The sequence below is a fragment of the Epilithonimonas sp. genome, from assembly GCF_032054305.1.
Lineage (GTDB): Bacteria > Bacteroidota > Bacteroidia > Flavobacteriales > Weeksellaceae > Epilithonimonas.
Genome location: NZ_DAMBSX010000006.1, coordinates 115343 through 173013 on the forward strand (window position 1 = coordinate 115343; position 57671 = coordinate 173013).

The following is a 57671-nucleotide window of genomic DNA, read 5'->3' on the forward strand; positions in this document are numbered from 1 at the left end:
GATCAGATTGAGATTATTCCACAAAAAGCCTCTATGGGTTATCTGAACGGTTATGGAGATCCGGAATACATAGAAAGTTTGGAAACGATATCCTTACCTTTTTTAAAAGGTGGGAAGTTTAGAGCGTTTCCAGCGGACGGAGATTCTATGCCGCCTTATAAGAACGGAACTTATATTGTTGGAAAATATGTAGAAAATCTTTCTGATCTGAAAACGGACCGGACTTATATTTTCATCACCACTAATGATGGAATCAGTTACAAAAGATTCCAGTTTCATGAAGCAGACAGTATATGGGTAAAAGCTGACAATCAATTTTATGAGCCATATAAAATTCCATTATCTGAAATTAAAGAGATCTGGGAATTTGCCTGTAGTATCAATACGATAGAATATGGAGCTGATGAATTTGCAGAACGTAATATTCAAAACTTTATGACAGAGATCAAGACCGATATCAAACAGATTAAAGAAAAAATAGGAGATAAGAATTGAATTCATTTGAATAAAGCTCAAAAATAAGTTTCCTAACATTACTTCATAAAAAAAAATCTCCTAAGGGAAGCAAAAACACAAATGATGAAAAAAATCCCGTATAAACGGGCCAGATCAAATATAAATATTTTAATAGAAAATTGCAATGAGTCAGCTGAGTTTATTTGATACGGAAGAGTTTTATAAATTTCCAAAAGACCTTTTGGAATACAAGGAACATTTCCTGAGCAGCAAAGAAGCCGATGAATTGAAAGATATACTGCTGAAAACGACACCTTGGGAACAGCGAACTCAGAAGATGTATGATAAAACAGTTGTAACACCCCGCCTTACTGCTTGGTATGGAGGAAATGATAGCTCTTACGATTCAGACGGAAATGTTTCAGGAACTAATCCTTGGACTCCCGAGCTTTATACTTTAAAAGAAAGGATAGAAAAAGAATTTGGGTATCAGTTCAATGGTGTTTTATTAAACCTGTATCGTGATAATAATGATTCCGTGGCATGGCACAGAGATAAAGAAAGCCGCTATGGAAAACGACCTGTGATTGCATCAATCAGTTTAGGTCAAACCAGAAACTTTGATTTCAGAAAAAAAGACCATCATCAGAGCAAATACAGTTTGCCATTGCCTCACGGTTCGTTACTCATTATGAAAGGGGATTTACAGGAAAACTGGGAACATCGAATTGCTAAATCAACAGTAAAAATGAAAGAAAGGATTAATTTGACCTTTCGTTTAATTATTTAAATAAACTCTTACTTATCCAATTAACTTTTCCTATTTTAGAAAAAATAAGAAAGTATTAATAACCATTATTTTATGACTCAAAAAACACATCGGATTAGTTTTCATTTTTTCGATATCGGCGGCGGTGATGCTATTTTTATCAGATTTTTAGGAACAGATTCCCAATGGCATAATATACTTATTGATGGAGGATATGGTAAAGAGTACAAAAATTCTTTTGCCCCATTAATAAAAGAAATTTTGTCTTCTGGCGAACAAATTGAAAATTGGATTATCAGCCATATAGATCGCGACCATATCGGTGCCGTAAAAGGTTTTGTCGTGGACAAAAAAATTGAAAATAAACAAGACGCTGTAAAGAATTTTTTATTTAATCATTCTCCTGAGATGATAAAGGAATCTAATGGGAAAATCTCAGTCGGTGACGGGATTTTACTTAGGGATTTTTTAACTGCAAATAATCTTCTTACCACAGTGCCAATAAATACTGAAACATTACCAATTGAATGTTTTGGTTTTAAAATGACCATTCTTTCACCTACACCTGAAAAGGAAGCTGCTGCAACAGAATTGTGGAAAGAAGAAGAAAGTAATGGTAAAATTGGTAGAAAAGAAAATCAATCCGACCATAAAAAAATAATTGAAGAACTTACAGGGAATGAATTTAAACCGGATACAGATCCTGTTAATGGAAGCTCTATTGCTGTTCTTGCCGAGTTTGATAAGGTAAAAGTACTCTTATTAGCCGACAGTCATCCCTCTGATATAATTGACAGTTTAGATGCATTGGGGTATAATAAAGATCGGCCACTGCCCGTGAAGTTTATGCAATTATCACATCATGGCAGTAAAGCCAATACCTGCCCTAAATTGCTGGAAATAGTTCAGACCAATTGTTATGTGATAACTGGAAACGGTATCCATAACAGACATCCGGATAAAGAGACTATAGTTAGAATCATTACGAACGAGAGAAGAAATTCTGAAATTATCAAAATTCATTTTGCTTGTGATACTCAAGAATTGAGAAATATCTTTGAGGTCGATGACGACGCTTTTGAAAGATATACATTTGAATGTGATTATTCACAAATAGGACCTGACAGCTTAGAACTTTCGTACCTGCCCTTAACTCATAAAATATGAATGAAAATATACCACAGCTTTCTACAATCAAAATCAGATGTAACCACGAAATTGCTACAGCAGTAATTTTCTACCCGAGTCCTGATGTTGATGACGTGTATGTCTTGACTGCAAAACATTGTTTAGAAGGTAAAAAGTTCGATAAAGAATATGTAAATACGGATATTAAACTTGAAGAGATTTTTAATCAGGAAACATCAGAATTTCATTCATACAATTTGACCGAAACAGATATTGTTATTGTGTCAGATGATGATGAGGATATGGCATTGTTGATTCTTTCTAAAAAGAATATTCTTCCACTTACAGGTAAACAATTTTTTTGTCAGGTAATTGATACTGATGAAATGGTGGAAGATTATCAAATTAGAGGGTATGCTAATTTTAATGATCAAGAGGCAGATCGATCTTTTCCTATGAAATTTATCGAAGATATCAAGAGCAATCGATATAAATTTACACTAAAGTCTGAAAATTCTCTCGATACATATTATCAACAGGCCTTGGAAAATGTTGAAGGATTGTCTGGAAGTGGCGCTTATTCTATCTTGTATGGAAAAACTTATTTTACAGGTATTATTCATACATACGAGGACGGTGGATTTTTTTTGGCGACCAAAGTTTTAGCATACAATAAGCTGATTCCATATCCTAAGTTCAGTCTGATCAATTCTATCAAACCGGAGACAGATAAAGATGTTCTCTTAAGTTATGAAGAAATGGAAAAAAATGAACAAACCACTAATTCTAGAACTAGAGAAAAAATCGGAGATTTTAATGTTCCTCGTGATAATATAGACCTCCTGCAATTGCTTAAAGAAAAGAATCTTGTAGTGGTTCATGGAAACCCGGGAGTTGGAAAATCGGCTTTGACAAAATCAGCTGTAAGTGATTTGAAAATGTCTGGAGATCGTAGTGTTTTAACTTTTACCGCTGAAAACCTGTATTGTGAAACAATTAGTGAAGCTTTGATAAAAGCCGGATGTAAAGTTAGTATCGAACAAATATTGGCAAGTCCTTTATCAAATAAGTATTTTTTAATTTGGATAGAAAGCTTTGAAAAACTAATAGAGTCAGGTAGCTCGGGAGCATTTAATGAACTACTTCAGATACTGGAAAAAAATAAAAATATAACTATAGTTTTAACAATAAGAGACTACTTATTACAGAAGTTTAAAATCGATTACTATTATGAGCTGCCAGAAAATATTGCTTATTTTCAAGTAGGTGAATTTAATGATGCTGAGGTTGAATTAATCGTTGAAAAAATTCCTGACTTACTGCCATTGATGGAAAATTCTAAGATTAAGCATCTTTTGAGAACTCCTTATTATCTTGATAAAGCTGTACGAATTATACCAGAACTATTAAGTGAGGAACACTTGGACGAGTTACAATTTAAAAGGTTAATGTGGAAATATATTGTTGAAGACAATCAATCACGACGAGGAACTGTTTTCTATGAGATTTGTCTTAAAAGATCTAGAGAAATGTCTCTTTTTACAACATATGAGAGCGATAACAGTGTGACTGCTGATCTTGTTAAAGATAATATTCTACAGTTGGATGATATGTCCGATACCAGTGCTTACAGTCCTTCTCACGACATATTGGAAGATTGGGCATTGATCAGATTTATAAGAAATCAAAAATCGGAGATTGCAAACTCAAAAGATTTTTTACTTTCGATAGAAAATACTCCCGCCATGAGAAGGGCATTCAGATTATGGATGGAAGAGTTTTATGAATATGAACCGGAAGCTTCCGTATATTTTATGCACGAGCTCTTAAGTGATGATACTTTGTCCCCTTCATGGAAAGATGAGCTACTGATTGTTTCACTTAGATCAAATCATTCCAAAGTACTACTGGATAGTTTAAAAGTACAGCTTCTTGAAGATGAAGCGAAATTGTTGGATCGCATAATCTATTTACTACAAACGAGTTGTAAAAAAATAGATCCTCAAAAAAGAAATTTTAATGATCTTCTGCCTATTGGCTCCGGATGGGATTATATAATTGATTTTATCAAAGCTAATATTAATGAAATTAAGCTGCAAAATTTTGAATTAAAACATTTGACTCTTATTGAATCATGGTCAAAACAGCTCCCTGAATTTAACCAAGGCATACTTCCATCTGGTGCAAAAAGCGCTGCTTTTCTGTTGGAAGATTTTATTTTTAGGTTGCAGGGTCGTTCAATTCAGAGGAGATTAGGCAGGAGATCTTCTGAATATTTAAAAAAATATATTAAAATTCTTTTTAAATTGACGGCAGCCGATCAGGAACTTATTGCTTCGATTATTCAAGCTTGCTTGATTCCTGAAACAGGTAATGAAAGATGGACTGATCCTGCTTTTCTACGAGAAATAAGAGCTTATATTACCGGAGGTGTTATTTCAGATCAAATTTGTCGCTTTTTCCCTGAAGAAGTTATTCAAATGGCTACTGAAGACTGGGCTCAAAAGGAAGAGAAATATGCACCGGGGAGTATTAATAGTATGCTTATTCGAGAGCCTAAAGTAAATGATTTTGGTTTAAATAAAGATTTAGAATATGATTATGGATTACCATCAGGTTATCAGACTTTTTTTTATTGGATGTTTTTGTATCACGGTGAAAAAGCTCTTGATTTCCTTATTCCATTTTTAAATGATGCTTTTGAAAAAAATTATGAAATTCTTCTGTCTTTAAAAAAGAGAGGGGTGGAAAGGATTGAGGTTGTTTTTGAAGATGGATCGTGTGGTGTATACTATGGGAATCCTGAGTACTGGTCTATGTACCGAGGATTTTCAATTTATGATAAGGTCTTAATATCAGTGCTGATGGCTTTGGAAAAGACTTTGTTAGAAATTGGGGATAAAAAAGATTTTTCAACAGCACGCATATTTTTAGACAGGTTGATAAGAGAGTCTAACAATATTGCCATTTTAGGAGTGGTCTGCAGCATTTTACAAGCATTTCCTAATTTAGTTGATGAAACTTCTGTCTCCTTATTAGGTGTCCCACTGTTTTTTAAGTGGGATTCTACAAGGTCTACTTCGGATATGATGAGAAGCAATGTCTATAATGACGAAGAATTCGAAAGAAAAGAACGAATTGCCGCAAATCAAAGAATTCATCGCAATAAGTATTATGTAGGTTTAGTTGGATTTGTGGCTGACTATATGTTTTATCAACGAGAGTATAATGAACTTTTATTCAAACAGGTCGACAGAATGTGGGAGAATGTCAAGGAAGATGATTGGCTTTTTAAAAAGTTTTTGTTTGATATGGATGCTAGAAAGTATGAATTTAAACATTTTAATCAAAAGGGATATGAAAATTATGTTCAGGTAGTTCCCGGATATGATGATACAATTAGAAATGTTGTAGAAAGTGGGAATGATTATACAGTTCCGACAGCTAATACGACTTGGGCAAGAAAAGTTTTCGAATACGAAGAAGTTGATGATCATAACTATGAAACTTGGAAAATAGGATATGAATTTATTTTGCAACTAGATGGTAGACGAGAAATTATGGTTTCTCCAGGTACTATGGCGTCTATTGCTCTTCGTGACTTTTCAAATCAACTTCAACCTGATGAAATTGCATGGTGTTGTGAAACTATTATCAATTTAGAAGCAAAAAAATTAGCGAAAACAGATCCATACGCTATTAATTTTGATTTATTGGATAATATACCTTCTCTTAAAGGATTATGCTATATTTTTAAAGTTGATATTGAGCAAGATTTAAAATTGAAGGTTAAAGAATTAATTTTCCGTTTACTTTTAAAGGGTCTTGACGCTAGGGAACGAATCGCTTTGCAGCACGCTATTTTACAGGAATTAGTATTATTTGAACCTGATTTTGTTTTAAACTGTTGGTATGGATTAGCAGAAGCCATCGTAATTCTAAAGGCACAAAATAAAGAAAGCGAGAGAAAGCGAATGTTATATCATCAAGGGAAATTAAGTGCTCGTGATTTTAATAAGTCGGAAGAAGACAATTGGTCGGAAGTACTAATTAATTCTGTTATCAAAGGAAGTATAAACATACCTGATGAAATTATCGTTTCATTAGACTTACATACTCAGTGGTACTTGGATGACATGCTTCGTATCATCCCATGGAATACGGCTCTTCCTGCTCACCACAAATTTATTCAGGATGTTCTGACACTACACACTGTTTTTTTAAATGATCCCAAATCAAGCATGCTGGATTTTTATGAAAGTAGACATGCATTTACTTTTTATTATCCACGATATCTGCTGAATCAGCCTACAGAATTATCATTACCTCTCTTAAAAAAAATACTTGATTCAAGTATAGAAACACCTGAAAAAAGTATCCCTGATGATTATTTAAAATTTATATATAAGTTAGTTGAAGAGTTTATTAGAGCAGCGATAGGTAGAATTCAACTCGAAAATTTCTGGATATTTTGGGAATTTTTGAAAGATTGGATGATCAATAACAGCAATGCGAGATTTCTACCAATTTTTCTTTTTGACATTGACTGGGTGGAGAGCTCTGAAAAATGGTCAGTATTGGATGGTAAAAGCTTATATTTCAAAGATTTTATAATTACTTTAGGATTTAACAGAATTAATTCATCGATAAAATTTTTAAGTGGCATTGCATTTTATAATTTTATGCCTAACTCAATATCATGGATTGTTCCCATGCTCCAAAGCCAAAATGCTGAACTGGTCGAGAACGATATTTTAGAAAAATTCGTTGAAAAAGCTTTTTATAAATATGGTGGTAAAATAAAAAGAGATAAAAATACTTTAGCTGACTTTCTATTTATTTTAGATTTTCTAGTCAAAAGAAGTTCTCCTAAAGCCTATATGTTACGAGAAGAATTACTTCAATTTAAATAATTAACATTTTGTCGTGAGATATTTTTGGGAAATATATTAATAAAATTGGAAAATAAATGAATACAGAAGATTTTATAAGATTGATTGAGGGTCAAACGGAAAGCCCTTCACTAGATTTTAAAGCAAACAGTCCTTGGGATTATAAGAAGCTAACAAAAGATATCTTGGCAATGTCAAATCTACCAGATGGAGGTCACATTGTAATTGGAATTGAGGAAAAGGATAATGAATTTATTAATGTAGGAGTTGACCAGAAAAATATTATCACTTACAAATATGATGAAATGCGAGATCAGGTTTCAAAATATGCAGAACCAATGGTAGATTTCAATGTCTATTTTCCGGAAGATAGAAACGAATTAAAATATGTGGTAATCAAGATCTTCTCTTTCAAAGAAATTCCAACTCTTTGTAAAAAAACTCTGGACGGAGAAATGAGAGCAAGTACTTTGTATTATAGAAATACAAATAAGAGACCTGAAAGCGCAGCCATATCAAATGTCAGCGATTTGCGAGATCTCATTGAGTTGGCAGCCGTTAGATTAATGCAACGCAGAAAAAGTTTTGGCTATACCATTCCCAATATTGACGCAGAAATATTTGACGCAGAAATAAAAGCTTTTCAGCAGACATCATCATATGAATTAATAAAATCGAAAGGCAATTGCGAAGTTTATATAACTCCTCTTCAAAAAGGTAATTTACATAGTCTTAAAAGATGTCTTGAAGTTGTCGAAAAAGCACAGGTAAAGGCGTCATGGTCATTGCCATTTATACCAAGAACGTTACACGAGGGTAGTTTAGTTACTGCTGAAAATTCTTACGAGGCTTTTTCCGATTTAGGAGCTCGAAAAGAACTGTGGAGAATGTATTTGTCAGAGAGTTTTTGCATGATTAACAGCTTTGTAGAAGACTGGCTAGAAGGTGATCATTTGAGAGGGGCTTGGGCATCAAAATTTCCTTCTGGTCAATACTTGTTTTATTATACAAGTATTATACATTATCTTACTCAACTATATGTTTTTATTGAACACTTAACAATAGAAGGATTATATAAAGAAGGTTTGAGTATTTCTATTATATTTAATGAGTTAAAAGATAGAAGATTACATTTGGACAGCGAGAATCACATGCCGCTTATGAAGATAAGAACGACAAAAACAGATAAAATCACTATTAATGAGGAATATTCACGATTAGAAATTCTGGAGGGAGGTATAAATATTTCAAGTTCTATAATTTTAAAAGTTTTAGATTACTTTAGTTTTTACCCTTCAAAAGAGTCAGTTTTACAGATTCAGAAACAGTTCTTAGAAAAAGGTTACTAAAGAAAATTACGTAAATTCAGTTCAATTTTAGAACCTATTTTAAGATGATTTTTTGAATATTTAATATGTACATCTATATTAAAGAAGTATTATAATTTGGAAAGACCAATATTGATATAAGAATTTAATATATTATTCATCTAAAAATCAAGTGTAAATTAATATATAATTTTGTTTTGAAAAAAATGAAAATTAGTTTACTGAAAAATTGAGTTAAAATTAAATTATGGTGGCAATATTATTTAAATGTACATATCTAATTTTATCTAAAAGCATCAGTTTTTTTCTATAATTATAAATGACTTAGATGTATTGTAGGTATTTTATTTTTTTGATTCGGCATAATCAAATGTATAATTTCCTTAAAATTTTAGGATAAAATATTTTTTTGGTAATTATATTTTATACATTTGCATTATGAAATTTGTAAGACTACTTTTCATCATCTATTTTGTGGCGTTATCCATAATGCCATGTCTAGATAGTGCAAATGCTCAGTCTTTTAAGCAAGATTTCAATTATTCTTTAAGTTCAAAGACACAAGAAGATTCACATTCGAAGGCAGATTCTTGTTCTCCATTTTGTTCTTGCAACTGTTGCAGAACCACGGTGGCATCTTATAAAATCGAACCAATTCTAGTTTTTTCAAGAATCGCTACTGCGTTTTTTTCTAAGAAAATCCATTTTCAGAAAAACGACTTCGCTTATTTGGTGTACGACCAAATCTGGCAACCGCCTAAAATATAATTTTTATTGATATGATGGAAGGATTCCCTTTCATCTAAATTGTCTTGGAAACTTTGCAATATCATTGCACTGTAATCCTATTCATCTTTGCATCATCTTTTAAATTCAGTTTTATACTGATTTTAACTTTGGGCAATCCAATAAAAATTAAATTCAATGTTAGATAAAATCATAAGATTTAGTATCAAGAACAAGATTGTCATTGGTATCATGACCTTGTTATTGATTATTTGGGGAGTTTGGAGCGCAACCAAACTGCCAATTGATGCTACACCGGATATTACCAATAATCAGGTGCAGATCATCACAGTATGTCCCACACTTGCTGGACAGGAAGTAGAACAACTTGTTACCTTCCCAATTGAACAAAGTATCGCAAATGTACCAGATATTGAGGAAACTAGGAGTATTTCTAGATTCGGTCTATCAGTGATTACAGTTGTTTTTAAAGAAGAGGTAGATATTTATTTTGCTCGCCAACTGGTTACTGAAAAATTAAAACAAGCAGAAGAAGAAATTCCCCAAGGTGTTGGAACTCCTGAACTTGCCCCTGTTAGTACTGGACTTGGAGAAGTTTATCAATATATCCTGCATCCCAAAAAAGGCAGTGAGAAAAAGTATGATGCTAAAGAACTGCGAACAATGCAGGACTGGATTGTGCGAAGACAGCTTAATGGAACACCTGGAGTTGCAGAGATCAACAGTTTTGGCGGTCAGTTAAAACAATACGAGGTCGCTGTAAATCCAGACAGATTAAGAGCGATGGGCGTAAGTATATCTGATATTTTTACCGCTCTCGAAAAAAATAATCAGAATACAGGAGGTGCTTATATTGATAAAAAGCCAAATGCATATTTTATCCGTGGAATCGGTTTGGTAACATCTTTAGAAGACGCAGGGAACATTGTAGTTAAAAATAATACGGGCAGTGTTCCAATCTTCATAAAAGATGTTGCTGAAGTGCGTCTGGGAAGTGCTGTGAGATATGGTGCAATGACTTTTAATGGTCAGGTCGATGCTGTGGGAGGTGTTGTTATGATGCTAAAGGGAGCCAACAGTAATGAAGTGGTGAACAGAATTAAAGAAAAGATACCAGTTATACAAAAATCTCTTCCTGCAGACGTTGTAATTGAACCTTATTTAGATAGAACCGACCTGGTTGGAAGAGCAATCGACACAGTAGAAAAAAACCTAATTGAAGGTGCACTCATTGTCATCTTCGTACTTGTTATCTTCTTGGGTAATTTAAGAGCAGGTTTAATTGTAGCATCAGCTATTCCATTATCATTACTGTTTGCATTAGGAATGATGAATGTGTTTGGTGTGAGTGCTAACCTGATGAGTTTAGGAGCGATTGATTTCGGGCTTATTGTTGATGGGGCAGTTATTATTGTGGAAGCTACCTTACATCATTTAGGCTTGAATAAATCAAAAAAAATGCTTACCCAAGCAGAAATGGATGAAGAAGTTTTTCTTTCTGCATCCAAAATCAGAAGTAGTGCAGCATTTGGAGAAATCATTATTCTAATTGTATACATTCCGATTTTAACATTGGTGGGAGTAGAAGGTAAAATGTTTACGCCTATGGCTAAAACTGTGGGATTTGCTATTTTGGGCGCTCTGATTTTATCATTGACTTATATTCCGATGATGAGTGCTTTATTCTTATCAAAAAAGATGAGCCACAAAGAAAATTTCTCTGATAAAATGATGAACAGAATTCAGAAAGTTTATCAGCCTTTATTGGAAAAAGCATTAAAAATAAAATATTGGCTGGTTGGAGGAACCGTAGCTCTCTTTGCTGTAGCAATATTTGTTTTTGGGAGAATGGGTGGTGAATTTATACCTCAGTTGCAGGAAGGCGATTTTGCATTCCACTGTATCCTTCCACAAGGAAGTTCCTTAAATCAAAGTATTGAAACTTCAATGCAGGCTTCAAGAATTATAAAACAGTTTGATGAGGTAAAAATGGTTGTTGGTAAAACTGGCGCTGCTGAAGTACCTACCGACCCAATGCCACCGGAAGCTACTGATATGATGGTTATCTTGAAACCTCAGAAAGAATGGAAAACAAAGAAAACGTATGACGAACTCGCTGATGAAATCTCAGAGAAATTAGAAGTGATTCCTGGAGTTTTCTTTGAAAAGAACCAACCTATCCAAATGCGTTTCAATGAGTTAATGACAGGTATTAGACAAGATGTTGCAGTTAAAATTTTTGGTGAAAACTTAGATTCTCTGGCAATTTATGCTGATAAGACTGCTAAGGTAATACAGTCTGTTAAAGGTTCTACATCTCCCCAAATTGAGCGTGTAAGCGGACTCCCTCAGATTAACGTAGAGTATGACAGAACCAGAATGGCCAATTACGGATTAAACATTGAAGACGTTAATAATGCAGTAAGTACAGCTTTTGCAGGTAAATCAGCAGGTCAGGTTTTTGAAAATGAAAGGAGGTTCGATCTGGTTGTAAGATTAGACAGTTTACACAGAACAAATATTGACGATGTTAGTAATCTAATGATTTCTACTGCCTCTGGAACGCAAATTCCACTCGCCCAGGTTGCTAATATTAGTTACAAATTAGGGCCTGCCCAAATCAGCCGCGAAGCGGGAAAAAGAAGGATTGTAATAGGTTTCAATGTGAAAGACCGTGATGTTGAAAGTGTAGTTAAGGACATACAATCAAAGCTCGATAAAGAAGTAAAACTTCCTGCAGGATATTATTTTACCTATGGAGGTCAATTTGAGAATCTTCAGGCAGCAAGTAAGAGATTAATGATTGCAGTTCCAGTATCGCTATTCTTAATCTTTATGCTGCTTTATTTTACATTTAATTCATTTAAGCAAGCCACTTTAATTTTTACGGCTATTCCTATGAGTGCGATTGGTGGTGTATTCGCATTATTATTGAGAGATATGCCATTCAGTATCAGTGCCGGAATTGGCTTTATTGCTTTATTTGGTGTTGCCGTTTTGAATGGAATTGTATTGATTGGAACATTTAATCAATTGGAAAAGGAAGGCGAGACCAATATTCTGAAAAGAGTAATGGAAGGTACAAAAACAAGATTAAGACCTGTTTTAATGACTGCAACAGTAGCTTCATTAGGATTTTTACCGATGGCTATTTCTACAGGTGCAGGAGCTGAAGTGCAAAAACCTTTGGCGACAGTTGTTATCGGAGGTTTGGTTACGGCGACTTTCTTAACATTATTTGTCTTACCAATGTTGTATATTATTTTTAATACCAAGATTAATTTAAAAAAGATCAATAACAAATCGGTAACCGCCATTGTGGTTTTAGGATTTTTATTTTTAGGACAGACTTTTAGTGCACAACAGGGAAGAACCATAACAGTCGAAGAAGCTACACGTACTGCTATTGAGAATAATCAATCAATCCGATCGAGAGATCTGGATATTAAAGCTACACAGGCATTGATTCCAACGTCCAAAGAGCTCCCGAAAATGAATGTGGATGCTCAATTGGGGCAGTATAACTCTAAGAAATTTGACCAATCATTTTCGATCTCCCAAACGATTCCATTTCCAACTTTGTTCAAAGCAAGAAAAGAGTTGATTGCGGAACAGATTAAAGGAAAGCAAATCAACAGGGAAGTTTCTATGAATGAATTAGCGAAACAGGTTCGAACGTATTATTATCAAATTGAGTATTTACAATTTAATAAATCCAAGCTTAGCAATCTGGATAGTTTATACAATGACTTTATCAGAGTTGCAACGGTTAGGTTTAAAGCCGGAGATATTAAAAAAATTGAAATCAATACAGCTGAAACACAGAGAGGGGAAATCAACTTATTGCTTAAACAGAATGAGGTTTATCTTACCAATGCCTATAAAAATTTAAAAACATTGCTAAATATTGAAGAGGATATTTCAGTTCCATTTGATCAGAACTATCATCCGCTACAAGCACAATATGTTTTAGACAGCAGTGCCATTGCACAGCATCCTACCGTAAAAGCTTTTTATCAGGAAATGCAGATTGCGGAAAAAAATAAGAAAGTTGAAAAATCTTTGGGACTTCCTGACTTTACCATCGGATATACTAATCAGTCATTGATAGGATTTCAAACCATCAACGGGATGGATCAGTATTTCAATGGAGGAAACAGGTTTCATTCGGCAACAATTGGTGTTTCTATTCCTTTGACATTTGGAGCTACGAAAGCAAGAATCCAGTCTTATGAATATCAGAGACAAATGGCAGAATCAAATGCAAAATTCCAGCAAAAGCAGCTTGAAGCGCAATTGCAAAATGCATTTAATCAATATCAGCAAAATGTTAATCAGTATGACTACTACGTTAATCAAGCGATTCCAAATGCTGAGAAAATTGCCAAAGCAGGACAATTAGGTTATAAAACAGGAGAAATTTCTTATGTAGAATATCTTTTTGCACTGCAGACTTCCACCAATATTCAGCTTAAATACCTGGAATCTATTCAACAGGTCAACGAATCTGTAGTTATCATTAATTCAATCATCAATAAATAGACAAATGAAAATCAAATATAGCATTGTATCTCTAGCCTTAATTTCTATTCTAGCGGTCAGCTGTGGAAAAAAAGATGCTCCGGCAGAAGGAGAAGAGAAACCAAAAACAGAACAGGCAGAAGAAAGTCACGAAGAAGCTCCGCAAACTATTGCGGAACTGACTGAAGAACAGATGAAATCTGTAGGAATCAGTCTTGGAACTTTAGAAATGAAAGATTTAGCCTCAACTATTAAGGCAAATGGTGTTCTTCGTGTACCCAATAACAGAAAGGCAACGGTCACTTCACTGTATGGAGGTGTCATTAAGACATTAACCGTTCAGATAGGAGATTATGTAAGACAGGGACAGGTTATTGCTACAATCAGTAACCCTGAATACATTCAGTTACAGGAACAATATCTGACTATTAACAGCAGAATAACTTATGCAGAGCAGGAATTCAGAAGGCAAAAGGAGCTTTTTGACAATGATGCCGGAGCAAAAAAGAATCTGCAAAGTTCTGATGCGGAGCTAAAAAGTTTAAGAACCCAGAGATCATCGTTACAAAGACAATTACAGCTAATGGGAATCAGTCCTGGGAAAGTAAGCAATGGAAACCTAAGATCAGGCTTGGTCATTACATCGCCAATCAGCGGAACAGTTAGTACGATTAATGCACAGATAGGAAGTTATGTTGATGTATCGTCACCGGTTTTGGAGATCATCGATAACAGCTCAATTCATTTGGATTTACAAGTCTTTGAAAGAGATCTTCCCAAAATGAAAGTTGGTCAGATTGTGCAGTTTAAGCTCACCAACAATCCGGAAGAAACCTTTAATGCAAAAGTGTACAGCATCGGATCATCTTTTGAAAATGAAAGTAAAACGATTTCAGTTCATGCAATGGTTACCGGGAACAAAGCTGGCTTGATTGACGGAATGAATATTACAGGAAATGTAAGCCTTGGAAATTCACAAACTCCCGCCGTTCCAAATGAAGCTATTGTAGAAGCCGATGGTAAATTCTATGTATTTGTACAAACTTCTAAAAAAGTGGAAGAGCACGCTGAAGAAAAAGGAGATGACGATCATGGTCACGGGCATGATGAAGGAGAGGCGGAACACGGTCACAAAAATGAAACCGAAGCAGGAAACCATGCAAAGGAGCAGGCTAAGAAAATGAATTTTGAAAAAATTGAAGTGGTAAAAGGGACTTCAGATATGGGTTACACAGCGATTACGCCTGTGAGTGCAATTGCACCTGATGCAAAAATTGTGGTAAAAGGCGCATTCTTCGTGAATGCTAAGCTTTCTAATGCAGGAGACCACGGACATTAATTAATCAATAATCAAGTGAAATCCTATCTTGATTTCACTTGATTTTAAAAATATTAGTTATGCCTTTAAAACAAGAATTAGAAACCCAGGGAAATTGGCTGTTCAGATACAGAAGTTTTTTGCCGATTATCGTTCTGGCGCTTGGCTTAGGAGTTTTTATCCAAAATGTTTTGCTGAAAAACGATAATGATTGTTCACTTTTCTTTGAGATGCTTTGTTTAGCTGTAAGCATTTTAGGTTTGATTATAAGAGTGTATACTGTTGGTTTTACTCCGCATAATACTTCAGGAAGAAATACAAAAGCAGGGCAGGTTGCAGATGAATTAAACACTACAGGTATTTACAGTACAACCAGAAATCCATTGTACTTAGGTAATTTTTTTATGTGGCTTGGGCTTGCGATGTTTACTGAAAATCTGTGGTTTGTAATTTCATTTGTGTTTTTTTATTGGGTCTATTATGAAAGGATTGTTTTTGCTGAAGAGCAATTTTTAGAAAGAAAATTTGGAGAGCAATATACTAAGTGGGCTGATAAAGTACCGGTTTTTATACCGAATTTATACCTTTTCAGAAATACTCATCTTAGCTTCAGTTTAAAAAAAGTTCTATTAAAAGAAAAAAACGGACTTTTTGCCATGTTTCTGATTTTTACTGTTTTTGAAATTACCGGAGAAATTATCCTAAGACATACGCATTATAATATGATTTTTATTGTAGGCTGTATTCTTACTATGATTCTATACATTATTTTAAAAGTAATAAAAAAACGTAAAACAATGTTGCAAAATAAATTTAGTCAATAATTAAAAAATCCTCAATTATGCTTTTAAACAAAAGAATTTCGGTTTGGTATTTTGTTAAACAGATTAAATTTCAGATCGTTTTGATTGTCAGCTTTGCTTTTCTAATAGGCTTTTTAGACGACATTGATTTTTTGAAAAAAATTACCATACCATTGAGTATTCCTGCACTTTTAGGAACTGCTGTCTCTTTACTTTTAGCATTCAGGACTGCACAATCTTATGAAAGATGGTGGGAAGCAAGAACCGTTTGGGGCGCTATTGTGAATGATTCAAGATCATTTATGAGATTAATAAAACAATTTTTCCCTAACTCAGAAAACGATACATCTGAGTTTGCAGAACGACATATCATCTGGCTGAATGCTTTAGGAGAAAGTTTAAGAAAAGTACCTTTTTCAATAAGAGTAAGAGAATACTTAGAATCGCAAAACATCAATGCTTTAAATATTCCCAATGCCCTTTTAGATAAACATTCTGATCACCTTAGGAAATTGGCAGAACAGGAGAATTTATCTGAATACAAATTGGTACAGATGAACGATATGGTCATCAGGTTTTGTGACAGTATGGGAAAATGTGAGCGTTTAAAAAATACTGTTTTCCCTCGTGCCTACAGCATTTTGCTGCATACATTGATTTACGTTTTTGCATTTCTTCTGCCATTTGGACTGGAAGACTCACAACTTGGTGTTGAGATTGCCACGACAATTATTGTACCTGTGATTTTTATAGCTATTGAGAAAACAGCAATCATAATGCAGGACCCCTTTGAAAATACACCGGTAGATACTCCAATGACATCATTAGCAAAAACAATTGAAATCAATCTTTTGCAAATGATCGGAGAGAAGAATGTACCAGTTAAAGAAGTGAGTACAAGCTATTATGAAATGTAGGCTTAATCTAATACAAATCTTAGTGTTATGAACGATCAGAATAAAAATATTTCGGCTTCTGCAAAACATAAAAGAAATCTTTTAATTGTCTTATGTTTAAGTGGCACTTATATGATTGCCGAAGTTATTGGCGGTTTAGCTACTAAAAGTCTTGCGCTACTTGCCGATGCAGCTCATATGCTTACTGATGTGGTCGGATTATTCCTTGCTTTTATAGCAATCAAAATTGGTGAAAGAAAAGCCGATGCACAGAAAACATTCGGCTATTACCGAACAGAAATTCTGGCGGCAGTAATCAATGCGGTAGTTCTGTTGGGAATTTCTGTATATGTATTGTTTGAAGCATGGCAAAGGTTCAAAAATCCCCCTGAAGTACAGAGCACAGCTATGATGATCGTTGCCGGAATAGGCTTGCTGGTGAATATTATCGGAATCATGATTATTAGAAAAGATTCAGGTGAAAGCCTAAATATGAAGGGTGCCTACTTTGAGGTTCTTTCTGACGCGCTTACCTCAGTAGGAGTAATGATTGCCGGAGTTATTATGTTGACGACAGGATGGTATTATGCTGATCCCCTTATTTCCGCTGTGATAGGGTTATTAATATTTCCGAGAACCTGGAAGCTCTTGAAAGAAGCTGTGAATGTTTTATTAGAAGGAACTCCAAAAGATGTCAATATAGAAGAGCTTAGAAATTCTTTGGAATCTGTAAAAGGAGTTATTAAACTTCATGATCTCCACGTTTGGTCATTGACTTCCGGCGTTAATGCGATGAGTTCCCACGTAGTAGCCGACCATCAGGAAGATCTCAATAAACTTTTGAAAAATTTGTCAGATAAAGCCACCTCTGAATTTAAAATTAGCCATACTACATTCCAAATTGAAACTGAAGGGCACCAAGAGGGGGAGGTTCATCTATAATAGCAGTTGTGCCATCTTGCATTAATAGATGAAATAAGTAAATGGGAAAATTTCTAAAACATCAAATAGACTATGAATTATAAAAATCTGGGTCTATTCAAGATGAATTACATACTTACGTATTTTTTTACGCAATTAATCATTTCAAATATTTAGATATATGAAATTAAAACAAAACTATTGGGGCAATTACACATTACTGGTTTATTCTTTTTTATTTTATCTGGTATCGTCTTTACTTCTCCGATTTGGATTTTTAGCAGTCAGTTTTCAAAAGGCTGATTTATCTCTGTTACCTATAATGAAAATTTTTCTTCTGGGATTTTTGTTTGACTTTGGAGTTGGATTATTCTTTCTGCTACCATACAGTTTTTATCTATTGATTTTTCCTCAGAAATACATAAGGTCTTTATTCAATAAAATTATTACCTACAGCACTTTTATTATTTTTCTTCTTATACATTTATTTTCATTTTTTGCCGAGGTTACATTTTGGCAGGAGTTTGAGAGCCGATTTAATTTTATTGCTGTAGATTATTTGGTATATACTTACGAAGTTATTAATAACATAAATGAGTCTTACCCTTTACCCGTTTTGATATCATCGATACTTCTGCTTATGACCTTAATATTTATTTTGTTTTACAAAAGCAAAATATTCTTTTTTTCATTTAACGGACAACATAAATTTTCGGTTAGACTAATTGTTTTTTTAGGATTTTTCTGCCTTACCATAATATACTCTTTGTTTATCAGTAATAGTTTAGCAGATAAAAGTGTCAATCGTTATCAAAATGAAATTTCTAAGGCAGGAATTTATTCGTTTTTCTCCGCCTATAAAAACAATGAAATCAATTACGATCATTTTTACAAACTAATTGATAACGAAAGCGCTTTTAAAATAGTTAGAACTGATTTGAACGATAATCAAAGATTTTTCTCAAATAACCTTTCTATAGAACGAAAAATATCCAGCAAACAAAATCTTATAAAGCCAAATGTTATAATGATAACAATGGAAAGTTTCAGCGCGGACTTTATGGGTACTTTCGGGAATAAACAAGGGCTTACTCCAAATTTAGATTCTTTAGCCGGCGGTGGCATTTTATTCTCACAAATGTATGCTACAGGAACCAGAACAGTGCGTGGAATGGAGGCTTTGTCGTTAGCTGTCCCACCAACGCCAGGCAACAGTATTGTCAGAAGAGAAGATAATGATCATCTTACAACTATAGGCTCAATTTTTAGTGCACAAGGTTACGATAACACATTTATTTATGGAGGAGATGGATATTTTGATAATATGAATAAATATTTTGGAAATAACGGATATGATATTATAGATAAGAAGAGAAATCCTTTGGCAAAAGAAAACTATCAGGCATTGAGGACGCCGATCAACCAGAAAGAAATTACGTTTGAAAATGCATGGGGGATTTGTGACGAAGATTTATACAATCAAGTGATTAAACAGGCAGACCAGAAATATAAACAAGGAAAATCTTTTTATGATTTTGTGATGACCACTTCCAATCACCGTCCGTTTACATATCCTGATGGCAAAATTGATATACCATCCGGTTCGGGTAGGGAAGGTGCAATAAAATATACAGATTATGCTATCGGACAATTCTTTAAAAAAGCTAGAAGTAAGCCGTGGTTTAAAAATACAGTATTTGTGATTGTAGCTGATCACTGCGCAAGTAGCGCAGGTAAAAATGAAATTGATATTTCCAAATATCATATCCCAGCAATGATTATAAATCTTCCGAACCAAAACTCTTTAAAAATTGAAAAAATGTGTTCACAAATTGATCTTTATCCAACTTTATTTGATTTAATGGGATGGAACTACAGAAGTAACCTTTATGGTAAGAATGTTTTGAGCGACAATTATATTCCTAGAATTTTTGTAAGTACCTATCAAAAGTTGGGATATATGGAAAACGATAAACTTGTGATATTGAGCCCTCAGCAGAAAGTGGAAGCTTATTTATATAATAAAACGCAAAATCAACAGATACCAAAGATTTTTTCTGATCAGTATATTAACAAGGCTGTCGCAAATTATCAAACTGCATATTATCTCTATAAAAATCAAGGTTTGAAACAAAAATAATCAAGTAATGTTAGATACAACATGGATATAAAATTTGAACTTATTCTTTCAGGCAAATTGCTGCTATCTATATTATTCGGCAGCATTATAGGTTATGAAAGAGAAGCAGCTCATAAAGATGCCGGTATACGAACGTTTGCTATTCTTTGCTTGGCATCTTGTCTTTTTGTTGCGGTTGCCTCTCATCTTACAGATGATAAATCAGCGATAGCCAGAATGCTTGCAGCAATTCCGGCAGGACTTGGATTTATAAGTGCTGGATTAGCATTAAAAGATAAATCAAGCAATATGCAGGGATTAACAACATCTACAGCACTATGGGCAGCGTCAGCTATTGGAGCGGCTCTTGCCTTAAATATGTTTTTATTGTCATTTTTAGCAACTGTTCTCACCCTTTTTGTATTAAGCCTGAATAAATTCAAATGGTATAAAAACTGGATTGCAAAGAAGGAGCAAAGTAAAAATTTAAAATAAAAAATTAAAAATCACTTAAAATATACTTCTATGAAACATCAACACACTTACGATGAGCAAGGTAACCAGCTTTGCTGTACGCCTCAGGAAGGCAAGATTTATAAGGATGCAGGAGCCAAAAAACTCATTGTTGAGGATAATGGCTGTTGTTCAACAAATGTAAAGAAAGAAGTACAGCATCATTCCGATGACGATGGACATAACCACGATCATGACAATAGTGATAAGAGTACTTTTCAGATGTTCCTTCCCGCAATAGTTTCATTGTTATTGCTTCTGTTGGGAATTGCGTTAGATAATTATTTTAAACCAGACTGGTTTAAAGATTGGATTCGTATTGTTTGGTATGCAGCAGCTTATGCCCCTGTCGGGCTTCCTGTTTTAAAAGAAGCTTTTGAAAGCATTAAGGATGGTGATGTTTTCTCTGAATTCTTTTTGATGAGTATCGCAACTATAGGAGCTTTTATAATTGGTGAATATCCTGAAGGTGTAGCTGTTATGTTATTTTATGCTGTAGGGGAAGTTTTTCAAACACTAGCAGTAACAAGAGCAAAAAGTAATATTAAAGCTCTTCTTGATCAAAGACCGGATGAGGTGACAATTATTGAAAATAACGAAACAAAAACTATTAAAGCTTCCAATGCAGAGATAGGGCAAACCATACAGTTAAAACCTGGAGAAAAACTTGCTTTGGATGGAGAGCTTATTTCAGATTCAGCATCTTTTAATACGGCAGCACTAACCGGCGAAAGTAAACCTGATACAAAAAATAAAGGAGAGACTGTTCTTGCAGGGATGATTAATATGAATAGTGTTGCTTTGGTAAAAATCAATACAGCTTATGAGGACAGTAAACTCAGTAAGATTTTAGAATTGGTTCAAAATGCGACTGCGCAGAAGGCACCTACGGAGCTGTTTATAAGAAGATTTGCAAGAGTTTATACTCCGATTGTTGTTGTGTTAGCAGTACTGATATGTCTTATTCCATATTTTTTTGTCGATAATTATATTTTTAGAGATTGGTTATACAGAGCTTTGATCTTTCTGGTAATTTCTTGTCCTTGTGCTTTAGTCATTTCAATTCCTTTAGGGTATTTTGGAGGTATTGGTGCAGCAAGTCGAAACGGAATTTTATTTAAAGGCAGTAATTTTCTAGATAAGATTGCCGAAATAAAAAATGTTGTGATGGATAAAACCGGTACTATGACGGAAGGAGTATTTAAAGTTCAGGAAGTCGATATTAAATCAGAATTTGATAAAAATGAAATCCTTAAGATGGTTAATGTTGTAGAGAGCAAGAGTACCCATCCTGTGGCAACTGCTATCCACGAATATGTTGGCGATTTGGATACATCAATTAATGTTGAGAATTCTGAGGAAATTGCAGGTCATGGTCTTAAAGCTGTAATCAACGGTAAGGATATACTCGTAGGGAATTTCAAGCTTATGGATAAGTTCAATATTCAATATGATGTTGATCCTTCAAAAATTGTTTACACCGTTATTGCAATTGCTTATGATAAAAAATTTGCAGGCTACATAACTATCGCTGATAGTATTAAAGACGATGCTAAAAAAACTTTAGAACTGTTACATAATTTAAATGTAAAGGCAACAATGCTTAGTGGTGACAAAACAAGCGTTGTAAAATATGTCGCAGAACAAATAGGAATTGACAACGCTTTCGGTGACCTTCTTCCTGAGGATAAAGTGAACAAGGTGAAAGAAATAAAATCCAAAAATGAGAGCGTTGCATTTGTTGGTGACGGTGTTAATGATGCCCCAGTGGTTGCTTTAAGTGATGTCGGTATTGCCATGGGCGGCTTAGGGAGTGATGCGACCATTGAGACTGCTGATGTCGTGATTCAAGATGATAAACCTTCAAAAATACCAATGGCTATTAACATTGGCAAAAAAACTAAAAGAATTGTCTGGCAGAACATCATTTTAGCATTTGTGGTCAAAGCAATTGTTTTAATTCTTGGAGCCGGAGGATTGGCAACAATGTGGGAAGCTGTTTTTGCAGATGTAGGTGTTGCATTGATTGCAATTCTAAATGCTGTACGCATCCAACGAATGAATTTCAAATAAAAATAACATAGCATTCTAATTTCACTAATCACTTAAGAAAAGTTCCAACAAATATCAATTAAAATAAAGTTCTCAAACCGAGAACAGGTTGTTTATTGAAAATATTCAACAAAACTATTTACTCTAATTTTTCAATTAATGCAATGATAATCAATATTATAAATAAGATTCCAGTTCTTTTTTTTATGCTAGTATGCAATTTGGCTTTAGCACAGGATAGCTTAACAGTAAGTGAAAAAATTGGGGATACGATTGCTGTCCAAAAACCTGAAAATAATTTTAGTTATAAGAGACTTATAGCCCCTACAAGTTTAATATCCATAGGAGCGATGAGTTTCGCTATTCCTAAAATGAAAGAATTTGATGCAGGAGTACGAAAAGAAGTAAAAGACCATAATCTTCATAATTCTACATTGGATAATTATACCCAATTCATACCTGCCGTGATGGTTTATGGATTTAATATTTCAGGTTTGAAAGGCAAGCATAATTTAAGAGAAAGAACAATTATTCTTGCAACATCGCAGCTAATATCGACAGCAATCGTAATACCTTCAAAATATTTAATTGGAGAAGAACGCCCAGATAAATCCAACAATATGTCTTTTCCGTCTGGGCATGCAGCAATTGCTTTTTCAACAGCGCAGTTTATGTATAGAGAATATAGAGACAGTAATTATTGGCTCAGTTTATCAGGATATCCATTTGCAATATTCACAAGTGTTTACAGAGTTATTAATAACAAACACTGGGTAACAGATGTAGTAGCGGGCGCTGGGGTAGGAATACTTTCAACCGAATTAGCTTATTGGCTATTTCCGAAAATCAATATGTTTTTATCAGCTAATAAAAACAAAAAATCTGTCTCTATGCTTGCCCCTCTTTATCAAAAGAATGGTCATAGCAATACTTTTGGGATTAATTATCAGATAACCTTCTAATTTAGAACATGGGATTTAAACGACGTTTTAGAAGAAAAATTATTCGAAGAGGTAAGCACAGGCTTACTTCTCAAGATCTTTTTTTTATTGTTGGCTGGCTTCTTTTTATGCTCCTTTTGGTAATTCATCAGGTATACAATTTTAATATCAAATATGTTAAGATTCATTCGCATCCTTCGGAAAAAACACACACTCATAATGACGGAAAATGACAAATTATCAACAAATTTTTTAAACCATAATATTAACCCTTTATTTAAATCAAAATGAAAAAACTTGTACTAACTCTTTTGGTAAGCCTTGTATTAAATTCTGTTTATGGACAGGCTCCGTCAAACTATTATGATGGCACTGCGGGATTATCAGGAGCTTCTTTAAAGTCAAAGTTGAAAACTATCATTACCAACGGCCACCAAGATAATGGCTATGGCAATTTGCTGACAGCTTTTCAAAGCACAGATAGGGATTATTTCTACGAAAATGATGGAACTGTAATGGATATGTATTCTGAAAATCCGACAGGAACAGATCCATATATTTATAATCATGGAGTCAAACAATGTGGAAATTATAGTGTTGAAGGAGACTGTTACAACCGAGAACATGTCGTACCGCAAAGTTTATTTAATCAGAATTTACCGATGAGATCTGATGTCCATTTTGTTACACCTACTGACGGAAAAGTCAACGGAATGCGATCAAATTATCCTTTTGGAAAAGTAGGATCAACCTCATTTACATCACTAAACGGTTCTAAACTGGGAAGTTCAGTATCTGCAGGTTATGCGGGGACTGTTTTTGAACCAATTGATGAGTTTAAAGGTGATATTGCCAGAATGATATTATATTTTGTAACCAGATACGAGACGCAGCTATCAGGTTTCAGCAGCGGAAACATATTAGGTAGTACAGCCTACCCTGGCTTACAGACATGGGAATTAAAACAATTACTCGAGTGGAATAATTTAGATCCTGTTTCTCCTTTTGAGATAGCAAGAAATAATGCGGCATTCACTTACCAAGGTAATAGAAATCCATACATCGATCGTCCTGAGTTCGTCGCTTTAATTTGGGGTGCTTATATGGGAGTTGCAGATGTAGATTTGTCAAAAAGTCTTGTGATCGTTCCTAATCCCGTAAAAGATAATAAGATTTATGTGTTAGGCGGAAAAAATCTAGGACAATATAAAATTGCTTTGATTTATAATATGACTGGTCAATTAGTACAGACAATTGAAAATCCATTTCAAAAAGATAATACAATTATTCTTACAGATCTTCCTAAGGGTATTTATATTTTGAAAACTGGCGATCTGAATACAAAGTTTATTATAAAATAAATCAATAAAAAAGATTATTTATAAAATACTGTTCTAAGTCAAAAAAATTATAATATTGGTTAGATTGTAAATTATAATATCTCCCATTAGTTGAGAAGGTTTTTATGTGTAAATATTTAATACATAAATAAAGAATAACTTTTTTGTACCATATTTGTACCATAAAAATATAACTATTTGATTTATAGTAGTTATTATATTAGAAGAGGTGAAGTAATTATTGATCAGAATTGATCATTAAAATATAAAACCGTTATAGACAAATGTTTATAGCAGTTTTTGAGTTCTAATTTAAATATTACTTCGGATAAGCGTATTGATTTTTAACATATTTATAACGGTTTTTATAAAAATTTTAAAATTTCATGGCGTGCTTATTGTTTCTTAATGGAACGATTCTCATGTTTAATTTGAGTTTTCATGGTTATTAGTTTTTACCCAGCTTTTGCTGGGTTTTTTATTTATAGAAAAGCTTAGATCGTTATTAAAGTTGATGTTTTTATTGAGAATCGGTTTTGGGCAAACATTTTCCGATCAATTGATAAACGGTTTTTAATCTGTCGGTAAACTTCTCCATATTCTTTGTCATTCTTTTTACTTCTTGTGGGTCTTTGGATTTCAAGACTTCGTCGCCGCTTTTGGAAATGCATCTTTTGGTTTCTGCAGGGGAGATTGTTCCTTCTGGAGATATTTTTGTCTGGATGCATTCGCAGGATTTTTTCGCTACTTCTTCCTCGATGGTCTGGGCTTTCGACAGAGAGAATGTCATTATTAAAAAGAAGCATAGAATATATTTTGGGGAGAATGGGGTCATTTTGATAAAGGTTTGTATCAAAGATAAAATATTCTGAGAACCTGTGATTATTTGTTTTAATAATGTCTTATCAATTTTTAGAATTCAATCATAATTTTATAAAGTTGTGGTTTTTGTTAATGATAATAGTAGTTGATTGTTTATAATTTAAATTAAATGACTTATCAATATGAATATTAATTTAAATAATATTTGTTTCTAGCTGAAAATATAAATATATTTGAGTGTCAAAGATGTTGAGTTGATATGATACTAAATAATAATACTGCTGAAGCTAAAAAAGCTGGAGAAAAAATAATGATCAAAGCCGGGAAATATAAAGTAAATGAAGATGGGTTTATTGTTATCAGGAATTTCTCTACAATAAAAAACTAATTTAAAATGAAAAAGAAACTGTTAACAATTTTCGGGATTTTACTAGTCGCTTTATTTATAATATATAATGTTGGTGTAGATATAGGAAGTGTACATCTTGGAAAACGAACTGATGATATTGAGGTTAATAATCAATATGACATAAAATCCAGCAATTTTTATAAACAGTTTCTTTCTACGGGTCAATTAGCTGTGATTAATTTATGGGCAACGTGGTGTCAACCTTGTGTAGAAGAAATGCCAATATTTTTAGAACTTCAGGAAGAATTTCCAGATGTGAGATTTGCAACACTTTCTATAGATAAGGATAGCGAGAAGTTACAGAATTTTCTTGCGAAAAATAAGTCACTTCCGGATGTCACGCTTCTGAATGCAGCTTACAGAAAGGCTATCCGTAATTTCCTGGAAAATAGAAGTGAGAAGAGTCTTGTTTATACGGAAATAGTTCCAATCACTTATTTTATTAAAAGTGGCAAAGTCGTAAAAAAGATCGAAGGTTCTATGGACAAAAAAGAAATCACTTCAATTATCGGTTCATTAAAATAATTAATAAAAACAATGACAAAAAACAATTATCTACTGATTGCTTTTTTGTTGCTCATTCCTCTTTTTTTTAAATCCCAAAATACAGGTCTTGACAAAGGTATTGCTATTGGAAACATATTGATACAAGGTTTTTCAGCAATCAAAGGAAATGGAAAATCTGTTGATCCTAATGCAAAAACAGTAGATAGTTTTTGCTTCAAAAACAAAATGGATGAAAAAATTGCAGTAAACTTAGTTGGAAAAATAGAAGATGAGGAAATTAAAAAAGCATTAGTGGTCCCGAAAGAATCTAAAGAATGTATATATGACTTTCCAAAAGGTATTTACACTTATGAAATACTTTTGAATAAAGAAATTTATCAGAAAGGAGAGTATAAAGTTTCGGAAGAAACGATCATGACAATTAATAAATGAAAAATCCCCGAGTGTGAGCTTGGGGATTTTTTGCTACTAATATTAAGATTGCTTCACTTCGCTCGCAATGACATTATTTTCATTCGTTAGAAAACATTAGAATAAATTATCTTTGCAATCCTAAACAACAAAAAATGTTTTCAAAAATCACAGTTCACAGAGTCGGTAATAAAATCAATGGAGAGTCTTTAACGCTTTCTCAGCAGGAACTTCAGCTGGATGAAGAGATGAAAGAATTGCTGGGGAATTACTTTATCAATACTTTCAAGTCTGAGGAGCAGTTTCAGTTTTACAGTGATTCTTATTTGGTGAACAATCCTGTTTACAGTTCTGTTTCCGAGATCTTTGAAGACCAGGCGAAGTTCCAATGGGAGTCTGAAAACATTGCCAAACATCTTTACGAAGCGGCGGAAAACCCGAGAGTTCAGGCAGGCGAGTTGTTCGTGGTTTATTTTGAGGGCGAAGTTTTTGAGTCTGCAGATGGAAAAAGTGAAAAGACAGATTCTATCGGACTATTCAAGACTGAAAAGAGAGAAGGTTTCCTGAAGATCAATCCTCAGGACGAGTCTTTTGAAATTGAAAGAGATTTCGGGATCAGCTTGACAAAAATCGATAAAGCAGCGTTGATCTATAACAGCGAAAAAGAAAGTGGCTACGTTTTGTCTGTGATAGATAACAACAAAAATGGCGACATCTATTATTGGTTCGAAGACTTTCTTAAAGTAAAACAGCGGGACAACGAGTACTTCCACACGCAGGAAACTTTGTCTGTTTACAAAGATTTCATTACCCAAAAATTGCCAGAGGAATTTGAAGTTTCCAAAGCAGACCAAGCCGATTTCCTGAATAAGTCCATCAATTTCTTCAAAGAAAAAGAAGAGTTCAAGTATGACGATTTCGTCAAAGAAGTTTTGCAGGATGATAACGTGATCGAAAGTTTCTCCAACTTCAAATCTGATTATGAGCAGGATATGCAAATTTCGATTTCGGAAGATTTCCCAATTAACAATCAGGCGGTCAAAAAACAGCAGAGACATTTCAAATCTATTATCAAACTCGATAAAAATTTCCATATCTATATCCACGGTGACCGGGACAAATTGGAAACGGGACAGGATGACAAAGGGAAATATTATAGATTATATTTCGAAGAAGAGAAATAGGCTTTGTAATATTCCGAGGAAAGTATCTCTCGCAGATCTGGCAAATTAGGCAGATTTTTGGATTATCTGCATAGTCTGGTAATCTATGGGAATTATTTTAAAGTTTAAATATTTCTAGAATTTAAAATAATAGTAGATTCAGTTACAAAAAATTTCTACCTTTGTGGCTATGTTGAACAAGGCAAACAAACAATTTCAAAAGATCATTTCGGTATTTTTTACCGCGATGTATGTTTTTGTGGTTTTGTTTTCTTCAGAATTACATAACCACAAGGGCGAATCTTTTTACAAAGATTCAGGTTCCAAAAAAACAGAAAAGTCTATCACGAAGGAGCTTTCCAACAACCAATCGGGCGACTGTCTGGCCTGTCATTTTTTGGCAACGGGCAATACGCTGGTTCCGGAGGTGTTTACTTTTCATTTTGAGAACCACACACAGGAAACCAAGCAGATCATCTCTGCTCAGGAAAAAGTTTGGGAACAAACCAAATCTACCATCCAACTCCGCGGTCCACCCGCACTTTCTTAAATTTCAGTTTTCTCAATAATCCATTGAGAATCTCTTTGAATTGTATTAGACTTCTTTGGTGACTTCCGGCATTGTTGGTTGTCAATATCTGATTGATTTGGGCAGCTATTTCCGCCCTCCACTCCCGCTTTTTTCTTTTTTGGCAAAAAAGAAAAAGAGCTCCGTTCAGGTCGGGCTGCAGGATTCAGGTTCCAAAGATTGTTCTGACGTCAATTCAAAATGACTTCATAGGTACTCGGTACTTTTACTTTATACATTTTACAAATGAAATATATTATTAACCTGATGCTGGTCTTTTTCGGACTTGCATCAGTATCTGCGCAGAGCTATGCTGTAGAAGGTGTGGTGCAGGATTTCCATGACAAGACGATGCTGGAAAATGTCACCGTTTCTTTGGGAAAATATTCTGTGAAAACGGATAAGAAAGGCAATTTCAAAATCAAGAATGTTTCTGCGGGAACTTATACTTTGCTCGCGAAGCATCCTGATTGTGATGATTATTCTGAGTCTTTGTCGGTGGATAAAGATTTGCATCTGACCATCAGTCTGGAGCATCACGTGAACCAAATCGAAACGGTGACGCTGCACGGCACTCACAAAAATAACGGAACGATGGTGGTGAAAACCCTTGACCGCTCGGAAATCGAGAAAAATACCACAGAAAATCTGGGGAATCTTCTTAAAAACATTTCTGGTGTCAGTGGTCTGAAAACGGGAAACAATATCGTAAAACCCGTCATTCACGGTTTATACGGCAGCCGGATTTCCATCATCAACAACGGTGTAAAAATGCAGGAGCAGGAGTGGGGCGTAGAACACGCGCCAAATATCGATGTCAATAATTTCCAGCATATCGATGTGATCAAAGGTACTTCGGCACTGCGATACGGCAGTGATGCCATTGGTGGTGTTGTGGTTCTGGAACCGGAAATTTTTCCCAAGAAAGATACGCTGAAAGGAAGTGTCGGGCTATCCGGAATTTCCAACGGGCGAGGTTTGGGCGTGGATGTAAATCTTGCCAAGGTCTGGAGCAATGGCTGGGCTGTGAAAACAGGCGGACATATGCAGAAACTGGGCGACCAAAGCGCACCGGATTATCATCTGAAAAACACGGGTTCGGATTTTTCTTCGTTCAATTTTACGTTGCAGAGGAATACTTTTAAAAACGGAATCTCTTTCGATTATTATCTGACGAATCAGAATCTTGGGATCTTGCGGGATTCTCACGTTTCTACGCCGAGAGATTATGAGCAGGCGATGAATGCGCCGATTCCTTTGTACTCCGGGAACTTCAGTTATGATATTGATAATCCGAGACAATTGGTGGAGCATCATCTGGCGAAGGTTTCAGCTTTTAACCGATTTGAAAATATCGGGAAAGTGTCTGCGACGTATAGTTTCCAGTACAATCACCGACAGGAATTTGATTTGAGAAGAGGTGATCTGAGTGCGATTCCGTCACTGGATCTGGCTTTGATGACACATCAGTTTAATATCAATGACTTGCTGGAGCGGGAGAAATGGTCTTTGGAAACGGGAATTGATGCGAGTTTTCAGAACAATTATTCTGACCCAGCCACGCAATCCAGAAGACTGATTCCTAACTATGATAAATATTCGGCGGGAATCTATTCGGTTTTCAAATACAAGATCACACCTGAGCTGAATGCTGAAGCCGGAATCCGCTATGATTACAATTATTATGACGTGACCAAATGGTACGACAAAAGCGACTGGGAAAATTATTATGCCGATACGTTTCCGCAATTTTATGTGAGAACCAAGGCCAACAGGGTTTTGACGAGACCAAAATTGACCTATGAGAATCTGTCGTATAACGCCGGTCTGGAATATCATCCGTCGAATCAATTTAATCTGAAATTCAATTATGCGAAAGTGGGAAGAACGCCTAATATTGCGGAGTTGTTTTCTGATGGATTACACCATTCTGCCGCAATTATCGAAAGAGGCAATATGAATATCAAAAATGAGGAAGGTCATCAATTCAACTTGATTGCAGATGCCAAGTTGGATGTTCTGAAAGGTTTGGATATCTCGGTAAATCCTTATTATTTCATCACGAAAAATTTCATCAACCAGGTTCCGAACGGGACATTACAACTGACCCAGGCGGGAACTTTTCCGGTTTGGATCTATCAGCAGATCAATGCGAAAATGTATGGCGTGGACCTGGATGTCAATTTGAAAATCACGGATGATTGGGCTTACAATGGTCGAGGCGCTTATGTCCACGGACAAGATGAAACGAATAATGAACCGCTGATCCTGATGATGCCAATGAACTTTACCAACGCCTTACAATTCAATAAAAAAGAATGGAATGGTTTCTATCTGAATATTGAAAATAAAATTTCTATGACTCAAAAGCGTTTTCCGATTCATAATTTGCAGTACACTGATTATGTGGATGGAGAAGAGGTGACTCATAACGTGGATGTCAGTACGCCACCAAAAGGCTATTCGCTTTGGAATGCGCAAGTGGGAATCGATTTAGCAAAGAATTTTTCTGCAGGCCTTTCGGTTAATAATATTTTCAATACTTCTTACAAAGATTATCTGAACAGAATGCGTTTTTTTGCCAATGACATGGGGCGAAATTTTATCATGAATCTCAGATACAAATTTTAAAAATCAATTAAAACAATCAAACAATTATTAAAAAATTTAAACAATGAAAAATAGAATCAATCTTAGAAAATTAGCGAGTCTTTTAGCCGTTTTATTTTTAATTTTTAATGTGGTTTCTTGCCAGAGAGACGGCGATTCCGCCGAAGATGACCTTCCGCAGGAGGAACTGACGAAAATTACTTTGAATGTGAAAAACCTTACGACTCTTGAAAGTATTCCTTATAACTACATCATTGGTTCCGCTGCACCAGTGATCAAACTGGAAGACGGGAAATCTTATGAGGTCACAACAACTTTCTGGAACGGTAGCGAGGAAGTGACTAAAGAAATAAGAGATGCGAAGGATGAGCATTTCCTGATTTTTGATTTCCCAAGGTCAACTATCAATCTTACAAGAGAAGATGGCCCGGAGTCCACAGGAAAATTAGGAAAGGTAGGTTTGAAAACCAAATGGGATGTTGTAAAAACAGTAAATTCTTCTTCTCCATTATTACAATTGACACTGATACACGAACCTGCTTCTGCAAATGAGGCTCAGAATGGAACTGCCTGGGGAAGTGTGAGCGGCGGGGAAACAGATGCTGAGGCTACTTTTGGACTAAGCAATTAATATTAATAAAAACAAAAAGAGATTATTTTTAATAGTCTCTTTTTTTTACGGTTTGAATAATATTAAATCGTGTTCATAATCAGAATGTTATATGGTTTGTATTGATAATTTTTTATTAAATTTGATAATTATTTGTTGGAAATTAACACACTCCATCAAATTGTTTTGATTTTATCAAGCATAAACAAAATGAGATGATTAAAATTTATTTTAAGAACAGAGGATACTTGTTGTTCCTTTTATTTCTGTCAATAAACTATTATTCCCAATGTACAAGTTGTACGGTTACAAACCCTGCAAGCGGTAACTATACATTCTCTTCTGGTAGTGTTGTTTGTTTCACGACAAACACAACTTTGAGTGATGTTACTTTTGAGAATAACTCCAAGATCTGCATTGCGCCCGGAGCTACTTTGGTCATCCAGAATAATGTCAATTCTGCCAACGGAAGCAATGCTACTTTTGAAATTGCCGGAACATTGCAATTCAATCAAAATCCGAATATCAATTCTAATCTCACCATCAATATTGCAAGTGGTGGAACAATGAGGTCCGGGACTTCAGGAAATAATAATTTCACTTTCAGCGGAACTGCAAATACCTTGACCAATCGAGGTGTCGTGGATGTCGGTGTTTTGGGGTTTGGAAATAACGGTGCTACCAACGTTATAGATAATTATGGAACTTATTCTATCACAAGTAACATCAATATATCAGGAACGACCACATTTAGAAATTTTGGGACGATCAATGTCGGACAGAATTTCAGCAGCAGTAATGCAACCACTTATATCAATTGTGGTACGATGAACACGGCCCAGGGATATAATCTGAGCAGTGGAAGAGTTATAAATACCGGAACCTTCAATGTAGGAACAGGGACTGTGGATATGGGTTCGAACAGTCGTTTGGAGAATTACGGTACATTTTATTCCAAAGGATCTATAAATGGATCGAGCACATCTTCCATATATAATGAGGGACTTTTGAAAATAACAACCTGGCAACCTAATGGTGCGACCATCAAAGGACCGGCCTCATCTTCAAAGAAAGGTTTTGTATATGTTCTCAATCAGATCAATCCCAACGGAGCCAAAGTTGGACCTGATCTGGATTTCACAAGATACTCGCAATACGAGGCGACAATGGTAAAATCGGGGACACAAGGTGCAACCGCGATTTTTGCCAATGCGCCCAATTATATCAATACTTCTGGAGCTACGACAACGGCTGCTTTGTCAAATGTGACATTCGATTGCTCTGCGGGAGGAACTTGTGGAGCTGCTTTAACGACTGATATTGGATTATGTGCCAATACGGATGGGAGCTTTCCGCCAGTTGCGACTAATGATACTTTTGCTGTCAATGCTGGTTCTTCTTCAGCAAGTTCCGTCTTGGCTAATGATTTTGAACAATATAACGGGGCTGCCGCAACGACCTCCAATGTGATTCTTACACAGATTTCTACATCTAACCCGAATGTCACACTTAATACATCTACTGGGTTGGTTCAGGTTGCCTCGGGCGTTATAACGGGAACTTATACTATTACTTATCAGATATGTCGTGTAAGTTTACCAAGTAGTTGTAGCACGGCAACGGTTACTATAAATGTAACGGGAGGTGATCCAGTCTGTTATAAACCGGCGGTTACATCAGGAACAGCTTTGCCATCTCCAAGCGGAATTACGTCTTTGACCAGGGCGAGTCCAGGAGATACGAACTGGCCGGAGACAAGAAAAGGTGCATGGATGGTTTTAGAATCTAAGACCAAGGGTTTTGTAATTAATAGATTAACGACAACTCAAGTGGGACAAATACCAACTCTTGATCTGAAAGAAGGAATGATGGTGTATAATACCACACTGAATTGCCTGCAGATCAACACGGACGGAACAGCGTCTGGCTGGAAATGTTTCAATACACAAAGTTGCCCGGATTAAATAAATACATAACAAAAATGAAAAAAAAATTATTGCTCTTTAATTTTGTTTATGGACTTTGCTTTTCTCAAGTCGCCATTGGCAAAACTGAATTGGAATCTGCTTCATCTTCTATGGAGTTTGGATCTGAAAAAAGAGGACTGGTTCTTCCTTGGGTGACGAGCGAAAATGCAGTTTCGGGAGTCGTAAATGGAACTTTGGTTTTCGATGTTAATGACAAAAAAGTAAAAGCCTACGTAAATAATGCATGGAAAGATCTTTCTGTAAATACTAATGGAATTGCCGATACTACATTGCAGGACGGATTGGTCGAAGAAACTGGAGCAAAGGTTTCTTTCGGTCCTGTTACGTCAACTCCAGGTATATTGGTTTTGGAGGATACCAATAGAGCAATGATCCTTCCTAAGGTAGCTAATCCACATCTCAATATCGTTTCTCCAACGCCTGGAATGATTGTTTATGATACAACTAAAAAGATGTTGGCAGTTTTCAATGGGGCAGTTTGGACATTCTGGAAAGGTTCTTAAAAATTAATAATTGAATTTTATGATTTTTTATAAAAATCAAGACTGTATTTAATTTTGAAGTTCCTCAGAATTTGCCTATTTTTGCAACCTAAAAATTTCAATTAATGAACGTTACAGCTAAAAACCACGATGAGGTAAGTGCATTGCTTACAGTGACATTGGAGAAAGCAGATTATAAGGACAAAGTAGAAAAGCAATTGATCAACTATGCAAAAAATGCACAGGTTCCTGGATTCAGAAAAGGGAAAGTGCCATTGAGCATGGTAAGAAAACAATATGAAGCTGGAATCGCTTTCGAAGAGATCAACAAGCAGGTTTCTGAAGCGTTGAACGGTTATGTAAACGAAAACAAACTAAGATTGGTTGGACAACCGGTTCCTCAACCTGTTAATGATTTCAATCATAATGCTGAGTCTCTATCTGTAGCCTTTGAAGTTGGATATGAGCCGGAATTCACTGTGGATCTGACCAAGTATGAAGCACCTCACTACAAAGTAGAAGCTTCTGACAAAGAAATCTCTACAAGTGTAGAAAATATGCAAAAGCGTTTTGCGGAAAGAATTCCTGAAGAAAAAATAGGAAAGGATTCTTACGTCGCTTTAGAAATTTCTCAAGTTGTGGAAGCTGATGCAGAAGGTGAGCATCACCACGCACCAAAAAGCGTAACTGTTTCTAAAGAACAGAAAGAAGCTTACGATTTGGTTAAAAAATTGAAAAAAGACGGTTCTGTAAAAATTTCTAAAGAAGACCTTGCTGCTAAAGAGGAATTGGCAAAGCAATTAGGATTCAGCAAAGAAGAAGCAGAACATCTTCATCATAACGAGGTTGAAGTAACTGTAAAAGATATCTACGGATTGAACTTGGCAGAACTTAACCAAGAATTGTTCGACAAAGTTTATGGTAAGGATGTTATTACGACAGAAGAAGAATTGAGAGCCAGAGTGAAAACTGAATTGGATGAGTATTTCCAACAAAATGCTGATGTTCATTTCGTAAACAAAATTCTAGAGCAAGTTAACGAGAAAGAAGAAATCAAATTGCCAGAAGAATTCCTGATTAAATGGTTGTTGTTCTCTAATCAAAATATCACTTCTGAGGCCCAGGCAAAAGAAATCCTTGAAAACGAGAAAAACATTATCAAAGGACAAATCCTTGAAGGGAAATTGATGAACGATAACGAGATCCAATTGGATTATTCAGAAGTTCTTGGACAAGCTGAGCAATTGGTAAGAAACCAGTTGGCAATCTACGGAATCCACCACTTAGGTGATGATGAGGTTCAAAAATATGCTGCAGAAATGTTAAAAGACGAGAATCAGGTAAGACAGATCTCTTCTGAAGTTGCTATGGCGAAATTGAAAGACGTTATCTTGGAGAAATCTAAGAAAAACGAAACTGCAATCTCTCACGATGAGTTTCTTGAAGTATTGAAGAAATAATTTTCCTCAAAATATATTGAAAACGCTCCAAATTTTTGGAGCGTTTTTTTATTTTTTTAAATAATCTATTTGAGACATTAAATCAGAGATTCTGTTTTCGTATACTTCAAATATTTTTTCGGGTATCTGTTGATTGATGACGGAATTTTGATTGATTAGATTGGTTGCCTCTATTTTGCTATTGTAAAAAGAGATATTAGCACTTTCTGTTTTAAACAAGTCAAATAAATCAATGTCGTAAAGGTTTGATAGTTTTTGTAATAAGTCTATCTCAGGTTTTGCTTCGTCATTTTCAAGTCTATTATATACCACTTCTGAGATGTCCAACTTCTGCGCTACTTGGGATGGTGAAAAATTTTTTTGTTTTCTAAGTTGTTTTAATCTGGTTCCAATTGACATAATGATTTCTTTTACTTTCTGCTAATGTACAAAATTAGAATAAGTATCTGATTTACTTTTTGAGGATATTGAATATTTCGTTATATCTTTCTTTCCAAAAATTGACTTCACTTTCAAGGTCTGCAATTCTTTTTTCATAAAGTATGGTATGTTTTCCAGTAATATTCTGGTTTATAATATTATTTGTATTAATTAAATTTTGTACATCGATGTTGCTGTCATGAAAATGGATTTTTGCTTCGATGCCAATGATATCATACAAATCCTTATCATAGTATTTTGAAATTTTAATAAGATTAGAAATTTTTGGTCTGGATATATTGCTTTCCCATTTGTTATACGCTGTTTGTGATATTTCTAAATCTTGAGCAATTTTGGTTTGTGAAACATTACCCCTTAATTTTCTTAATTTGTCTCCTATTTTCATAATTGTTGTGTTTTGGTTAAAATTAATAAAAATTTTCACTTGTAATATTTTTTTAGTATTTAAAAATTAAAACTAAAGTTGGGGATATTAAAACTAAAGTTTGAAAATTACAATAAATATTGACTATATATTTGCTAAAAGTTTCCGGAAAACTTAAAATAATAAAATATTAAATATTAAAAAAAAATCATTAAAAATGAAAAAATTATTTAAATTCGTATTTGTATCTGGAATGTTATTTAGTGCTATAGCTTTTGGGCAGGAAAAAAGTCAAATATCGGGAGGAAGTTCTCAAACTGAAAACAGATTTGGAGGTTGCAGGACTTTTAATATCCAAGTGTCAATTGGTGTTTTTTCTGGGTCGACAGATGTTACAATTTGTTGCAATTTCATAGGACAATGTCATGTGGCCAAACAAGCTGGCAACAATAATCGTATTACTGGCTTTACAGCTGATGTATCAAAATTACTTCAGAATACTAAGGAAAAAAAAGTGGATTCAATTACTATTTTAGAATCTAACGCTGTTAAAATTGATGATGAGTATTTCAAATTAGAAAAAGGAACATATAAAATACTCGATGATGGTAAGGGTAATAAATATATTGAAGTGAGTATTTTAACAGTTAATGATATTAAAGAATAAATAATTTGTATCATTGATATTTTCCTGAAAAAATATCAATAATACTTTAAAATGAAAAAAAGAATGATTACTAAAAGATTAATCGCATTATTTATTGATATAATTATTATTAGTATAATTACATCTGGAGTACGTTTTTTTTTGAATCCAGAAACGTCTATAACTAATTTATATTTTTTTAATAAAATATGGACTGTTGAATATAGTATATTCGGGATTGTATTTTTACTTTACATGTTTTTATTTTCTTTGATTAATAAAGGTAGAACCTTTGGTAAAATTTTGTTATCATTGAAAGTTATATATGTAAATAATAAAATCTTCACACGTTTATTAAGAGAATTTATAAAATCAGTATCATTCTTTATATTACCAATTACATTAATTTTTTTTATATTCAAAAGAAGACTGCCTCAAGATTATTTTTCATCTACAATATAGAATGACTTCTTCTAATTTGAATAGAAAGTTTAGAATATTATTAGAAAAATAAAAAATGATAAAAAACAATTATTTACTAATTGCTTTTTTGTTATTTGCTCCTCTTTTTTTTAAATCCCAAAACACGGGTATTGATAAAGGGATTGCCATTGGGAATATATTGATACAAGGTTATTCCGCATTAAGAGGTAATGGTAAAGTAGAAGACCCGAATGCCAAAGCTGTAGAAAGCCTTTGTTTCAAAAACAAAATGGATGACAAGATAAGTATATCACTTGTCGGAAAAATTGAGGATGACGATATCAAGAAAGAATTGGTTATTCCAAAAGAATCAAAAGAATGTACATATAACCTCCCAAAAGGTATCTATACTTATGAAATAATTCTTGCCAACAAAGAAGTTTATCAAAAGGGAGAGTATAAGGTTTCGGAAGAAACGGTTATGACAATTAATAAGCAATAATAAAAAACGCTCCAAATTTTTGGAGCGTTTTTTATTTGATTAATGCGTGTCGTCTCAGATTGTCAGTCTGAGGTTCTCGAAGACTCATAAAATTAAAAATTCAGAAACAACCTCGGATTGATTGGCTGATTGTTTTTATGGACTTCATAATGGAGATGAGGTCCTGTAGAACGTCCTGTGTTACCGGATTTAGCTATGATTTGGTTCACTTTCACTCTGTCATTGGTTTCAACCAGAAGTTCGGAAAGATGCCCGTATAAAGTAACAAGACCGTTGCCGTGTTCTATCATCACACAATTTCCGTAGCCGCCTCTCACACCAGAGAAAATCACTTTTCCAGCCGCTGCACTTTTCACAGGACTTCCGTAAGCGACTGCAACGTCTAATCCTTTGTGGAACTGCATCTGGTCTTTTTCTGCCGGCGCATTGCTGGATGCATTTTTGTCTTCTTTTACAATGGCTTGTCTCTTCACAACATTTCCAAGACTGTCTTTTTCTTCAGCGATATTGGAATTGTTGGCAACATCAGTCGATTTTGGAGGAATAGGATTTTTTCTGATTCCAAAGTTGGAAGAGATGTAACCATCCGCAGGAACTCCCAACGGAACTTGTTGTAATCTCTGTTCAAGGTCAACCAAATATTGACTGTATCGGTTACTGACTTTAGCCAGATAAACTTCATTCTCTAAACTATCTTTCGCTAATTTTTCTATTCTAAGGTCAGAAACATTTTTAGATTTCAGGAATCCATCTATGCTTCTGATGCTTTGGTCAACTAGCGCAAGGTCGGTTTTCAGTTGAAGATGGTCTATGCTGTCTTTCTCATTATTGATTTTTACAATATTAACCTGATAGACTTTGTCATCTTTGTCATTGTAAAATTTCCCGATAACCAAACCTTCAATAAAACAAATAATTAGTAATAATATCAGGACAATATTTTTTTTCTTCTTTGATTTCAGAAATTGGACCATTAATTGATTTTTAAAATGGACTGCAAAAGTAAGAAATTTTTATTTTTCTAATATTAATCAACGTTAACGATAGATTTACCCTAATAAAAGTTAATTACTCTTAAATAATTGTTAAAGGAAAATTAGATTTATGTAAATTCATAAATAACCTTAGATTTGTAGCAATGAAAAAGACGACAAAGAATGACTAAGAAATTGACTAAATCATCTAAGAATGTGCGAGTTGGCGTTTTGGGAAGCGGGAGTTTTGCGACCGCAATCGTGAAAATGCTTCTTGAGAATTGTAAAACCGTCAATTGGTGCGTTCGTAATGAGTTTGTGAAAGGGGCAATAGAACAGCGCGGACACAATCCAACTTATTTGACGACGGTTTCTTTCAACCTGAAAAAACTGCAGATCACGACAGATATCAACGAGTTGGTTTCTAATTGTGATGTGATTATTTTGGCCGTTCCTTCTATTTATTTGGCCGAATCTATGGAAAAGCTGACTTGCGATTATCAGGATAAATTGTTTTGTTCTGCAATCAAAGGAATCGTTCCGAAACACAACGACATTGTAGCTCATTATTTGAAAGATAATTTCAAAATCGGGTTCAAAAATCAGGCAGTTATTGCTGGTCCTTGTCACGCAGAAGAAGTGGCGATGGAACGCTTGTCTTATCTTACGGTTGCGGTTGCTGAGCAGGATGATGCGGACACTTTGCGAGAAATTTTGTCATCTTTTTATATTAAAGTGAATACAAGTTGCGATATTCTCGGAAACGAATATTCTGCAATTCTTAAAAATATCTATGCGATTGGTGCCGGAATTGCGAGCGGTTTGGGTTATGGTGATAACTTCATAGCAGTTTATGTTTCCAATGCCATTCGTGAAATGGAAACTTTCCTCGAAGCGATTTACCCGGAACCAAGAGATGTGAATGACAGCGCTTATCTGGGAGATTTGATTGTAACGGCTTATTCGTTATTTTCCAGAAATAGAAACCTTGGAAACTTGATTGGAAAAGGGTATACTGTGAAATCAGCTATTCAGTCAATGAGTATGGTTGCTGAAGGCTATTATGCAACAAACGGAATTTATGCAATCTGCAAAGAGAAAAAACTGAAATTGCCGATTATCAATGCGATTTATGATATTCTTTATGAAGGAAAGAGTGCCGAAAAACAATTTGCGAAGTTGACGGATAGATTAACTTAATCTTAATGAAAGTTAATTAACACTTATAAAAACACAATGGAATAGAATTTGCGAACTTTGATTCGTTAAAAATAAAACAAACACAAAAACAAAAATGAAATATTCAAAATTTAAATTAGCTCAGGAAGCTATCAAACACAAAGGATTTTTGCAAAAGATTCCTTCGGTTTTCAGAATGATAAAATTGTATTACAAAGGCGAATACAAAATGAAATTTACAGATATCCTTTTGCCGGCTTTAGCTTTAATTTATGTTATTTCTCCGATCGATATTATTCCTGATTTCGTTCCTGTGATTGGCGCTTTAGACGATTTGGCCATCTTAGCTTTAGCTATTCCTTTATTGATGAAAGAAGTTGATAAATTTTTACTTTGGGAAAGTCAAAAGAATAATCCCGATACGAAAATTATTGACGCTGAAATTGTAGAGTAATAAAATACTTAGAATAAAAAAATCCCGATTCAAAAACTGAGTCGGGATTTTTATCTTTTTAAATGCTGATAACTTCCTGTATCTCCGGCGCATATTGCTTAATGGTGTTTTCCACACCCAATTTCATCGTAGAAGCACTGATGCCACAACTGGAACAGTTTCCTAGTAGTTTAACATAGACTTTGTCTTCCTGCACATCTACTAACTCAATATCACCGCCATCTTTTTGCAAAAACGGACGGATGCTGTCCAAAGCGTCCATCACTTTGGTTACCAGTTCTTCTTGAATTTGATTAATATTATTCATTTTATTATTTTTTCTTAGGCGAGCAACCAGCCATCGTTGTGATTTTCACAGCTTCGGTTGGTGGCAAATTGGTGTTTCTCTCCACAAGGCTCTCAACCATATTCTGAGCAGTTTTGATGTAAATGTCAGCAATATTAGTGTTTTCCTGAAGCGCAGCTGGTCTTCCAACATCACCTGCTTCTCTGATGCTTTGAATCAAAGGAATCTCTCCCAAAACCGGAATTCCCAAATCTTCTGCCATAAACTGAGCACCTTGTTTTCCAAAGATATAATATTTATTCTCAGGTAATTCCTCTGGCGTGAAATAAGCCATATTTTCTATCAATCCCAAAACCGGAATGTTGATACTTTCCATATTGAACATCGCAATACCTTTTCTAACATCGGCTAATGCAACGTGTTGAGGTGTACTTACAATCACAGCTCCTGTAACCGGAACTTCCTGAATAATAGATAAATGAATATCACCAGTTCCTGGAGGAAGGTCAATCAGCAGGAAATCCAATTCGCCCCAATCTGCATCACGAATCATTTGATTCAATGCCTTAGAAGCCATTGGTCCTCTCCAAACTACAGCTTGGTTAGCTCCGGAAAAGTATCCGATAGACAACATTTTTACGCCATAATTCTCGATTGGTTTCATCAGGTTTCTCCCGTTCACTTCTACAGAAATTGGTTTTTGACCTTCTGTATCCAGCATTGTCGGAACAGACGGTCCGTAGATATCCGCATCCAATAATCCAACTTTGAAACCCATTTTTGCCAACGTCACCGCAAGATTTGCCGAAACTGTAGATTTTCCAACCCCACCTTTTCCGGAAGCAATTGCAATGATATTCTGGATTCCCGGAATTTGTTTTCCTTTGATCTCGTTGGTTGGAGGCGTTGCAGGCAATTCAGGAGAAGTGATTTTCAATTTCAAGTTGATGTGTTCCCCGAATTCTGAAGCAAAAGCTTGCTTCATAGCAACTTCCAGCTTCTTTTTCTCGTGCATCGCAGGCGAGTGCGACGTCATATCGATATAAACATCATCGCCCATCACTTGGAAATTACTTACCAGGTCATCCACTTCTATCTCTTTCAGAAAATCCTGAACTTTTGATTTCGTCAGCATAAAATTTTATTATTCTTTGAAGCAACAAATTTACGGATTTTAAAATTAATTTAGAATCAATACGATTTGTGATTTTGTCTATGCTGATGATTTAATAGGCGTGCGAGTTAGAGCATTTTTGAGTTTGAAAGTTTGAGTGATTCAGCTTAAAAGAAAAAACTCTCAAATCCTTAAACTCTCCAACTCATTTTTGGAGCCGGGAACCTGCTTTCCGTTGCAATCTTTTTTGCATCACGTTTTGTTAGACTGAGGTTCTCGAAGCTAACTAAAGTCTTCGACAGCATCAGACTGACAATGCCGGAAAAGTGAATCTTACTAGAGCTGTCACACTGAGCGGAGTCAAAGTGCTTTCAAAGATTAAATTTTAATCGACCTCAAGAGTCAGATTATTATCATCAGGTTTTCCATTGGTGTTGAGCGCACTGTAGGGAGTCGTAAACCAACCATTTTTGTTCATCACAAACCTGAACTCATAAGTTTTTCCTTTTTCAAACTGAGATTTAGGCAAAACCAATTCAAAAGTGTCCTGGCCTTTTCTAATCATTTGATAAGATTGATTCTCAGGATTCCAGTCGTTGAATGTTCCTGCTACAGACATTTTGGTTATCGCTTCAGTATTTAAGTCTTTGGGAGTTTTGTAAGTGAAAATCAATTTGTCGTTTTCAATTCTATAACCATAAATCTCCTTTTTAACATCAGGCTTATTGATTAAATCAGAAAAAACCGATTCTTCTATTGACCAATACGGACTAGCTAATTGTTTATCTATCAATCCTGTAATGTGGTTGACTATAGCATATAAAGGCGGGAAAGTATTGTATTTGTAACCGTTTGACATAAAAATGATAGACAGGTCTTTCTCGGGAAACATACTGTAAGCACACACGTTCCCGCCGGAAAAACCATAAGACATAGCTTTCCCTCTTTTGATAATTTCCCAGCCGTGTGCAAAAACATCTTGTTTATTGGTGTAATCAAAAGGTTTCCACATCATCCTTTTTGTTTCTTTTTTCAGGAATTTGTTGGTATCAAGATTAATGCTCCATTGTAAAAAATCTGGAAGTGAAATGGCCAGTCCATTAGCAGGATGGGCTCTCAAACCACCAACGTGCGTTGATTTTTTATACTGTTGGAGAGAATCATTATATCTGTAAAACTGGATTCGATTCGGAATTTCTTCAAATGAATCAGAATTGAATATGATTTTGTTCTTCGCATCAGAAAACTGATTTTTCAGAACAAAATCTTCAAATTTTTGTCCGGTTATTTTTTCTATAATCATTGCCAAAATCATATAATTGGTCTGATTATAACTGAATCGATTACCAGTTTCGAATTCCATTTTTTCTTTGGACAGTCGTTCAAAAACTTCGGCGTTTGAAATGTCTGTGGGTAAATTATGTCGCTCAAAATCCGGAATGCCTGATGAGTGAGACAACAGATTTTTTATTTTGACATTTTGCCATTCTTTGGGGATGTTGTCCAGATATTTAGAAATATTGTCTTCTAAAGACAATTGTCCTTTCTCAATTAATTGGAAAACGGCAACATTAGTGATCAGTTTTGTGGTAGAATAAACTCTGAAAAGAGAATTAGCATCCACTTTTTTATCAGATTCTAAATTTTCTCTACCATAATATTTCTGAAAAATAACTTTATCATTCTTCACAACTCCGACAGTCATACCTGGAATTTCGAAGGTTTTCATTACTTCCGTCAGATAGTTGTCAATTGCTTTTGTTTGTTGGGTGTTTTGACAAAATGCTAAAAATGAAATGTTTAAGAATAATAGGATTAAAAGAGTTTGTTTCATTAGTACCGGTTTACGACATAAGGACAATTCTAAAGTTTGATTTGTTACATCATTAAAAAGTAATTTTGTCATTCCGGAAGAATCTCTACAGTTTAGATTCCTCCGGAATGACAAAATTTTTATCTTTGTTAATATAAATCTTTAACTTTCCAACTGTCCTTCCCACTTGCTCACAGCAGAAGTTGCCAAGGCATTACCCAAAACATTCGTCATACTTCTTCCCATATCGCAGAAATGGTCGATTGGTAAAATCAAAGCAATTCCTTCAACAGGAATGTCGAACATTCCACACGCGGCAACGATGATAACCAGGCTGGCTCTCGGAACACCGGCAATTCCCTTACTTGTTAACATCAGAACCAAAAGCATAATGATTTGTTGCCCCAATGGCATATCAATACCATAAATCTGAGCAATGAAAATCGAGGCAAACGTCATATACATCATACTTCCGTCCAGATTGAAGGAATATCCTAAAGGCAAAATGAAAGAAACAATCCTGCTGTTGCAGCCAAATCTTTCCAATTCTTCTACCAATTTCGGGAAAACGGCTTCGGAACTTGTAGTGGAAAAGGCAATCAACAAAGGTTCTTTGATTCGTCGTAATAATTCGAAAAGTCTGTTGCCGAGAATCATATAACCAACCAAAAGAAGAACTAGCCAAAGAACCGCTAAAGCAAAGAAAAAGTCTCGAAGATAAATCGCGTAGACTTTGAAAATCTCAAAGCCATTGGTCGCAACAACTGCGGCAATTGCTCCGAAAACTCCAAGAGGCGCAACCCACATTATGTAGCCTACCATTTTTAGAATTGCGTGAGCAATAACGTCTAATCCTTTGATAACCGGTTTTGTATAATCTTCGCCCATTGCAGACAATGCAATACCGAACATTACAGAAAATACTACTATTTGCAAAACTTCATTGGTCGCAAATGCTTCGAATAAACTTTTCGGGATAATGTGTTTTACAAAGTCTTCCATCGAAAATCCTTTGCTGTTATTCACGATTTCGGAAGCGGAAGCAGCATCTTGAATTGGAAGTTTTGTAACGTGACCAGGCTCCAGCCAATTCACTAGAACCAAACCGATCAATAAAGAAACCAAGGACGCTGTGATAAACCAAAGCATTGCTTTTGTCCCAACACGACCAACCATTTTGATGTCACCCATTTTTGCAATTCCAACCACCAAAGTAGAGAAAACCAAGGGTGCGATGATCATCTGGATCAATCGGATAAAAACTGTTCCCAACAATTTGATGTTTTTGGAAAAATCTTCTGAAGAGTCGGGGTAATTGGTGTGGACGATTCCTCCTAAGACAACTCCTAAGATCAATGCAATAATGATTGCGAAAAACAGTTTATTCTGACCCTTCATATCTAACTTTTATTTTTTTATTAATCATATAAAATCGCATAAGTCGATTTCTTGACCTGTTATATGTATTGTAATTGAACAAAACTAATATTTTTGAGAGAATAACCACTAATATTTTAAATTAATATTAAGACAATCAAATGAAAGAAGCCAATTCTCATCAACAAAAATAAAATAGCATTCATGTACAGTTTAAAGTAGAGTCTTTAATTTGTAAAAACAGAAACTCTATGAAGAGAGATGTGGAAATTGTGATTATTTCTGATGTACATCTTGGGACTTACGGTTGCAAAGCGAAAGAATTGCTGAGATATCTGAATTCTATCCGTCCAAAAATTTTGATTTTAAACGGCGATATCATCGACATCTGGCAATTCAAAAAATCCTATTTCCCGAAGTCTCATTTGAAGGTCATCAAAAAACTGATCTCGTTTGCGACCAAAGAGGCAGAAGTTTTTTACATCACCGGTAATCATGATGAAGCTTTTAGAAACTTCACAGATTTCGAACTGGGGAAACTGAAGCTTTGTAACAAACATGTTCTGAAGCTGGGTGATAAAAAAGCCTGGATCTTTCACGGAGATGTCTTTGATGCATCGGTCCAACATTCCAAATGGATTGCTAAGTTGGGTGGAAAAGGTTATGATTTGCTAATTGCGATTAACACTCTTGTAAATTGGGGATTGGAAAAAATGGGAAGAGAGAAATATTCCTTTTCGAAAAAAGTCAAGAATAATGTCAAAAAAGCAGTGAAATATATCGGTGATTTTGAACTGACTGCTTCCGAATTGGCAATAGAGAATCATTTTGACTATGTGATTTGCGGGCACATTCATCAGCCTCAAATCAGAGAAGTAGTTAACAAAAAAGGCAAATGTATGTATCTGAATTCCGGAGACTGGGTGGAAAATCTCTCCGCTTTGGAATATCATAATGGTGAATGGAAATTGTTTGTTTATGAGGAGGAAAAACATGCGCTGACTGATGAAACGGACGAAATGAAGGAAATTGACAGCGCAGAACTGATGAAAATCGTTACTCAGATTGTATAAAAGTCTTCGAGAGCCTCAGACTGACAATTGTTGTTAAAGTTGTCACACTGAGTTTGTCCAGGCGTCTTATTTAAAATTATAAAAGCACAAATATTTAAATTTTTTAAAGCAATGAAAATATTATATGCCTTCCAAGGTACAGGAAACGGACATCTTGCAAGAGCCCAGGAAATCATCCCGATCCTCAAGAAACATGCATTGGTTGATACACTGATAAGTGGGCATCAGACGCAACTTAAGTCTGATTTTGATATTGATTTCAGATTCAAGGGAATTTCTCTGCTTTATAATAAAACGGGTGGATTGTCCTATAAAAAGACTTTCTTTCAAAATAATTTCTGCAAAGCGGCAAAGGTCATCAAAGATCTGGATCTGTCTGCTTATGATTTGATCATCAATGATTTTGAGCCATTGACAGGCTGGGCAGCAAAGCTAAGAAACTTGCCGATTGTTGAACTTAGCCATCAGGCTTCCCTAACGTTTAAGGAGACCCCAAAACCAGAGAAAAAAGATTGGTTTGGAGACCTTATTCTGAAACATTATGTGCCATGTGAAAAGAAAATCGGGTTTCATTTTGAGAATTATAATTCACATATCAAAAAACCTGTTATCAGGCAAAAAATCAGAAAACTGAATCCTGAAAACAAAGGACATTATCTCGTTTATCTGCCAAGTTTTTCGGATGAGGTAATTACAAATTTCCTGACAAGAATTGATGTGGAATGGAAGGTTTTCTCAAAATATGCCAAGCAATATCAGAAGTTCAAAAATGTGGAGATTTTTCCGATTGATGAAATAAAATATCTGGAATTGTTCGAAACTTGCGAAGGAATTCTTTGTAACGCCGGCTTCGAAACGCCAGCGGAAGCTCTTTTTATGAATAAGAAATTATTCGTTATCCCGATAGAAAATCAATATGAACAAGAGTGTAATGCTTTTGCGCTGGACAGGTTAGGTGTTGCGAATTCTGACAAACTTGACCCGATCAAAATCCGAGAGTGGATCAATTATGAAAACAGGATAGAAGTGGATTATCCGGACAATATCGAAAGTATTTTGACGAAAGAAGTATTGTATTAATCAGCTCTTATTCCCACCGATTTTATTGAATTTCATGATCAATGACAACATAAAATATCTTCTGAGTACCAGGTCTTCTCTATCTTCGATATAGTTGTCACCAATATTTGTGACAGCGTTTTGTCTCTGATTCAGCAAATCATAAACCCTGAATTTCAATAACATCTGTTTTTTATAAAACTGATAATTAACACTAGCGTTCCAGAAATAAGATTTTCTATTGAAGTCAGCAGACAGATTATTGTTTCCATTGAATCTGAAATCATTATCAATAAAGAAAGTCTTGGCAAGGAAATAATTGGTGACGCCGATGGTCAAATTTTGATTCGTAGTTTTGGTTTTGTCCAGCCTGTAATTGGTATAATGAGATTGAGAAAAACCGTAGCTGTAAGATGCTCTCAGATCCATTCTGTCTTTCAGATTCAGCCCGAGATTGAATCTTGGTGTGATATTATAAATGTCATTCGTAAATTCTGACCCGTCAACAAAGCCTTTTCTGTAACTATAATTCGAAGAGAAACTTGGTGTTAGTTTTATCTGGTTGCCGTTCCATTTGTAGTTTTTTGTAAAAGAAGAACTTAGAATCAGACGTTTGTTCCCGCTGACATTCACATAAGAACTGAACTGTCTTCCCGTCTCATCAAAATAGGAATAATCCACAATGTCATTATCCAGATAACTGAACCCGAATCTCGCATAAAAGTTGATTCCTCTTGCAAAATCGGAACTTGTAAAATTAATATTGGTCGAGTTTTGCCAGCTGCTTTTCAGTTCTAGATTCCCTTGGAGTGTCATCAATGGATTGGACTCATCTCGAAAAGGATTAAGCTCCATCGCCTGAGGAATCGTATAATTTGAGCCATTTGTAATTCTCAGATTCTTGGTTCTTGAAAATTTGTACTGGAACGTCAGGTCATATTCCGGTAAAACGAAATTTCTCTGAAAATTGTAATTCTGAAGATTGAAAATAGAATTGACATCAAGTTTTGTGATATTCAGATTGGCTCCAGCTTGGAAAGTGAATTTTTCTTTGTTGAGGTTATAGCCGACCTGAGATCTGATATAATTATTATTCTGATTCAAAGTGTTGGACAATAGTGAATTGTAAATCGAATATTGATTTGTATTGACATCAAGGTCATTCACGGTTTTTTCACTGCCAAGATTCTCGTTATTATAATTGACGGAAATGGAAACTGTTGCAGAATCAGAGATCGGCTCATCATATTTGAAATCTGCGCTGAAATTGTTTCTTGAGCTTTTTGTCTGTGAAAGCTGATTTCTGTAATCGTTATCTTCCGGAGACTGGTAAAAAATGGTTTCTAAAATGCTGTAATTAGAACTTTTATTCTCTGAGAAAACATTGCTCACAGAAGCCGACAGAGAGCGACCTGGTTTTTGGAACTTTTTGGTGTATCCGATTTTAGGAGTGAAATTATTATTGTTGGAATTCCCTCTGGATGTATTGATATTACTGTTGAGCTGTGCATCATCCTTGAAAGTGAAGCTCTTGCTGTCATTGGTTCTGTCGATGGAAGTATTGGTGAAATCCGTAGAGAATATGATATTGGATGATCCGTTGATCATATAATTCGCATCTGTGTTGAAATTGAATTTCCTAGTGTCCATATTTCCGCTCCGCTCCGAATTTTTATCAAGTTTATAATCCGGCAAAAATGTTGTCCGATCTGTTTTGGAATATGTTTCCTGATTGCTGTCGTTGTACTGCAAACTGAATTTTTCCAAATCCAGGCTCTCCCCGATCTTGTCAGAATAATTAACGCCTACCATCGAAGTTCTGAGAATCCCGCTGCTCACAGGTCGTCCATTAACTGCCGAGTTTTTACTCCTTGTTCCGCTGTCAAAAAAACTATCAACGCTGAACCCTGTTGTATTAATGTTATTTGAAGCGCCGATCAGAGCTATGTTTCTCTGTTTTTGAAATCTTGTCAGGAACATCGTTCCTTCATAGCGTTTGTTCGTTCCATAGCCGAGCATCAGGTTATTTAGATTTCCTTTGTTGTTCTTTTCATCAATATTGAAATTGATTGTCAAGCTGTCAGATTTTGGTGTTCTTCCTGTGAATTGCTCCTCCTTGGTTTTAGAAGTTGTGATCTGGATCTTCTTTATAATATCGGCAGGGAAGGTTTGCAATGCAATTTTCCCGTCTTTGTCAAAGAAAGGCTTCCCGTTGATGAGGATTTTGTTGATCGGCTTTCCGTTGACTGTGATCTTTCCATCTTCATCGGTTTCTACACCTGGGATTTCTTTCAGTAGATCATCAATTTTTCCATCTGGTTTTACTTTCAGATAAGAAGCATTATATTCGACCGTATCTTTTTTGATCTTCACTGGGGAAGCGGTGATCTGGACTTCCTCGATATTGGTGATTAAATCTTTTTCTAATTTGACAGTTCCAAGGTCTTCGTCTTTATTAATAACTTCAAATTTTTTAGAAGACGAACGGAATTTATCTCCGGAGATCTGTAAAAATGAAATCTCTTTTTGTTCAGGAATTTTGATTTCGAAGTTTCCTTTTTTATTAGTTCCGGTAAAATTAATGATAGAAGAATCCTTTTGTTTGATCAATGAAACTGTCGCGTTCTCAATAGGATTATTGTCTTGATCAGTTACTTTTCCATTAATGCTGTAGGTTTGGGCATTTATTTTCAGGCAAATCAGAATAAAAAGAGGGAGGAGTTTTCTCATCAATAGATTTAATAGTTAGAAGTTAGATAGAAAATTGACGTAATGTTAAATGTCAGACCTTAAAAATAGAAAAAAACCCCTGATTTTTCAGAGGTTTTACATTTTATTGAAATTTAAAAATTAAGCTTTCAAATATCTTGCATAAGCATAACCTTCTTCGCCGTCAGCTGTTTTGATCTTCCACCAGTCGTCAGAAGATTGCTCAACCAAAGTTACAACTTCACCTTTCGCAGCTTTTCCAACAATAGAAGCTTCTGTTGAAGGTTCTTGTCTGATGTTAAGATTAGATTCATCTGTCGCAACTGTAAGAGAAGCACCAGCTGACAATCCGGAAACCTGAACGTCAATATTAATGTCAGTCGCCGTATAAGACGGATCGATTGCACCAAGTGCATTCCAAACACTGTCTTTTGACGCACTGTTGGTTGCTTTTCCAGTTACATAAAGAACACCATCTTGCTCCTGAACAGAAAGGTCAGAAAGTCCCGCAGACTGTGCTGCTGAAACTACACTTGCATATTTATCTTGTAAACTCATTGTCTGTTATTTAACTGTGATTTTGTTATCGTATTTACCAATTTTAAGTGCATCTACAGATTCTTTCACTTTTCTAGCATTAGCAGAAGTTGTAGTACCTGTCAATGTCAAAGTTCCTGCAACATCTTCAGCTTTCACACCTGGGATATCTTTAAGGGCGTCATTTACTTTTTGCAAAACTACTGCGTCCACAGTGTTTACTTCTACAGGCGCAGCTACTGGAGCAACAGTTGCCATATCGTGAACATCTTTCACACCCTGTACTTTTTTCAATGCATCGATAGCAGCTTGCTTATCAGCTTCTGTTGCAAAAACACCGCTAAGGTGAGCTTGTCCTTCCTTCACTTCCACAGAAGTTCCAGGGTAAGCAGTGATTACAGTAGTTGCTTGTGAAGTCAGTTCAGCGTCAGAAACTTTCTTTTTACAAGAAACAGCTGTCATTGAGACCATCAAGGCAAGAGCAGCAATTTTAAATGTTTTTCTCATAGTATAAAATAATTTATATTGTGTTTTTAAGTATTAAAATTAATGCCAAAGGATTTGTGTTTTGTTTTTTTTTGACAAGAAAATTTTAAACTTTTCACTAATGGTAAAATTAAATTTTTTTTTTGATACAGAAATTAATTTTAAATAAAATTAACAGTTCTATGATGTGGAAATTTTTCAAATAAAAAATGGGAACACAAAAAATTGCATTCCCATAATATAAAAAGTAGTTAAGTTTATTAAAAAGAAATAGTATTGACAGTTGCAGAAGCAGATGTCGTTGTTGTGCTTTTCAATGTTGCTCCTGTTGTGGAATAAGTTCCACCGGAATATAATCCCCAACCTGAGGAATTACCAACATAGCTTCCGCCACTATAACTTCCGCCAAAATAGATTTTGTACTGAGTAGATTTGGCTAAGTTCGGGCTTGAGAAATGGAAATAATAAACTGCATTTTTCGGTTTGAAGGTTACCATTTCTGTTCCTGTGGCATTCTCAATATGTAACAAAGAAGTTGCTGCTAATTGAGCAGAAGATTTGATATACATACTTACTTGGGTAGAAGCTGTTCCCATTGCTTTCGTCATATTGGCATTTGAACCTGCTGAAATCAATGTTCCGCCGTTCATCAGGAAAGTTCCGTTGTAATCAATTCCTTCTTCCGGCTGGCTTGTTGGTCCGTTTACGATTGTAGTTCCGCCAGAAATTGTAATGTTTCCGTTGCTGTCAATCGCATCACTTCCTGTTACAATATTGATTCCACCTGTGATATAAAGATGACTGCCGTCGTTAGATTCAGTTCCGCCCGAAACAGTTCCATAAGTGGCATTAAGTCCGTCGTTAGAAGCCGTAACATTATTAATACCGCCAGCTAAAGTGATAATTGGCGCTTCAATACCTTCTCCAACACCTGAAGTTGCTGAGATGGCAGAAACGGTATTTGTTCCGCCATTGACTGTTACAGAAGTATCAGAATGGATTCCGTCATCTGTAGAATTAAAAGTATTATTTCCATTATTGATGACAATTGCACCAGCTGCAACCAAAGTTTTTGGATGAGAATAATCTGTTCCTGAAACCAATAATCTTGCTCCGGTTGTTGTGATTTTCAAAGTCGGATTGCCTGTTGCTGTTCCAATGGTCACTTGTCCGTCAGATTTGATTCCTTTTCCTGCAACTCCAGAGCTGTTTGTTGTCAAAGAGCCACCGCTGATAATCACATTGGCGTCTCCAGAAATCGCTGCAGATGAATAAGAATCTGTAGCGCCTGTTGTGTTGGTATATTTTGCTCCAGCTCCAGCTGTTGTAATATTGATTGTTCCTCCGGAAATATCTATATCAGCATCGGCAGAAATCCCTTTTGTTCCCGTTGCGCTTGTAGTTCCTGTGATTGTAACAGTACCGTTTGAAATTGTAACTTTTCCGTCAGCTTTTATTCCTGTCGGGTAAGATGGGTCGAAACCGCTTCCTGATGCATTCAGTAATGTTGCTCCTGAAAGATTTACTGTTGTGCTTCCTCCGGCAATAGTCACATTTCCATCAGCCTTGATTCCTTTACTTGCTGTTCCTGAATTGGTTAAAATTAATGTTCCTCCAAGAATATTAATATCTGTATCAGATGAAATTGAAGACGATGAATAAGAATCTGCAACACCAGAAGTATTGGTATAAGCCGCTCCATTTCCAGCTGTTGAAATTATAATATTTCCGCTGTTAATGTTAATCTCTTTTCCTGTCGAAATTCCTTTTCCACCGTTTGCGGTTGATGTTAAAGTCAAATTAATAGTCGCATTGCTAACAGTCAAAACGCCATCAGTTTTAATTGCAGTAGAGTAGGACGGGTCAAATCCTGTTCCTGAAGCCGTAAGAACTGCCGCTCCGGAAACATTTGCAGTAATATTTCCTCCACTAATTGTAATATTACCTTTTGCACTGATTGCTTTGGATTGAGCTCCTGTTAAAGTCAGATTAATTGTTCCGCCAGAAATATTAATCGTATTACTTCCGGTTTTAATTCCTTTCACATCTGCCGAAGCTAAAGTTGAGGTAATTGTTCCTCCAGAAATTGAGATGGCAGCATCGCCAGCGTCAATCGCATCAGAAGTTGCAGTGATATTCAAATCGCCGTTATTCATTGTGAAACCTTCGGAATGTAATCCGTCAGAAGCTGCGCCAGTGACTTTGATTGTTCCGTTTTGGATTTCGATATCTTTAGAAGTAGAAACGCCATGTTTTGCAATCCCGTTAATGTTTAAAGTTCCTGTTCCGTTAAAAATTATTTTCCCATTGGTTTGCAATGCTCCGTTTTTTGTACTTGCAGTTCCGTCTGTTAAAGAGTTTGTCGTTCCGCTTTGCAAAGTGAAAGTATGCGTTTGACCACCGGTAACTCCGATTGCAGAACCGTTTGGATTGGTAAGGTTCAGATTATTCAAGATGAAATTTGCAGGCGTTGCGGAATTTATTGTTAAACTTCCCGAAGAGCTCGTTCCCAAAAGATGGTATTGCAAATTGCTGATTGACGAAGTTGAGGTTGCTGTAACCGCTCCTCCAGTTGCAGTAATTGTTACTCCACTTGCTGAATAAGGATTGATAATCGTAGCATTATCTGTCCCGTTGTAGATGATGTAGATTTTGTCAAAATTGACAGTATTGTTTGTAAACGTCAAACTATCAATTACATTTTTTCTGATATCCAGAGTGCTGGTTTGTCCGCTCAATTTGAATTTCGAATACGTATTGTCGAGCTTGATACTGTCTACCGAAGCAATCGGAGAAGCATACATCGTGTTCCCAGAATTATGAACAACTACTTTTTGCTGAGCTTTAATCGAAAAAGAGAAAAGCATCACTAACATTAATAATAAAGACTTTCTCATTTTTTGATAAATTTAATAGTTACACCATTCGCCTGAACCAGATAAACACCAGCATTCAGTTTGGAAACATTGATATCTTCGTCAGATTTGTAATTTCCGGAAAGAACCAATTGTCCGTTTGTACTGTAAATTTTCACAGCCAGAGATTTCGATTCAGATTTGATTCTGATATAGTTTGTGGAAGGATTTGGGTAAAGTTGAAGATTGCTCTTGTTAGCTCCAATTTCCTCAGTTGCCAGAACGTCATCCGTAAAAGTGATTTTCTGAATGATACTTACAGGAATACTAGTTTCCGTAGAAGTAGCTTCAGGTTTTATCAAAAGATTATCGCCTGAGAAATATAATTTTCCCGAAGCCGAAACGTTGAATCCCTGTTCTGTTCCGGTATAATATTTTATTTTAACTCCTGTTTGTGCGAAAGCGAAAACTCCGAAAAATAAGAGAAAAATAAAAATCATTCTACCAGAGAAGTGATAGTTATTGTTCATAATACAGTTTTTTGAATGAACAAAAATAGAATCTCACTTTCCCAGACGAAAATAAATGCGGAGAATGTTAAAAATGTGTCGGTTTTTGAAGAATTGACAAGAATATTAATCCAATAGTTGATTAATGATACTTAATTCAATGAAAATAAGTTGAACTATAAATTAAATAAGACCAATGTTAATTGACTAATTGATTATTTTTTTAGTTTCATAATAATCTATCAGTTTTTAATTCTTCCGACGAACATTTTGAGATAGTTTTCTGTGAAGAATATATTAGACCAATCAAATCTCTGCGCTTGAACACCAAGGTAAAATGCGAAAATTGATGCTCCTGCGTCGGGAATTAGATTGAGTTCATTATCGGATAGGTTTCTTTTTTTTCTGTAGCCGTTTAGGAAGCTTTCAACCTTCGATTCGTAAATTTGCTTGTCGGATTCAATGAAAAATAATTGTTTGCAGAAATAGCCAATATCCAAAATCAGTGATCCATTTCCACAATTATCAAAATCGAAAATGGTAATTTTCTTTTCATTATTCACACTCAAGTTATCGTACCAAATATCCAAATGAACTATTCCTTTTTGATTTTCTGACAAAGTGTTTTTTCCAAAATTCCTGGATATTTTGTTACCAATTTCTTTGAGATATTTCATTTCATCTAAATCTTCGGAAAAATAAGAAGTCAGATAATCATAAGGTTTGTTCAACAAAATATCAGAATTATAATTTACTCTATCAATTTTTTTAGTTGCAGTTATATTGTGAATTTCAGCCATAATAGAACCAATTGCGAAGCAGGTTTCATTAGTCATAAATCGCATTTTTTCACCTTCTGCAAATGTGAAAACAACAGCATATCGAAGTCCTTCCGGAGCATTTATTTCCTGAATGAAATTTCCATCTTTATCAGGAATTGGAAATGAAATTGAAAGATTATTACTTTGAAGTAGTTTTAATAATTCTAATTCTTCTCGGATTTCTGATTTTGTTCTCCATTCATAACAATAAACTCTGACAACAAATTTAGTCTTTGTATCTGTCAAAAAGTAAGTGTGATTAACACCTGTTCGAAACAATTTACATTCAGAATTTTCATTTAAATCATATTTTTCTTTAATGAAATTTCCTAATTCTGTTTCTGACAATGTTGAAGCTGTTACTGGAAAAGTTGTCATTTTAACGGATTTCTATATTGTGATTATCTCTTTTATTGTATCCTCAAAAACTCCTTCGCCAATTCTATCATTTTCGGGTCGCCGGTATATTTTCCTTTTTCGTCAGATAATTTCACAGTCGGAATCCATTCGTTATTGATGCCTTTTACACTGATGAGTTTCATCACGATATTCATTGGTTTAAGACCGACATCATTCGTCAAATTGGTTCCGATTCCAAAAGAAATTCCGATTTTTCCTTTGCAATAGTTGGTAATTTCTTCAACTTTTTCGAGATTCAAACCGTCTGAGAAAATAATGTATTTGAATAATGGATTGATGCCGTGTTTTTGATAATGGGCAATGGTTTTGTCAGCAAATTCAAATGGGTCACCGCTGTCGTGACGAACACCATCAAACAACTTCGCAAATTTCTTATCGAATTGTTGGAAGAAAACTTCCGTCGTGTAAGTGTCAGAAAGTGCTACTCCCAGATCACCACGGTAAACATCTACCCAATTTTCCAATGCGATAGAATTCGCCATTTTGAAACCAAACTCCGCAGCGTGAAACATAAACCATTCGTGCGCGTGTGTTCCGATTGGTTTTACCTTGTAAAGCATTGCCAAATGGACATTCGAAGTTCCAGTAAAAGTCGATTTTTTATCCTGAATCAAAGCATCCATTACCAATCTGTGAACTTTGTAAGAATGTCTTCTTCTGGTTCCAAATTCGGCAAAAGGAACGCCAAGTTCTGTCAAATGAACGGCTTTTTCTACAGTCTTATTAATGACTTCCTCGTTGGTTTGTCTTTCCAGATGATTCATTTCGTAATGAAGTTCGCTGATGAGCGCCAGCAAAGGAACTTCCCAAAGAATGGTTCTGTACCAAAGGCCTTCCACCGAAACTTTTAGTTCGTTTCCGTGTTGCTCGATCTTCACTTCGGAAGGGTCATAATGAAAGCCTTCCAAAAAATCGAGGTAAGGTAGAGCAAGATAGGGGCAAGTGACTTTGAGATATTTTTTTTCGTCTTTGGTGAGTTTCAGTTCAGCCATTGCGTTGACGGACTTTCTGAGTTCCTCTGCAAAACCTTCCGGAAACTCGTGCTTTCCTCGGTTGATAAATTCGTATTTTACAATCTCGTTCGTGAACAATTTCACTACCGCATTTTGCATTGTAATCTTGTAGAAGTCGTTGTCCAGAATAGAATTGAGTCTTACCTCGCGCATAAAAATATCATTTACACAAATCTAAGGAATTTTGTTGAGGGGCGTTTTGAACTTTATTGATTTTAATTATTAAAAACTTAAACCACAAAAGTCACAAAAGAAAAACTTGATAGAAACTTTTGATAAACTGAAAAATAACAAATAGCTTTTGTGACTTTTGCGGTTTTGCAAAACTTTTCTATTGTACAAATTACATTTCTTACTTTTGTCAAAATTTTTTGAAATGGTAAAAGCGCTGATGTATTTTGTAGTAGGAACTTTAATTAGTTTTTTCTTAAGACGTTTTACGGGAGAACCAGCTGAGTTTTGGGTAGAACTTTACGTGGCTTCCGCTTTTGGGATTGGCTGGGGATTAGCTTATTTTGTTGACCACCCAGAGTGGCCGTTACCAAAAAAAATGGGAATTTCTTTGATTGGAATTGTTTTCTTAGTTGCTATTGGATTAATCTTTTTTGATTTTGAAACCGCAGTTCCGTCTATTATCAAATTCTCTACAGTTTTCGTAGCTTATTATATGATTGCAAGCTTCCGGGAAAGCAAATCGTTGAGGTATTAATTTTTTTGAAATATAATTTAAAAGCCGGATTTCGAAAGAAGTCCGGCTTTTTATTTTTAATGAATCATCAGGAAGCTTACAGTTCCAAGCCCGACAACTAAAAACATAAATGCAAAGAAATTAAACATAAACA

50 protein-coding genes (2 of these 50 running past the window's edge) are annotated in these 57671 nt (G+C 35.1%); 34 read left to right on the forward strand and 16 right to left on the reverse strand.

Features of this window, described 5'->3' with window-relative positions; translation table 11 throughout:
* The 16 genes from RTX21_RS13975 to RTX21_RS14050 form a co-directional block, all read left to right on the forward strand.
* Window positions 1-495 carry the 3' portion of a helix-turn-helix domain-containing protein gene (locus RTX21_RS13975; protein ID WP_027383734.1) on the forward strand. Its footprint begins 282 nt before the window's first position, so 495 of the gene's 777 nt are visible here — the last part of the coding sequence; the start codon falls outside the window, past its left edge; the stop codon is at window positions 493-495.
* Between the two features lie 145 nt (window positions 496-640).
* Window positions 641-1246 (forward strand): alpha-ketoglutarate-dependent dioxygenase AlkB family protein, encoded by a 606-nt coding sequence (locus RTX21_RS13980; RefSeq protein ID WP_002977361.1) that lies wholly within the window; start codon window positions 641-643, stop codon window positions 1244-1246.
* Between the two features lie 72 nt (window positions 1247-1318).
* Window positions 1319-2392: a ComEC/Rec2 family competence protein gene (locus RTX21_RS13985; protein ID WP_002977362.1), complete on the forward strand. Its 1074-nt coding sequence runs from the start codon at window positions 1319-1321 to the stop codon at window positions 2390-2392.
* Window positions 2389-7266 (forward strand): hypothetical protein, encoded by a 4878-nt coding sequence (locus RTX21_RS13990; protein WP_002977363.1) that lies wholly within the window; start codon window positions 2389-2391, stop codon window positions 7264-7266. Before RTX21_RS13985 ends, RTX21_RS13990 begins: the two co-directional genes overlap by 4 nt.
* A gap of 56 nt (window positions 7267-7322) precedes the next feature.
* Window positions 7323-8594: an ATP-binding protein gene (locus tag RTX21_RS13995; RefSeq protein ID WP_002977365.1), complete on the forward strand. Its 1272-nt coding sequence runs from the start codon at window positions 7323-7325 to the stop codon at window positions 8592-8594.
* A gap of 417 nt (window positions 8595-9011) precedes the next feature.
* A complete protein-coding gene (locus tag RTX21_RS14000; RefSeq protein WP_050791101.1) occupies window positions 9012-9341 on the forward strand; it encodes a DUF6660 family protein in 330 nt (109 codons plus the stop codon).
* Between the two features lie 156 nt (window positions 9342-9497).
* Entirely contained in the window at window positions 9498-13862 is a 4365-nt protein-coding gene (locus tag RTX21_RS14005) for a CusA/CzcA family heavy metal efflux RND transporter (RefSeq protein ID WP_002977367.1), read from the forward strand.
* A 4-nt stretch (window positions 13863-13866) separates the two neighbouring features.
* Entirely contained in the window at window positions 13867-15180 is a 1314-nt protein-coding gene (locus RTX21_RS14010; RefSeq protein ID WP_002977368.1) for an efflux RND transporter periplasmic adaptor subunit, read from the forward strand.
* A gap of 59 nt (window positions 15181-15239) precedes the next feature.
* Entirely contained in the window at window positions 15240-15983 is a 744-nt protein-coding gene (locus RTX21_RS14015) for a methyltransferase family protein (RefSeq protein ID WP_002977370.1), read from the forward strand.
* Between the two features lie 17 nt (window positions 15984-16000).
* Window positions 16001-16879: a bestrophin family protein gene (locus RTX21_RS14020; protein WP_002977372.1), complete on the forward strand. Its 879-nt coding sequence runs from the start codon at window positions 16001-16003 to the stop codon at window positions 16877-16879.
* A 27-nt stretch (window positions 16880-16906) separates the two neighbouring features.
* Window positions 16907-17800, forward strand: a complete 894-nt coding sequence (locus RTX21_RS14025; RefSeq protein WP_002977374.1) for a cation diffusion facilitator family transporter — start codon at window positions 16907-16909, stop codon at window positions 17798-17800.
* A gap of 1006 nt (window positions 17801-18806) precedes the next feature.
* Window positions 18807-19919 carry an LTA synthase family protein gene (locus RTX21_RS14030; RefSeq protein WP_260255230.1) on the forward strand — a complete coding sequence of 371 codons (1113 nt, stop codon included), beginning with the start codon at window positions 18807-18809 and terminating at the stop codon, window positions 19917-19919.
* A 21-nt stretch (window positions 19920-19940) separates the two neighbouring features.
* Entirely contained in the window at window positions 19941-20393 is a 453-nt protein-coding gene (locus RTX21_RS14035) for an MgtC/SapB family protein (protein WP_002977378.1), read from the forward strand.
* A gap of 30 nt (window positions 20394-20423) precedes the next feature.
* Window positions 20424-22484, forward strand: coding sequence for a heavy metal translocating P-type ATPase (locus RTX21_RS14040; protein ID WP_002977380.1), 2061 nt, complete (start codon window positions 20424-20426; stop codon window positions 22482-22484).
* 143 nt (window positions 22485-22627) lie between these two features.
* Complete coding sequence (locus RTX21_RS14045; RefSeq protein ID WP_002977383.1) at window positions 22628-23425, forward strand: phosphatase PAP2 family protein; 798 nt, start codon at window positions 22628-22630, stop codon at window positions 23423-23425.
* Between the two features lie 266 nt (window positions 23426-23691).
* Window positions 23692-24765 carry an endonuclease gene (locus RTX21_RS14050; RefSeq protein WP_002977387.1) on the forward strand — a complete coding sequence of 358 codons (1074 nt, stop codon included), beginning with the start codon at window positions 23692-23694 and terminating at the stop codon, window positions 24763-24765.
* A gap of 499 nt (window positions 24766-25264) precedes the next feature.
* On the opposite strand, the gene RTX21_RS14055 is transcribed toward RTX21_RS14050, so the two are convergent.
* Window positions 25265-25579, reverse strand: coding sequence for a hypothetical protein (locus tag RTX21_RS14055; RefSeq protein WP_312768586.1), 315 nt, complete (start codon window positions 25577-25579; stop codon window positions 25265-25267).
* Between the two features lie 246 nt (window positions 25580-25825).
* Here RTX21_RS14055 and RTX21_RS14060 point away from each other — a divergent pair, with 246 nt between their 5' ends.
* The 10 genes from RTX21_RS14060 (at window position 25826) to RTX21_RS14105 (ending at window position 35774) form a co-directional block, all read left to right on the forward strand.
* A complete protein-coding gene (locus RTX21_RS14060) occupies window positions 25826-25954 on the forward strand; it encodes a hypothetical protein (protein ID WP_312768589.1) in 129 nt (42 codons plus the stop codon).
* 6 nt (window positions 25955-25960) lie between these two features.
* The gene (locus RTX21_RS14065; RefSeq protein WP_312768592.1) at window positions 25961-26500 is read left to right on the forward strand and encodes a TlpA disulfide reductase family protein; all 540 of its coding nucleotides are present in this window, start codon (window positions 25961-25963) and stop codon (window positions 26498-26500) included.
* Between the two features lie 12 nt (window positions 26501-26512).
* Window positions 26513-26914, forward strand: coding sequence for a hypothetical protein (locus RTX21_RS14070; RefSeq protein ID WP_312768594.1), 402 nt, complete (start codon window positions 26513-26515; stop codon window positions 26912-26914).
* A 134-nt stretch (window positions 26915-27048) separates the two neighbouring features.
* Window positions 27049-28077, forward strand: a complete 1029-nt coding sequence (locus RTX21_RS14075; RefSeq protein ID WP_312768596.1) for a nucleoid-associated protein — start codon at window positions 27049-27051, stop codon at window positions 28075-28077.
* A gap of 169 nt (window positions 28078-28246) precedes the next feature.
* Window positions 28247-28606: a hypothetical protein gene (locus RTX21_RS14080; RefSeq protein WP_312768601.1), complete on the forward strand. Its 360-nt coding sequence runs from the start codon at window positions 28247-28249 to the stop codon at window positions 28604-28606.
* A 264-nt stretch (window positions 28607-28870) separates the two neighbouring features.
* Complete coding sequence (locus tag RTX21_RS14085; RefSeq protein ID WP_312768604.1) at window positions 28871-31255, forward strand: TonB-dependent receptor; 2385 nt, start codon at window positions 28871-28873, stop codon at window positions 31253-31255.
* Window positions 31256-31298: 43 nt separating this feature from the next.
* A complete protein-coding gene (locus tag RTX21_RS14090) occupies window positions 31299-31865 on the forward strand; it encodes a hypothetical protein (RefSeq protein WP_312768606.1) in 567 nt (188 codons plus the stop codon).
* A 194-nt stretch (window positions 31866-32059) separates the two neighbouring features.
* Window positions 32060-33808: a hypothetical protein gene (locus RTX21_RS14095; protein ID WP_312768608.1), complete on the forward strand. Its 1749-nt coding sequence runs from the start codon at window positions 32060-32062 to the stop codon at window positions 33806-33808.
* Window positions 33809-33825: 17 nt separating this feature from the next.
* Entirely contained in the window at window positions 33826-34335 is a 510-nt protein-coding gene (locus RTX21_RS14100; protein ID WP_312768611.1) for a hypothetical protein, read from the forward strand.
* A 104-nt stretch (window positions 34336-34439) separates the two neighbouring features.
* Window positions 34440-35774, forward strand: coding sequence for a trigger factor (locus tag RTX21_RS14105; protein WP_312768613.1), 1335 nt, complete (start codon window positions 34440-34442; stop codon window positions 35772-35774).
* A gap of 48 nt (window positions 35775-35822) precedes the next feature.
* Here the strand turns inward: RTX21_RS14105 and RTX21_RS14110 are convergent, their stop codons facing one another.
* Together RTX21_RS14110 and RTX21_RS14115 are read right to left on the reverse strand one after the other, a co-directional pair.
* Window positions 35823-36173 (reverse strand): helix-turn-helix transcriptional regulator, encoded by a 351-nt coding sequence (locus tag RTX21_RS14110; RefSeq protein ID WP_312768615.1) that lies wholly within the window; start codon window positions 36171-36173, stop codon window positions 35823-35825.
* Window positions 36174-36225: 52 nt separating this feature from the next.
* Window positions 36226-36639, reverse strand: a complete 414-nt coding sequence (locus tag RTX21_RS14115) for a helix-turn-helix transcriptional regulator (protein ID WP_312768617.1) — start codon at window positions 36637-36639, stop codon at window positions 36226-36228.
* Between the two features lie 157 nt (window positions 36640-36796).
* On the opposite strand from RTX21_RS14115, the gene RTX21_RS14120 reads away from it, so the two are divergent.
* The 3 genes from RTX21_RS14120 (at window position 36797) to RTX21_RS14125 (ending at window position 38150) form a co-directional block, all read left to right on the forward strand.
* Window positions 36797-37246: a hypothetical protein gene (locus RTX21_RS14120; RefSeq protein ID WP_312768619.1), complete on the forward strand. Its 450-nt coding sequence runs from the start codon at window positions 36797-36799 to the stop codon at window positions 37244-37246.
* 63 nt (window positions 37247-37309) lie between these two features.
* Window positions 37310-37687: an RDD family protein gene (locus RTX21_RS18030; RefSeq protein ID WP_409414983.1), complete on the forward strand. Its 378-nt coding sequence runs from the start codon at window positions 37310-37312 to the stop codon at window positions 37685-37687.
* 55 nt (window positions 37688-37742) lie between these two features.
* Window positions 37743-38150, forward strand: coding sequence for a hypothetical protein (locus RTX21_RS14125; RefSeq protein ID WP_312768622.1), 408 nt, complete (start codon window positions 37743-37745; stop codon window positions 38148-38150).
* A 92-nt stretch (window positions 38151-38242) separates the two neighbouring features.
* Here RTX21_RS14125 and RTX21_RS14130 read toward each other — a convergent pair whose 3' ends face one another.
* Window positions 38243-39124, reverse strand: a complete 882-nt coding sequence (locus RTX21_RS14130; RefSeq protein WP_312768624.1) for a M23 family metallopeptidase — start codon at window positions 39122-39124, stop codon at window positions 38243-38245.
* A gap of 183 nt (window positions 39125-39307) precedes the next feature.
* On the opposite strand from RTX21_RS14130, the gene RTX21_RS14135 reads away from it, so the two are divergent.
* Both RTX21_RS14135 and RTX21_RS14140 read left to right on the forward strand, forming a co-directional pair.
* Window positions 39308-40324, forward strand: coding sequence for an NAD(P)H-dependent glycerol-3-phosphate dehydrogenase (locus RTX21_RS14135; protein ID WP_312768626.1), 1017 nt, complete (start codon window positions 39308-39310; stop codon window positions 40322-40324).
* A 94-nt stretch (window positions 40325-40418) separates the two neighbouring features.
* Window positions 40419-40757, forward strand: a complete 339-nt coding sequence (locus RTX21_RS14140; RefSeq protein ID WP_074236981.1) for a YkvA family protein — start codon at window positions 40419-40421, stop codon at window positions 40755-40757.
* A gap of 58 nt (window positions 40758-40815) precedes the next feature.
* Here RTX21_RS14140 and RTX21_RS14145 read toward each other — a convergent pair whose 3' ends face one another.
* The 4 genes from RTX21_RS14145 to RTX21_RS14160 all read right to left on the reverse strand — a co-directional run bounded on the left by RTX21_RS14145 (window position 40816) and on the right by RTX21_RS14160 (window position 45368).
* Window positions 40816-41064 carry a NifU family protein gene (locus tag RTX21_RS14145; protein ID WP_312768632.1) on the reverse strand — a complete coding sequence of 83 codons (249 nt, stop codon included), beginning with the start codon at window positions 41062-41064 and terminating at the stop codon, window positions 40816-40818.
* A 4-nt stretch (window positions 41065-41068) separates the two neighbouring features.
* On the reverse strand, window positions 41069-42178 hold the full coding sequence (locus RTX21_RS14150) for an Mrp/NBP35 family ATP-binding protein (protein WP_312768633.1): 1110 nt from the start codon (window positions 42176-42178) through the stop codon (window positions 41069-41071).
* Window positions 42179-42542: 364 nt separating this feature from the next.
* Window positions 42543-43991: a serine hydrolase gene (locus tag RTX21_RS14155; RefSeq protein ID WP_312768634.1), complete on the reverse strand. Its 1449-nt coding sequence runs from the start codon at window positions 43989-43991 to the stop codon at window positions 42543-42545.
* Between the two features lie 141 nt (window positions 43992-44132).
* A complete protein-coding gene (locus RTX21_RS14160; protein WP_312768635.1) occupies window positions 44133-45368 on the reverse strand; it encodes a dicarboxylate/amino acid:cation symporter in 1236 nt (411 codons plus the stop codon).
* A 230-nt stretch (window positions 45369-45598) separates the two neighbouring features.
* Between RTX21_RS14160 and RTX21_RS14165 the strand changes: the two genes are divergently transcribed.
* Together RTX21_RS14165 and RTX21_RS14170 are read left to right on the forward strand one after the other, a co-directional pair.
* Entirely contained in the window at window positions 45599-46420 is an 822-nt protein-coding gene (locus tag RTX21_RS14165) for a UDP-2,3-diacylglucosamine diphosphatase (RefSeq protein ID WP_312768636.1), read from the forward strand.
* 111 nt (window positions 46421-46531) lie between these two features.
* On the forward strand, window positions 46532-47500 hold the full coding sequence (locus RTX21_RS14170; protein WP_312768637.1) for a glycosyltransferase family protein: 969 nt from the start codon (window positions 46532-46534) through the stop codon (window positions 47498-47500).
* On the opposite strand, the gene RTX21_RS14175 is transcribed toward RTX21_RS14170, so the two are convergent.
* The 7 genes from RTX21_RS14175 to pncB all read right to left on the reverse strand — a co-directional run bounded on the left by RTX21_RS14175 (window position 47501) and on the right by pncB (window position 56982).
* A complete protein-coding gene (locus RTX21_RS14175; protein WP_312768638.1) occupies window positions 47501-50209 on the reverse strand; it encodes a TonB-dependent receptor in 2709 nt (902 codons plus the stop codon).
* A 120-nt stretch (window positions 50210-50329) separates the two neighbouring features.
* Complete coding sequence (locus RTX21_RS14180) at window positions 50330-50746, reverse strand: SH3 domain-containing protein (RefSeq protein ID WP_312768641.1); 417 nt, start codon at window positions 50744-50746, stop codon at window positions 50330-50332.
* Between the two features lie 6 nt (window positions 50747-50752).
* On the reverse strand, window positions 50753-51232 hold the full coding sequence (locus tag RTX21_RS14185; protein WP_312768643.1) for a BON domain-containing protein: 480 nt from the start codon (window positions 51230-51232) through the stop codon (window positions 50753-50755).
* A 239-nt stretch (window positions 51233-51471) separates the two neighbouring features.
* Window positions 51472-54108 (reverse strand): carbohydrate-binding domain-containing protein, encoded by a 2637-nt coding sequence (locus tag RTX21_RS14190; protein WP_312768646.1) that lies wholly within the window; start codon window positions 54106-54108, stop codon window positions 51472-51474.
* Window positions 54105-54596, reverse strand: a complete 492-nt coding sequence (locus RTX21_RS14195; protein ID WP_312768649.1) for a T9SS type A sorting domain-containing protein — start codon at window positions 54594-54596, stop codon at window positions 54105-54107. Before RTX21_RS14195 ends, RTX21_RS14190 begins: the two co-directional genes overlap by 4 nt.
* Before the next feature lie 221 nt (window positions 54597-54817).
* Window positions 54818-55774 (reverse strand): phosphotransferase, encoded by a 957-nt coding sequence (locus RTX21_RS14200; protein WP_312768652.1) that lies wholly within the window; start codon window positions 55772-55774, stop codon window positions 54818-54820.
* Window positions 55775-55806: 32 nt separating this feature from the next.
* Entirely contained in the window at window positions 55807-56982 is a 1176-nt protein-coding gene (gene pncB, locus RTX21_RS14205) for a nicotinate phosphoribosyltransferase (protein WP_312768654.1), read from the reverse strand.
* 223 nt (window positions 56983-57205) lie between these two features.
* On the opposite strand from pncB, the gene RTX21_RS14210 reads away from it, so the two are divergent.
* Window positions 57206-57538 (forward strand): hypothetical protein, encoded by a 333-nt coding sequence (locus RTX21_RS14210; RefSeq protein ID WP_312768656.1) that lies wholly within the window; start codon window positions 57206-57208, stop codon window positions 57536-57538.
* Between the two features lie 56 nt (window positions 57539-57594).
* Here RTX21_RS14210 and RTX21_RS14215 read toward each other — a convergent pair whose 3' ends face one another.
* Window positions 57595-57671, reverse strand: partial view of a DUF3667 domain-containing protein gene (locus RTX21_RS14215; RefSeq protein WP_312768659.1) — the final stretch only. 1021 nt of this gene lie beyond the right edge of the window; 77 of the gene's 1098 nt are visible here — the last part of the coding sequence; its start codon lies beyond the right edge, outside the window — the gene reads right to left on this strand; it ends in the stop codon at window positions 57595-57597.

Coding starts and splice junctions, on each gene's coding strand:
- RTX21_RS14095 (WP_312768608.1), top strand. CDS start 32,060: ATGATTAAAATTTATTTTAAGAACAGAGGATACTTGTTGTTCCTTTTA.
- RTX21_RS14030 (WP_260255230.1), top strand. CDS start 18,807: ATGATAACAATGGAAAGTTTCAGCGCGGACTTTATGGGTACTTTCGGG.
- RTX21_RS14040 (WP_002977380.1), top strand. CDS start 20,424: ATGAAACATCAACACACTTACGATGAGCAAGGTAACCAGCTTTGCTGT.
- RTX21_RS14080 (WP_312768601.1), top strand. CDS start 28,247: ATGTTGAACAAGGCAAACAAACAATTTCAAAAGATCATTTCGGTATTT.
- RTX21_RS14100 (WP_312768611.1), top strand. CDS start 33,826: ATGAAAAAAAAATTATTGCTCTTTAATTTTGTTTATGGACTTTGCTTT.
- RTX21_RS14055 (WP_312768586.1), bottom strand. CDS start 25,579: ATGACCCCATTCTCCCCAAAATATATTCTATGCTTCTTTTTAATAATG.
- RTX21_RS14200 (WP_312768652.1), bottom strand. CDS start 55,774: ATGACAACTTTTCCAGTAACAGCTTCAACATTGTCAGAAACAGAATTA.
- RTX21_RS14050 (WP_002977387.1), top strand. CDS start 23,692: ATGAAAAAACTTGTACTAACTCTTTTGGTAAGCCTTGTATTAAATTCT.
- RTX21_RS14195 (WP_312768649.1), bottom strand. CDS start 54,596: ATGAACAATAACTATCACTTCTCTGGTAGAATGATTTTTATTTTTCTC.
- RTX21_RS14120 (WP_312768619.1), top strand. CDS start 36,797: ATGAAAAAATTATTTAAATTCGTATTTGTATCTGGAATGTTATTTAGT.
- RTX21_RS13995 (WP_002977365.1), top strand. CDS start 7,323: ATGAATACAGAAGATTTTATAAGATTGATTGAGGGTCAAACGGAAAGC.
- RTX21_RS14165 (WP_312768636.1), top strand. CDS start 45,599: ATGAAGAGAGATGTGGAAATTGTGATTATTTCTGATGTACATCTTGGG.
- RTX21_RS14175 (WP_312768638.1), bottom strand. CDS start 50,209: ATGAGAAAACTCCTCCCTCTTTTTATTCTGATTTGCCTGAAAATAAAT.
- RTX21_RS14140 (WP_074236981.1), top strand. CDS start 40,419: ATGAAATATTCAAAATTTAAATTAGCTCAGGAAGCTATCAAACACAAA.
- RTX21_RS14025 (WP_002977374.1), top strand. CDS start 16,907: ATGAACGATCAGAATAAAAATATTTCGGCTTCTGCAAAACATAAAAGA.
- RTX21_RS14150 (WP_312768633.1), bottom strand. CDS start 42,178: ATGCTGACGAAATCAAAAGTTCAGGATTTTCTGAAAGAGATAGAAGTG.
- RTX21_RS13985 (WP_002977362.1), top strand. CDS start 1,319: ATGACTCAAAAAACACATCGGATTAGTTTTCATTTTTTCGATATCGGC.
- RTX21_RS14010 (WP_002977368.1), top strand. CDS start 13,867: ATGAAAATCAAATATAGCATTGTATCTCTAGCCTTAATTTCTATTCTA.
- RTX21_RS14135 (WP_312768626.1), top strand. CDS start 39,308: ATGACTAAGAAATTGACTAAATCATCTAAGAATGTGCGAGTTGGCGTT.
- RTX21_RS14170 (WP_312768637.1), top strand. CDS start 46,532: ATGAAAATATTATATGCCTTCCAAGGTACAGGAAACGGACATCTTGCA.
- pncB (WP_312768654.1), bottom strand. CDS start 56,982: ATGCGCGAGGTAAGACTCAATTCTATTCTGGACAACGACTTCTACAAG.
- RTX21_RS14130 (WP_312768624.1), bottom strand. CDS start 39,124: ATGGTCCAATTTCTGAAATCAAAGAAGAAAAAAAATATTGTCCTGATA.
- RTX21_RS13980 (WP_002977361.1), top strand. CDS start 641: ATGAGTCAGCTGAGTTTATTTGATACGGAAGAGTTTTATAAATTTCCA.
- RTX21_RS14090 (WP_312768606.1), top strand. CDS start 31,299: ATGAAAAATAGAATCAATCTTAGAAAATTAGCGAGTCTTTTAGCCGTT.
- RTX21_RS14190 (WP_312768646.1), bottom strand. CDS start 54,108: ATGAGAAAGTCTTTATTATTAATGTTAGTGATGCTTTTCTCTTTTTCG.
- RTX21_RS14015 (WP_002977370.1), top strand. CDS start 15,240: ATGCCTTTAAAACAAGAATTAGAAACCCAGGGAAATTGGCTGTTCAGA.
- RTX21_RS14075 (WP_312768596.1), top strand. CDS start 27,049: ATGTTTTCAAAAATCACAGTTCACAGAGTCGGTAATAAAATCAATGGA.
- RTX21_RS14005 (WP_002977367.1), top strand. CDS start 9,498: ATGTTAGATAAAATCATAAGATTTAGTATCAAGAACAAGATTGTCATT.
- RTX21_RS14065 (WP_312768592.1), top strand. CDS start 25,961: ATGAAAAAGAAACTGTTAACAATTTTCGGGATTTTACTAGTCGCTTTA.
- RTX21_RS14180 (WP_312768641.1), bottom strand. CDS start 50,746: ATGAGTTTACAAGATAAATATGCAAGTGTAGTTTCAGCAGCACAGTCT.
- RTX21_RS14110 (WP_312768615.1), bottom strand. CDS start 36,173: ATGTCAATTGGAACCAGATTAAAACAACTTAGAAAACAAAAAAATTTT.
- RTX21_RS14155 (WP_312768634.1), bottom strand. CDS start 43,991: ATGAAACAAACTCTTTTAATCCTATTATTCTTAAACATTTCATTTTTA.
- RTX21_RS14085 (WP_312768604.1), top strand. CDS start 28,871: ATGAAATATATTATTAACCTGATGCTGGTCTTTTTCGGACTTGCATCA.
- RTX21_RS18030 (WP_409414983.1), top strand. CDS start 37,310: ATGATTACTAAAAGATTAATCGCATTATTTATTGATATAATTATTATT.
- RTX21_RS14185 (WP_312768643.1), bottom strand. CDS start 51,232: ATGAGAAAAACATTTAAAATTGCTGCTCTTGCCTTGATGGTCTCAATG.
- RTX21_RS14145 (WP_312768632.1), bottom strand. CDS start 41,064: ATGAATAATATTAATCAAATTCAAGAAGAACTGGTAACCAAAGTGATG.
- RTX21_RS14000 (WP_050791101.1), top strand. CDS start 9,012: ATGAAATTTGTAAGACTACTTTTCATCATCTATTTTGTGGCGTTATCC.
- RTX21_RS14020 (WP_002977372.1), top strand. CDS start 16,001: ATGCTTTTAAACAAAAGAATTTCGGTTTGGTATTTTGTTAAACAGATT.
- RTX21_RS14160 (WP_312768635.1), bottom strand. CDS start 45,368: ATGAAGGGTCAGAATAAACTGTTTTTCGCAATCATTATTGCATTGATC.
- RTX21_RS14035 (WP_002977378.1), top strand. CDS start 19,941: ATGGATATAAAATTTGAACTTATTCTTTCAGGCAAATTGCTGCTATCT.
- RTX21_RS13990 (WP_002977363.1), top strand. CDS start 2,389: ATGAATGAAAATATACCACAGCTTTCTACAATCAAAATCAGATGTAAC.
- RTX21_RS14105 (WP_312768613.1), top strand. CDS start 34,440: ATGAACGTTACAGCTAAAAACCACGATGAGGTAAGTGCATTGCTTACA.
- RTX21_RS14060 (WP_312768589.1), top strand. CDS start 25,826: ATGATACTAAATAATAATACTGCTGAAGCTAAAAAAGCTGGAGAAAAA.
- RTX21_RS14210 (WP_312768656.1), top strand. CDS start 57,206: ATGGTAAAAGCGCTGATGTATTTTGTAGTAGGAACTTTAATTAGTTTT.
- RTX21_RS14125 (WP_312768622.1), top strand. CDS start 37,743: ATGATAAAAAACAATTATTTACTAATTGCTTTTTTGTTATTTGCTCCT.
- RTX21_RS14070 (WP_312768594.1), top strand. CDS start 26,513: ATGACAAAAAACAATTATCTACTGATTGCTTTTTTGTTGCTCATTCCT.
- RTX21_RS14045 (WP_002977383.1), top strand. CDS start 22,628: ATGATAATCAATATTATAAATAAGATTCCAGTTCTTTTTTTTATGCTA.